At 46.9% G+C, this 57,671-nt stretch carries 54 protein-coding genes (2 of these 54 cut by a window edge); 27 read left to right on the top strand and 27 right to left on the bottom strand.

The window, feature by feature from the left end; translation table 11 throughout:
• The 3 genes from B5D42_RS04485 to B5D42_RS04475 form a co-directional block, all read left to right on the top strand.
• Positions 1-392 carry the end of a tetratricopeptide repeat protein gene (locus B5D42_RS04485; RefSeq protein WP_078830246.1) on the top strand. Its footprint begins 415 nt before the window's first position, so only the last 392 of its 807 coding nucleotides appear in the window; its start codon lies beyond the left edge, outside the window; its stop codon occupies positions 390-392.
• A gap of 53 nt (positions 393-445) precedes the next feature.
• Positions 446-1,093 (top strand): ribulose-phosphate 3-epimerase, encoded by a 648-nt coding sequence (gene rpe, locus B5D42_RS04480; RefSeq protein ID WP_078830245.1) that lies wholly within the window; start codon positions 446-448, stop codon positions 1,091-1,093.
• Positions 1,094-1,326: 233 nt separating this feature from the next.
• Positions 1,327-2,322 (top strand): PhoH family protein, encoded by a 996-nt coding sequence (locus tag B5D42_RS04475; protein WP_078830244.1) that lies wholly within the window; start codon positions 1,327-1,329, stop codon positions 2,320-2,322.
• A gap of 67 nt (positions 2,323-2,389) precedes the next feature.
• Here B5D42_RS04475 and B5D42_RS04470 read toward each other — a convergent pair whose 3' ends face one another.
• Positions 2,390-3,595, bottom strand: a complete 1,206-nt coding sequence (locus B5D42_RS04470) for a bifunctional 3,4-dihydroxy-2-butanone-4-phosphate synthase/GTP cyclohydrolase II (protein ID WP_078830243.1) — start codon at positions 3,593-3,595, stop codon at positions 2,390-2,392.
• 288 nt (positions 3,596-3,883) lie between these two features.
• Here B5D42_RS04470 and B5D42_RS04465 point away from each other — a divergent pair, with 288 nt between their 5' ends.
• From B5D42_RS04465 to B5D42_RS04450, 4 genes are all read left to right on the top strand, one after another.
• Positions 3,884-7,174 carry a TonB-dependent receptor gene (locus tag B5D42_RS04465; protein WP_078830242.1) on the top strand — a complete coding sequence of 1,097 codons (3,291 nt, stop codon included), beginning with the start codon at positions 3,884-3,886 and terminating at the stop codon, positions 7,172-7,174.
• 159 nt (positions 7,175-7,333) lie between these two features.
• Positions 7,334-8,113 (top strand): (Fe-S)-binding protein, encoded by a 780-nt coding sequence (locus tag B5D42_RS04460; RefSeq protein ID WP_078830241.1) that lies wholly within the window; start codon positions 7,334-7,336, stop codon positions 8,111-8,113.
• Positions 8,114-8,155: 42 nt separating this feature from the next.
• A complete protein-coding gene (locus B5D42_RS04455; protein ID WP_078830240.1) occupies positions 8,156-8,671 on the top strand; it encodes a hypothetical protein in 516 nt (171 codons plus the stop codon).
• A 9-nt stretch (positions 8,672-8,680) separates the two neighbouring features.
• A complete protein-coding gene (locus tag B5D42_RS04450; protein ID WP_078830239.1) occupies positions 8,681-9,079 on the top strand; it encodes a VOC family protein in 399 nt (132 codons plus the stop codon).
• A gap of 15 nt (positions 9,080-9,094) precedes the next feature.
• Here the strand turns inward: B5D42_RS04450 and B5D42_RS04445 are convergent, their stop codons facing one another.
• Positions 9,095-11,557: a TonB-dependent receptor gene (locus B5D42_RS04445; protein WP_078830238.1), complete on the bottom strand. Its 2,463-nt coding sequence runs from the start codon at positions 11,555-11,557 to the stop codon at positions 9,095-9,097.
• A gap of 84 nt (positions 11,558-11,641) precedes the next feature.
• Here B5D42_RS04445 and B5D42_RS04440 point away from each other — a divergent pair, with 84 nt between their 5' ends.
• Positions 11,642-11,992, top strand: coding sequence for an ArsC family reductase (locus tag B5D42_RS04440; protein WP_078830237.1), 351 nt, complete (start codon positions 11,642-11,644; stop codon positions 11,990-11,992).
• Positions 11,993-12,059: 67 nt separating this feature from the next.
• Here the strand turns inward: B5D42_RS04440 and B5D42_RS04435 are convergent, their stop codons facing one another.
• From B5D42_RS04435 to B5D42_RS04380, 12 genes are read right to left on the bottom strand one after another with little or no spacing between them, the layout of a single operon-like run.
• On the bottom strand, positions 12,060-13,145 hold the full coding sequence (locus B5D42_RS04435) for a TlpA disulfide reductase family protein (protein WP_078830236.1): 1,086 nt from the start codon (positions 13,143-13,145) through the stop codon (positions 12,060-12,062).
• Position 13,146: 1 nt separating this feature from the next.
• On the bottom strand, positions 13,147-13,779 hold the full coding sequence (hisIE, locus tag B5D42_RS04430; protein ID WP_078830235.1) for a bifunctional phosphoribosyl-AMP cyclohydrolase/phosphoribosyl-ATP diphosphatase HisIE: 633 nt from the start codon (positions 13,777-13,779) through the stop codon (positions 13,147-13,149).
• Positions 13,779-14,537 carry an imidazole glycerol phosphate synthase subunit HisF gene (hisF, locus tag B5D42_RS04425; protein ID WP_078830234.1) on the bottom strand — a complete coding sequence of 253 codons (759 nt, stop codon included), beginning with the start codon at positions 14,535-14,537 and terminating at the stop codon, positions 13,779-13,781. The genes hisIE and hisF overlap by 1 nt, the downstream gene beginning before the upstream one ends.
• Positions 14,538-14,562: 25 nt before the next feature.
• Complete coding sequence (gene hisA, locus B5D42_RS04420) at positions 14,563-15,288, bottom strand: 1-(5-phosphoribosyl)-5-[(5-phosphoribosylamino)methylideneamino]imidazole-4-carboxamide isomerase (protein ID WP_078830233.1); 726 nt, start codon at positions 15,286-15,288, stop codon at positions 14,563-14,565.
• Between the two features lie 11 nt (positions 15,289-15,299).
• On the bottom strand, positions 15,300-15,896 hold the full coding sequence (gene hisH, locus B5D42_RS04415; RefSeq protein ID WP_078830232.1) for an imidazole glycerol phosphate synthase subunit HisH: 597 nt from the start codon (positions 15,894-15,896) through the stop codon (positions 15,300-15,302).
• A gap of 24 nt (positions 15,897-15,920) precedes the next feature.
• The gene (gene trpA, locus B5D42_RS04410; RefSeq protein ID WP_078830231.1) at positions 15,921-16,694 is read right to left on the bottom strand and encodes a tryptophan synthase subunit alpha; all 774 of its coding nucleotides are present in this window, start codon (positions 16,692-16,694) and stop codon (positions 15,921-15,923) included.
• 13 nt (positions 16,695-16,707) lie between these two features.
• The gene (gene trpB / locus B5D42_RS04405) at positions 16,708-17,895 is read right to left on the bottom strand and encodes a tryptophan synthase subunit beta (protein ID WP_078830230.1); all 1,188 of its coding nucleotides are present in this window, start codon (positions 17,893-17,895) and stop codon (positions 16,708-16,710) included.
• Positions 17,896-17,917: 22 nt separating this feature from the next.
• Positions 17,918-18,559 (bottom strand): phosphoribosylanthranilate isomerase, encoded by a 642-nt coding sequence (locus B5D42_RS04400; protein WP_078830229.1) that lies wholly within the window; start codon positions 18,557-18,559, stop codon positions 17,918-17,920.
• Positions 18,549-19,343: an indole-3-glycerol phosphate synthase TrpC gene (gene trpC, locus B5D42_RS04395; RefSeq protein WP_078830228.1), complete on the bottom strand. Its 795-nt coding sequence runs from the start codon at positions 19,341-19,343 to the stop codon at positions 18,549-18,551. Before trpC ends, B5D42_RS04400 begins: the two co-directional genes overlap by 11 nt.
• A 1-nt stretch (position 19,344) precedes the next feature.
• Complete coding sequence (trpD, locus tag B5D42_RS04390; RefSeq protein WP_078830227.1) at positions 19,345-20,337, bottom strand: anthranilate phosphoribosyltransferase; 993 nt, start codon at positions 20,335-20,337, stop codon at positions 19,345-19,347.
• Between the two features lie 26 nt (positions 20,338-20,363).
• Complete coding sequence (locus tag B5D42_RS04385; RefSeq protein ID WP_078830226.1) at positions 20,364-20,948, bottom strand: anthranilate synthase component II; 585 nt, start codon at positions 20,946-20,948, stop codon at positions 20,364-20,366.
• A 19-nt stretch (positions 20,949-20,967) separates the two neighbouring features.
• The gene (locus B5D42_RS04380) at positions 20,968-22,377 is read right to left on the bottom strand and encodes an anthranilate synthase component I family protein (protein WP_078830225.1); all 1,410 of its coding nucleotides are present in this window, start codon (positions 22,375-22,377) and stop codon (positions 20,968-20,970) included.
• Positions 22,378-22,622: 245 nt separating this feature from the next.
• Here B5D42_RS04380 and B5D42_RS04375 point away from each other — a divergent pair, with 245 nt between their 5' ends.
• The 4 genes from B5D42_RS04375 (at position 22,623) to B5D42_RS04360 (ending at position 25,846) form a co-directional block, all read left to right on the top strand.
• A complete protein-coding gene (locus B5D42_RS04375) occupies positions 22,623-23,903 on the top strand; it encodes a metal-dependent hydrolase family protein (RefSeq protein WP_078830224.1) in 1,281 nt (426 codons plus the stop codon).
• The gene (locus B5D42_RS04370) at positions 23,900-24,334 is read left to right on the top strand and encodes a DUF2147 domain-containing protein (RefSeq protein ID WP_078830223.1); all 435 of its coding nucleotides are present in this window, start codon (positions 23,900-23,902) and stop codon (positions 24,332-24,334) included. Before B5D42_RS04375 ends, B5D42_RS04370 begins: the two co-directional genes overlap by 4 nt.
• Positions 24,335-24,427: 93 nt before the next feature.
• Positions 24,428-25,444, top strand: a complete 1,017-nt coding sequence (locus tag B5D42_RS04365; RefSeq protein ID WP_078830222.1) for a proline iminopeptidase-family hydrolase — start codon at positions 24,428-24,430, stop codon at positions 25,442-25,444.
• Between the two features lie 54 nt (positions 25,445-25,498).
• Positions 25,499-25,846, top strand: a complete 348-nt coding sequence (locus B5D42_RS04360; protein ID WP_078830221.1) for a hypothetical protein — start codon at positions 25,499-25,501, stop codon at positions 25,844-25,846.
• Between the two features lie 43 nt (positions 25,847-25,889).
• Here B5D42_RS04360 and hisB read toward each other — a convergent pair whose 3' ends face one another.
• Genes hisB through hisG form a run of 6 tightly spaced genes read right to left on the bottom strand, consistent with a single transcriptional unit; the run spans position 25,890 to position 32,027 of the window.
• Positions 25,890-27,020 carry a bifunctional histidinol-phosphatase/imidazoleglycerol-phosphate dehydratase HisB gene (gene hisB / locus B5D42_RS04355; protein ID WP_078830220.1) on the bottom strand — a complete coding sequence of 377 codons (1,131 nt, stop codon included), beginning with the start codon at positions 27,018-27,020 and terminating at the stop codon, positions 25,890-25,892.
• A gap of 5 nt (positions 27,021-27,025) precedes the next feature.
• Positions 27,026-27,460, bottom strand: coding sequence for a c-type cytochrome (locus tag B5D42_RS04350; protein ID WP_078830219.1), 435 nt, complete (start codon positions 27,458-27,460; stop codon positions 27,026-27,028).
• Positions 27,450-28,748, bottom strand: a complete 1,299-nt coding sequence (locus B5D42_RS04345) for a PQQ-dependent sugar dehydrogenase (protein WP_078830218.1) — start codon at positions 28,746-28,748, stop codon at positions 27,450-27,452. The genes B5D42_RS04350 and B5D42_RS04345 overlap by 11 nt, the downstream gene beginning before the upstream one ends.
• Before the next feature lie 58 nt (positions 28,749-28,806).
• Complete coding sequence (gene hisC, locus B5D42_RS04340; RefSeq protein WP_078830217.1) at positions 28,807-29,859, bottom strand: histidinol-phosphate transaminase; 1,053 nt, start codon at positions 29,857-29,859, stop codon at positions 28,807-28,809.
• 17 nt (positions 29,860-29,876) lie between these two features.
• Positions 29,877-31,160 carry a histidinol dehydrogenase gene (gene hisD, locus B5D42_RS04335; protein WP_139366982.1) on the bottom strand — a complete coding sequence of 428 codons (1,284 nt, stop codon included), beginning with the start codon at positions 31,158-31,160 and terminating at the stop codon, positions 29,877-29,879.
• A gap of 15 nt (positions 31,161-31,175) precedes the next feature.
• Positions 31,176-32,027 carry an ATP phosphoribosyltransferase gene (gene hisG, locus B5D42_RS04330; protein ID WP_078830216.1) on the bottom strand — a complete coding sequence of 284 codons (852 nt, stop codon included), beginning with the start codon at positions 32,025-32,027 and terminating at the stop codon, positions 31,176-31,178.
• A gap of 283 nt (positions 32,028-32,310) precedes the next feature.
• Between hisG and B5D42_RS04325 the strand changes: the two genes are divergently transcribed.
• From B5D42_RS04325 to B5D42_RS04300, 6 genes are all read left to right on the top strand, one after another.
• Entirely contained in the window at positions 32,311-33,087 is a 777-nt protein-coding gene (locus B5D42_RS04325) for a glycoside hydrolase family 16 protein (protein ID WP_078830215.1), read from the top strand.
• 26 nt (positions 33,088-33,113) lie between these two features.
• Positions 33,114-35,525, top strand: coding sequence for a prolyl oligopeptidase family serine peptidase (locus tag B5D42_RS04320; RefSeq protein ID WP_139366981.1), 2,412 nt, complete (start codon positions 33,114-33,116; stop codon positions 35,523-35,525).
• 83 nt (positions 35,526-35,608) lie between these two features.
• Positions 35,609-36,079 (top strand): Dps family protein, encoded by a 471-nt coding sequence (locus B5D42_RS04315; RefSeq protein WP_078830213.1) that lies wholly within the window; start codon positions 35,609-35,611, stop codon positions 36,077-36,079.
• 129 nt (positions 36,080-36,208) lie between these two features.
• On the top strand, positions 36,209-38,581 hold the full coding sequence (locus tag B5D42_RS04310) for an ABC transporter permease (protein ID WP_078830494.1): 2,373 nt from the start codon (positions 36,209-36,211) through the stop codon (positions 38,579-38,581).
• 146 nt (positions 38,582-38,727) lie between these two features.
• Positions 38,728-39,849, top strand: coding sequence for a lactonase family protein (locus tag B5D42_RS04305; protein ID WP_078830212.1), 1,122 nt, complete (start codon positions 38,728-38,730; stop codon positions 39,847-39,849).
• A gap of 5 nt (positions 39,850-39,854) precedes the next feature.
• Positions 39,855-40,835, top strand: a complete 981-nt coding sequence (locus B5D42_RS04300) for a trehalase family glycosidase (protein ID WP_078830211.1) — start codon at positions 39,855-39,857, stop codon at positions 40,833-40,835.
• 3 nt (positions 40,836-40,838) lie between these two features.
• On the opposite strand, the gene B5D42_RS04295 is transcribed toward B5D42_RS04300, so the two are convergent.
• From B5D42_RS04295 to B5D42_RS04285, 3 genes are all read right to left on the bottom strand, one after another.
• The gene (locus tag B5D42_RS04295; RefSeq protein WP_078830210.1) at positions 40,839-41,249 is read right to left on the bottom strand and encodes a hypothetical protein; all 411 of its coding nucleotides are present in this window, start codon (positions 41,247-41,249) and stop codon (positions 40,839-40,841) included.
• Between the two features lie 109 nt (positions 41,250-41,358).
• On the bottom strand, positions 41,359-43,035 hold the full coding sequence (locus B5D42_RS04290) for a DUF3472 domain-containing protein (protein WP_078830209.1): 1,677 nt from the start codon (positions 43,033-43,035) through the stop codon (positions 41,359-41,361).
• Positions 43,036-43,074: 39 nt separating this feature from the next.
• The gene (locus B5D42_RS04285) at positions 43,075-44,433 is read right to left on the bottom strand and encodes a GH1 family beta-glucosidase (RefSeq protein ID WP_078830208.1); all 1,359 of its coding nucleotides are present in this window, start codon (positions 44,431-44,433) and stop codon (positions 43,075-43,077) included.
• Between the two features lie 122 nt (positions 44,434-44,555).
• Between B5D42_RS04285 and B5D42_RS04280 the strand changes: the two genes are divergently transcribed.
• The 5 genes from B5D42_RS04280 to B5D42_RS04260 all read left to right on the top strand — a co-directional run bounded on the left by B5D42_RS04280 (position 44,556) and on the right by B5D42_RS04260 (position 50,351).
• Complete coding sequence (locus B5D42_RS04280) at positions 44,556-45,437, top strand: bestrophin family protein (RefSeq protein WP_078830207.1); 882 nt, start codon at positions 44,556-44,558, stop codon at positions 45,435-45,437.
• Positions 45,438-45,639: 202 nt separating this feature from the next.
• Positions 45,640-46,269: a TetR family transcriptional regulator gene (locus B5D42_RS04275; RefSeq protein WP_078830206.1), complete on the top strand. Its 630-nt coding sequence runs from the start codon at positions 45,640-45,642 to the stop codon at positions 46,267-46,269.
• Between the two features lie 60 nt (positions 46,270-46,329).
• On the top strand, positions 46,330-47,376 hold the full coding sequence (locus B5D42_RS04270) for an HlyD family secretion protein (protein ID WP_078830205.1): 1,047 nt from the start codon (positions 46,330-46,332) through the stop codon (positions 47,374-47,376).
• Between the two features lie 54 nt (positions 47,377-47,430).
• Positions 47,431-49,014 (top strand): DHA2 family efflux MFS transporter permease subunit, encoded by a 1,584-nt coding sequence (locus tag B5D42_RS04265; RefSeq protein ID WP_078830204.1) that lies wholly within the window; start codon positions 47,431-47,433, stop codon positions 49,012-49,014.
• A gap of 53 nt (positions 49,015-49,067) precedes the next feature.
• On the top strand, positions 49,068-50,351 hold the full coding sequence (locus tag B5D42_RS04260; protein WP_078830203.1) for a TolC family protein: 1,284 nt from the start codon (positions 49,068-49,070) through the stop codon (positions 50,349-50,351).
• A 154-nt stretch (positions 50,352-50,505) separates the two neighbouring features.
• Here the strand turns inward: B5D42_RS04260 and B5D42_RS04255 are convergent, their stop codons facing one another.
• Positions 50,506-50,889, bottom strand: a complete 384-nt coding sequence (locus B5D42_RS04255; RefSeq protein WP_078830202.1) for an SET domain-containing protein — start codon at positions 50,887-50,889, stop codon at positions 50,506-50,508.
• Between the two features lie 83 nt (positions 50,890-50,972).
• Here B5D42_RS04255 and mgtE point away from each other — a divergent pair, with 83 nt between their 5' ends.
• On the top strand, positions 50,973-52,364 hold the full coding sequence (gene mgtE / locus B5D42_RS04250) for a magnesium transporter (RefSeq protein ID WP_078830201.1): 1,392 nt from the start codon (positions 50,973-50,975) through the stop codon (positions 52,362-52,364).
• Here mgtE and B5D42_RS04245 read toward each other — a convergent pair.
• Both B5D42_RS04245 and B5D42_RS04240 read right to left on the bottom strand, forming a co-directional pair.
• Positions 52,361-55,030 carry a carboxypeptidase-like regulatory domain-containing protein gene (locus B5D42_RS04245; protein WP_078830200.1) on the bottom strand — a complete coding sequence of 890 codons (2,670 nt, stop codon included), beginning with the start codon at positions 55,028-55,030 and terminating at the stop codon, positions 52,361-52,363. The genes mgtE and B5D42_RS04245 overlap by 4 nt on opposite strands.
• 7 nt (positions 55,031-55,037) lie before the next feature.
• A complete protein-coding gene (locus tag B5D42_RS04240; RefSeq protein WP_078830199.1) occupies positions 55,038-55,862 on the bottom strand; it encodes a GLPGLI family protein in 825 nt (274 codons plus the stop codon).
• A 130-nt stretch (positions 55,863-55,992) separates the two neighbouring features.
• On the opposite strand from B5D42_RS04240, the gene B5D42_RS04235 reads away from it, so the two are divergent.
• From B5D42_RS04235 to B5D42_RS04225, 3 genes are all read left to right on the top strand, one after another.
• Entirely contained in the window at positions 55,993-56,427 is a 435-nt protein-coding gene (locus B5D42_RS04235) for an FKBP-type peptidyl-prolyl cis-trans isomerase (RefSeq protein ID WP_078830198.1), read from the top strand.
• A gap of 131 nt (positions 56,428-56,558) precedes the next feature.
• Complete coding sequence (locus tag B5D42_RS04230; RefSeq protein ID WP_176112898.1) at positions 56,559-56,948, top strand: helix-turn-helix domain-containing protein; 390 nt, start codon at positions 56,559-56,561, stop codon at positions 56,946-56,948.
• A gap of 47 nt (positions 56,949-56,995) precedes the next feature.
• Positions 56,996-57,391 (top strand): VOC family protein, encoded by a 396-nt coding sequence (locus B5D42_RS04225; RefSeq protein WP_078830196.1) that lies wholly within the window; start codon positions 56,996-56,998, stop codon positions 57,389-57,391.
• A gap of 51 nt (positions 57,392-57,442) precedes the next feature.
• Here the strand turns inward: B5D42_RS04225 and B5D42_RS04220 are convergent, their stop codons facing one another.
• Positions 57,443-57,671 carry the 3' end of an ABC-F family ATP-binding cassette domain-containing protein gene (locus B5D42_RS04220; protein ID WP_078830195.1) on the bottom strand. Its footprint extends 1,667 nt past the window's final position, so only the last 229 of its 1,896 coding nucleotides appear in the window; its start codon lies beyond the right edge, outside the window; its stop codon occupies positions 57,443-57,445.

The following is a 57,671-nucleotide window of genomic DNA, read 5'->3' as shown; positions in this document are numbered from 1 at the left end:
TATGTAAACAGGTAAACACGTTAAGATTGGGCAGGGAGTACAACGCACACTGCGATTTCATCAGCGGCGTTTATTATGCACGCATCGGGAACAGGGATAAAGCGATAGCGCTGTTCAACAGTTGTGTTGCCAACGACTACCGTTACATGGAAGCATATATGGAAAAAGGATTTCTTTATTATGAAAACAAACAGCCCGCCGAAGCCCTGAAAGTATTTGAACTGGCAGTGGCTGTTAATAATACTTATGCCGATGGTTATTACTGGGCAGGCAAATGCAATGAAGTCCTTAATAACAAAGATGCGGCAGCGAGCAATTACAGGCTGGCTATATCCCTTGATGCAGGAATGACAGACGCAGTCAATGCATTAAAACGGCTCGGTGTTTCATAAATAAATGAACATTCTCAGCAAAAAACAAGAATTTCGCAGTTCAAAAAACAATTATGCCTCTTATAGCCCCCTCTTTATTAAGCGCTGATTTTCTGAATTTACAATCAGATATTACCATGCTCAATGAAAGCCAGGCCGACTGGTTTCACCTGGATGTAATGGATGGAAGATTTGTACCCAATATCAGTTTCGGCTTGCCGGTGATCGAGCATATCCGCAAAGCCACTACCAAGATCTGCGATGTGCACCTGATGATCCTCGAACCGGGGAATTATGCGGAAGCGTTTAAAAAAGCGGGTGCCGATGTACTGACCGTTCACCTGGAAGCCTGTCCGCACCTGCACAGGAACCTGCAGCAGATCAAGGCGCTGGGCATGAAGGCCGGTGTGGCATTAAATCCACATACGCCTGTTCATTTGCTGAGCGATATCATCCACGAGATAGACCTGGTTTGCCTAATGAGTGTGAACCCTGGTTTTGGCGGCCAGCAGTTCATTCCACATACGCTGGAAAAGATCCGTACACTCAAAAAAATGATCACAGAAAAACAATTGCACACACTGATCGAGATCGACGGCGGTGTTACATTGCAGAATGCGCCCTCACTCGTTGCAGCCGGCGCAGATGTACTGGTGGCAGGCAATACGGTTTTCCGCGCACAAGACCCGACTGCAACAATTGCAGCCCTGAAAGCCTGTTAATTAAAGTTCTGTTAAGTAATGATAGTAAAAGCGTGCCAATGGCGCGCTTTTTTTGTGCAGGTCTGCATGGTTGTCATTCTACAGGTATCGGGCACGATTACTGCATAAGATCTCCACAGCTGTGTATAATATCTATTAGGTTTTTATACAGGTTCCCAATTAAATTTGGAATAGATGGTCGTTAGCAAGTAAGTACCGAAATCCTATTCCGTCAAACCCAAAAGTGAAACAGATTGACAGAAGCAATTATCAACCTCGAAACCGTTAATCCCATTGAATTCTTTGGCGTCAACAACGGTAAATTAGATCTGCTGAAAAAGAAATTCCCATTGTTAAAGATCCTTTCCCGCGGGACACAAATAAAACTGAGCGGGGCCCCTGAACAGATTGATTCAGCAAAAGAAAAAATTGAGCTGGTTATCCAGTACCTGCAAAGGAATGGTCACCTGAGTGAAGGTTATTTTGAACAGATCCTCGGTGGCGACGATGCAGAAGTAGTAGACAATTTTGTGGACAGTAACCCCAATGATGTACTTGTTTTCGGCCCAAATGGCAAAACGGTACGTGCCAGAACGCAGAACCAGAAGAAAATGGTGCATGCGGCAGACCGTAATGATATCGTTTTCGCCATAGGACCTGCCGGTACCGGTAAAACCTATACTGCCGTTGCCCTTGCTGTTCGTGCATTAAAGAATAAAGTGGTGAAGAAGATCATCCTTACGAGGCCGGCCGTTGAAGCGGGTGAAAACCTGGGTTTCCTGCCGGGCGACCTGAAGGAAAAAATCGATCCGTACCTGCGGCCGTTATATGATGCCTTGGACGATATGATCCCTGCGGACAAATTAGGCTATTATATGAGTACCCGCACGATCGAAATTGCGCCGCTGGCTTATATGCGCGGACGTACGCTCGATAATGCCTTTATAATCCTGGATGAAGCGCAGAATACCAATGACCTCCAGCTGAAAATGTTCCTGACACGTATCGGTGCCAATGCCAAAGCGATCATCACCGGCGACCCCACGCAGATCGACCTGCCGCGTAACCAGCGCAGCGGCCTGGAAAAAGCGACCCGGATATTGAAAAACATCGAAGGTATTGCCCATATCGAGCTGAACGAGGAAGATGTGGTAAGGCACAGACTGGTAAAATCGATCATTAAAGCCTACGACAAGGAGAAGGAACGCGAAGAAAAAGAATACGGACCTCAGCAGCAAAGTCATCGCTGAGCCAGCGGATAACAAAAGAGGGAAACCGGTTAACGATTTCCCTCTTTTATTTTATAAGCCGGTGTGCTTATTGCTCACCTAATATTTCATGACCCAGTTTATCCCTTTTGGTCTGCAGGTATTTTACATTATGCGGATTGGAAGGCACTTCAATAGGTACGATCTCCTCGATATCAATACCGTAACCGCTTAAGCCCGCACGTTTTCTCGGATTATTACTCATCAGGCGGAGTTTGGTGATGCCCAGGTACCGCAGGATCTGCGCCCCTACGCCATAATCACGTTCATCTTTCCCGAAACCGAGATGCAGGTTGGCTTCAACCGTATCCATACCTTCTTCCTGGAGTTTGTAGGCTTTGAGTTTGTTCACAAGACCGATGCCGCGTCCTTCCTGGTTCATATAAAGGATCACCCCTTTCCCTTCCGACTCTACCATCTGCATGGCTTTATGCAGTTGTTCACCGCAATCGCAGCGGAAGCTGCCGAGGATATCGCCGGTAAAACAGCTGCTGTGCACCCTTGTAAGTACAGCTTCACCGGGAACCCAGCTGCCTTTGATGAGGGCCAGGTGTTCGCCGCCGGTTGCTTTTTCCTTAAAAGCCACCAGTTTGAAGTAGCCGTATCGCGTAGGCATTTCCACTTTAACGATCTCTTCGATCAAAGAATCCGTTTTCAGTCGGTAATCGATCAGGTCTTTGATGGATATGATCTTAAGACCGAACTTTTGGGCTATTTCCATCAGTTCGGGCAGCCTGGCCATGGTACCGTCTTCGTTCATCACTTCCACCAGCACACCGGCAGGTTCGAGACCGGCAAGACGGGCCAGGTCAACTGCGGCTTCTGTATGACCGGCACGACGCAGAACGCCGCCATTTTTTGCTTTCAGCGGGAAAATATGCCCCGGGCGGCCCAGATCGGCAGGTGTTGTAGCCGGATCAACCAGTGCCAGCAGGGTTTTCGATCGGTCTGAAGCCGATATGCCGGTAGTGGTTCCGTGCCCCAGGAGGTCTACTGAAACGGTAAACGCGGTTTCGTGTAAGGAGGTATTGGAGCTGACCATCGGGTCGAGCTGCAGTTCTTTACAACGGTCTTCGGTAAGGGTGGCACAAATCAGGCCGCGCCCTTCCTTACTCATGAAATTCACAATTTCTGGGGTGGCATGACGTGCTGCTACCACAAAATCGCCTTCATTTTCACGGTCTTCATCGTCTACAACGATGATCATCCTGCCATTGCGTATATCGTCAATAGCATCCTCTATCCTGTCTAACATAGATAATGATTATCCCGCAAAATTACATTGGATCAACCGTATATGGTCATAAGAAAACTGAAAAAACAAACTTATTCCGGGTTTCGAATATAACAGCAAACGGATTAAAATAATAATTTATATGAAAAGTGCTGCATGGCTTTGCCCGTTTTTTATCATAAAAAATGAACAATTTAATCAAAAAAAGGCAAATCCGAGTATAGGACATAATTTGTTAACATTCTGTTGAAATTCCTCGGAGATATTTCACTTTCTTTGCACTTGAAAATTAACGTAACCAGTAAAATTATGAGAAAAAAGATTATCGTGATGCTGACCTTCGGTCTGGCATTGTTATTTTCTGTAAGCTCTTTCGCACAGGTAACAACAAGTAGCATTTCCGGAACGGTAACAACCGCAGACGGAAAAGAGCTGGTTGGCGCTACTGTGAAAGCTACCCATGAGCCAACAGGAACAGTTTACACCACACAAACCCGTAAAGGTGGTACCTATGGTATCGCAAACATGAACCCGGGTGGTCCTTACACCATCCAGGTGAGCTTTGTGGGTCTGAACACAGAAAAAAGATCAGATATCTACCTGCTCCTCGGTGAGCCGCTGAAATCTGACTTCGTGGTTGGTGAGCAAACTACAAACCTGGGCACCGTTGTTGTAACTGCAGCTGCTTCCAAAACAGATGCCAACAAAAACGGAACCTCTACTACGCTCGGAAGAGAAAGGATCGAAACCATGCCTACTGTTGGCCGTGGTCTTGCCGATTACCTGAGAAGTACTCCTCAATTCAAATTAGCGAGCGGCGGTAACGCTTCCAGCGAAAACGGTTTCTCGATTGCAGGCCAGAACCTCCGTTACAACTCTTTCTATGTGGATGGAGCTGTAAATAACGACGTATTCGGTCTGGCATACAGCGGAACAAATGGTGGCCAGTCGAGCATTTCACCTTTATCCATCGATGCGATCGATCAGATCCAGGTGATGATCTCTCCTTACGATGCCTCTGTAGGTAACTTTACCGGTGGTGCGATCAACGCCATCACCAAGTCCGGTACCAACCAGACCCACGGTTCTGCTTACTACATCTTCCGTAACCAGAACCTGGCAGGTAAAACACCTACAGGTCCTAAAGATCAGGCTACCAGATACAGCCCTTTCAGCAACAAACTGTACGGCTTTACCCTCGGCGGCGCCATCATCAAAAACAAACTGTTCTACTTTGTGAGCGGCGAGCTTCAGAGAGACCAGACTCCAAACCCGTTTGACCTGTCTACCTATAATGGAGACACCAAAACACCTGCTGCTCTCCAGGCGCTGATGAACAATATCATCGCAAGAAGCGGCGGATATAACCCGGGTACTTACGATAACAGCCTCGGCGAACTGAAATCAGACAAACTGACTGTTAAAGTAGACTGGAACATCAACGAGAAAAACAAACTGACTGGTAGCTTCCGTTATACAAAAGGCGACAAACTGATCGTATTCTCAAGCACTCCAAACCAGCTGAACTTCTCTAACTACGGTTACCGCTTCCCTACAAAGACAGCTTCAGGTTCACTTGAGCTGAAAAGCACGATCGGTAAAAGCTCAAGCAACCGTTTACTCTTCACGATTACTGACGTTGAAGATGACCGCGGTCCGCTGGGCGGAGCTGTTGCACCAAGCGTAACCATCACCGATGGTACAGGGGGAAGCATCCGTTTCGGTACAGAAGCGAACTCAACTTTCAACTACCTGAAACAAAGCAGTTACAACCTGTCTGACCAGTTCAAATTTGTCCTGGGCAAACATAACCTGACTGCTGGTTTCGAGGCTGAATATTACAAGGCATTCAACTCATTCATTTCAAACGGTACCGGTACTTACCAGTACAACAGTGTTGCCGACTTCCTGAATGATGCGAAGCCAAGGCAATACCAGGTTGGTTTCCCGCTCGTTGGTTCAATGGACGAGAAAACAACTGATGCTGCTGCTAAATTCAACGTATTCAGGGGTGCACTGTTCCTGAACGATGATATCAAAGTAAACCAGAACTTCACTGTTACTGTTGGTCTGCGTGCTGACTACTACAAGTTCATCACCAAACCGATCTTCGATCAGTTCGCGATCGATTCTGCTTTACCGAAATTTGCACAGTACTATGATCTGAAAGGCGCAATGCCTGGCCAGATGGCTAAAGTACCGGTATCTCTGTCACCCCGCGTAGGTTTCACTTACAAGATCCCTGAAGAAGGTCTCGTGATCCGTGGTGGTCTGGGTATGTTTACCGGACGTATTCCATTGGTATGGCCTGGTGGTGTTTACAACCAGACCGGCCGTTCAGTAGGAAGCTACACACTGAGCACTTCTGTGAATGCTGCCATCTGGAATGCTGACAAGGTTCGTTACAGAACTACTCCTTACACTGCTGCTGAGGTTGGTATCAGCCTCGACAACGCAAAAGGACAGCTTGACCTGATCGCTAAAGAATTCAAAACGCCAAAAGTATTCAGGACTTCACTTGCAGCTGACAAGAACCTGGGTCATGGCTGGACTGTAACCGTAGAAGGTATGTTCACCAAGAATATCAATGATATCGCTTACCAGAACATCAACCTGATCCCTCCTACCGTAAGATCAGTAGGACCGGATAACCGCCTGGTATATGGTACTGCAGCATCTGCATCAAACCAGATCCCTATCAGAAGCAACGGTATCAACCCTTATGGCAGCGGTGTTTACCTCATCAGCAATCAGGAAGGTGAAAAAGGATTCTCTTACAACCTGACCTTCCTGGTTAACAAAACCACGAGAACAGGCTTCAACTTCTCTGCAAGCTATAACTACGGTGAGTCATTCGTTGTAAACGATGCACAAAGCTCAACCAATGGTAGCCAGTGGAGCAGCCAGGAGAGCATCAACGGACGTAACTACCTCACAAGAAGCGTTTCCGATAACAGCTTCGGTCACAGGGTATTTGCATTCGTAAGCAAGAAGTTCACTTATGCCGGTGGCAAACTGGCTACAACGATCGGTCTGACTTACAATGGTCAGTCTGGTAACCCTTACAGCTACATCTACAATGGTCAGGCTAACAGGGATGGTATCAACTTCTACGACCTGATCTATGTTCCTACAACACAGGATCTGGCGAATATGACTTTCATTACCTCAAGTGCAGTTACTGCAACTCCTGATGCACAGAAAGCAGCGTTCGATGCATACATCAACAACGACAAATACCTGAGAACACGTCGTGGTCAGTATGCTGAAAGAAATGCTTCACGTACAGAATTCACCAACGTAGTGGATCTGCGCCTGGCTCAGGACTTCACTATCAAACTGGGTAACAAGAAATACTCTGCACAGGTTATTTACAGCATGATGAACTTCAGCAACTTCCTGAACAGGGATTGGGGCCGTCAGTTCTTCGCAAGCTTCGATCAGTTCCAACTGCTGAGCGTAAGCTATGCTGCCAACAGCCTGGTACCAAGGTATACATTCAACCCAACTACAGGCCGTCCGGGTTCTGTAACCACTACTGTAACACCTGGTTATTCTTCAAGGTGGAACAGCCAGCTGGAATTCAGGATCAGGTTCTAATCCTGTACGGTAACAATATAAAGCGTCTCTCCAAACGGGGAGACGTTTTTATTTGTGACTATTCCTCCTTAAAAATTCCAGTTTTCTCGATAAAGACGAAATCGGTTGCTGTCAGCCCTTACATTTGCATAGAGAATTGAATCAATAAAGCAGTACTGTATGAAGGTGAATACCATGGCCGAAATGATGGCAAACGGCGAATCTCCCGAGATCCTTTTCTGGGTTGGTTGCTCGGGCAGCTTTGACCAGCGTGCACAGAAGATCACGAAAGCATTTGCATCCATACTGGATAAGGTTGGTATGAAGTATGCCATCCTCGGCAAGGAAGAAGCCTGCACCGGCGATCCTGCACGCAGGGCCGGCAATGAATTCCTGTTCCAGATGATGGCCTATCAGAACATACAGGTACTGAATGGTTATGGCATCAAAAAGATCGTAACCACTTGCCCGCACTGCTTCAATACCCTCAAAAACGAATACCCGGAACTGGGCGGCAATTACGATGTGATCCATCACACCACATTATTGCAGGAACTGATTGATACCGGACGCATCAAAATGAAAGAAGGCGGCAGCTTCAAAGGGAAGAAGATCTCTTACCACGACAGTTGTTATCTCGGCCGCGCAAACGATATCTATGAAGCACCGAGAAAAGTGCTGGAAATCCTCGATGCCGAACTGGTGGAAATGAAAAGATGCCGTTCCAAAGGCCTTTGCTGCGGCGCGGGCGGTGCCCAGATGTTCAAGGAAGATGAACCGGGGGATAAACGCATCAACATTGAAAGAACCGATGAAGCCCTCGCTACCGGCGCTGCCGTGATCGCTTCTGCCTGTCCTTTCTGCAATACCATGATGACGGATGGCGTCAAGAACAGGGAAAAGGAAAACGAAGTGGCCGTTCTGGATATCGCCGAGCTGATCAACAGCAGTATGGCCTGAGCCCGGAAAGCACATAATCGGGCAAATGCTTAATTTTGCCTTATGAATTTAGATTACCAGCAATATATACCTGCCGACTTCCACGACTCTTCAAGGGTCTGGATCTACCAGAGCAGCCGTTTATTTACCATATCCGAAGCACTGGAAATAGAACCGCTGCTGCAGGAATTCACAGCCTCATGGAATACGCACGGTACGCCGGTTAAAGGTTATGCAAACCTGTTTTTCGGCCAGTTCATCGTACTGATGGCAGACGAGACCGTGACCGACGTAAGCGGCTGCAGCACCGACAGTTCTGTTCGTGTTATCAAAAAGATAGAATCCCTTTTTAAAGTGGATATGTTCAACAGGCAGAGCCTTGCTTTTGTGGTGAAAGACAAAGTGGAAGTCTTGCCCATGCCGCAACTGACCTATGCATTGGAAAACGGGTTTATCAAAGGCGACACTTTATATTTCAACAACCTCGCAGCTACAAAAAAAGACCTGCTGAATAACTGGATCATTCCGGTAAAACAAAGCTGGCTCGCTGCAAGAATCCCGGCACTGCAACACTCTTAAATAAAGCTTATGCGGTTGGATGCACTTACCCCCTTGCTCTGGACCAACGACCTGGAAGGCACTATTGATTTTTACAGTGGCCTTCTCGGTTTTACCCTCGATGAGTACAATGCCGACTGGGGCTGGTGTCATTTGCGCCGCGACCAGGTAAACCTCATGTTTGCACGACCGAATGAGCACTCTCCCTATGATGGGCAGCCATTATGCACCGGGAGTTTTTACATCTATACTGCAGATGTAGATGAAGCATGGACAATGCTGAAAGACAAAGCCAGGATCGGTTATGCGATCGGTAATTTCCGGCATTGTATGCGTGAATTCGCAATCCTCGACAACAATGGATATATGCTGCAGTTCGGCAGGGAACTGAAAGAAGGCGAATCGGTTGATGAAGAAAACCAGGAATAACTTTCCGGCTTCGTTCTATTTCTTCGTTTTCAATTTATCCAGCATTGCTTTTTTCTGCTTTTCGCTCATTTGTGGTTTCTGTACAATCCTGTTCAGCTGGTAACTCACCGTTAACCTGAAATTGCGGGAATTGGTTGAACTGAAATTCTCGAGATTAAAGTTAGGTCCGTATGTATATGTGGTATATTTCTGCACCGTGAACGGATCAATGATATTCAGCGTAACGATCAGCCTGCGGTCCATGAACTTACGCTGGATCCCGAAATTCATATTCAGGTTACTGCGGCTCTTACCCTGTGCATCCGCATAATTATTAAACCGTGCGTTACCTTCGAAAGAAAGTACGTTAGACGGTGTGAAAGAATAGTTCAGCGTTGTGAGGAAAGTGTTCCCGTCACGGTATTTATACAATACTTTTTCCCTTTCACCGTATTGGTTATGCCTGAAAACCACGCTGCCGTTCACACGGAATACCCTTGAGAAAGTAAAACCGCCGAATACGCTGGCTTCATATTCCTGCCTGTCGGCAATATTGAGCCAGGTGGTTTCTGTTTTACCGCCACCAACAAGAGTACGGATGGAGTTGATCACTTCTTTTACTTTATTGTAACCGACCGATGTATTCACATAATACTTGCCTTTGATCCAGCTCACATTCCAGTCGAAATTGTCTGAAGTAGACGGCCGGAGGAATGGATTACCGAAACGGATATTGTATGGATCGGTATAAGTGATATTCGGATTCAGTTCACCAATACCCGGCCTGCGGATAGTGGCACGGTACACCAATGACGTATTCAGCGTTTTGTTGAATTCTTTCCGGATGGTAAGATTAGGCAGCACATTCCAGTATTTATTATCAACATTGGAAACATTGCCTTTGATAAAGTCGAACGACATAGTAGTCTGTTCTGCCTGTGCGCCGCCCGTAACACGCAACTGACCAGGGAACAGGAAACTAAGCCCGGCCCGGATGGTAAAAATGTCCTGGTAGAATTTAAAGTCGTTACTGAGCAGATCGTTCGGAATGAATACGCTGTCTGATTTACGCAGGTAGCTTGTGTTCAGCGCATTGTGGTTATGTGATTTCTGATAAGTAGCGCCGGTTGAAAAGTTGCTTCCTTTCCACATCAGCGGCTTGTTATAATCCACCCGCAGCGATCCGGATCTTGAATAGTTATCGAGTAATTGCGCCTGTGTTGAATCCACACCCGTAGGTACATAGTCCGGGCGTAAGAACTGCTGGAAGTAGTTGAGGTCATTGTCGTTCTTACCAACATTCCCGTTCAGGATCACACGGAAATATTCTGCAAGATTATTTTTTGCGCGCCGGGTATAGCTTACGGACACGTTATGCCCGTAACCGGTACCATCACTGCCGTTTTTACGGTTACTGATCTTATAAACATCATCGAACCGGTTGATATTGCGATACTCCGTGAAGCTCATGTTATCGAACATGTTCAGGTTACCCTGGTATGTAAAGTTGAGCGTGTTCTGTTTGTTGATCTCATAATCTACCTGCAAGCGGAGATTCGGCCTCAGGCTTTTATTTTTATAATTACTCTGGGTATACAAACCGTTTGTAGAGTCCTTGTAAATATTTTCACGATTGGAGTAACTGTTACCGGTAAATACGCTTCCCGTAACGCCGCCATTGATGTTGATGGAAAACTGTTTGTTGCGGTAGCTGGCATTCCCGGCTGTATTGCCTTCTCCTCTTGTCCCCCCGCTTGCGGTTACACGTCCTACCCAGCCGATCTTTCCTTTCTTGGTAACGATATTGATCACGCCTCCCGTTTCGGTTGCATACTGCGGCGGCGGATTACTCATGATCTCGATCTTTTCGATGCTGCTGCCGGGCATGCTTTCCAGCAGATCCTGCAATTGCTGTGCACTGAGATCGGTTGGTTTGTCGTCTATGAGGATCTTTGGCTCTTTACCCTTTAGCAGGATTTTCCCGTCGGGATCATTGTTCACCAACGGTATGTTCTTCAGCAGTTCGGCTGTACTGGAACCACTGCTGAGAGCGCTTTCACCCACATTATACGTAAGCTTGTCATCTTTGTTTTCGATCAGTGGTTTTTCAGCATATACAACCACTTCATCCAGAGCAGTACTGTTATCATTCAGCTTGATATCACCAAGGTTGAAATCATAACGTTCTTCACGGAGATAAATACTATCGAGGTTTGTTTTTGCAAAACCTACCGCTTCAACAGTGAGCCGGTAATAACCAAAGGGAAGCGCCGTAAATTCGAATGCACCGTTCTTATCGGCGGCATTACGGATCCCCTTTGCGGTATCGTTCATTTTGGAAAGCAACAGGTTCGCATAAGGCAATGGTTTACCGCTTTTCGCGTCCAGCACATTTCCGATAATGATGCCAACCATTCCTTTGTCTTTCGCATTGCGGTTCTGCGCAGGCAAAAGATGACCAATACCTAATAATAAAACCAGGGCTACAAAATTCTTCATGTTGCTATCAAAGTAAGTTATATCATGCTATTTATTCAAAAAAAATAGACAATTGGCTAATTTTGTTCACTAAATCGGTCAACTATGTATATGATTTATGGTATCCCGAATTGCGACACCGTTAAAAAGGCGTTGACCTGGTTCCGGGAGCAGGGAATTCCCTATGAATTTCATGATTATAAAAAAGCAGGGATCACCAAGGCTAAACTGACTGCCTGGTGCAAACAGGTGGGCTGGGAAATACTGGTTAATAAGAAAGGAACTACCTGGAGAGGGCTTGACCCTGTCATTCAGGCCGCTGTTACTTCGCAGGCAGCTGCAGTATCGCTGATGAGTGAAAATACCAGCGTGATCAAAAGGCCGGTCATTGAAAAAGATGATAAAGTGATGACGGTAGGTTTCGATGCAGCTTTGTATCAGAAGACATTCAAATAACGATCGCTCTATGCACAGAAGAGGGGAAGTGCAGACTTCCCCTCTTCTGTTATTTATGTTGAACAGCTTATTTCAGCAGGTTCTTCAGGGTTTCCTGGAGCTCCTCCGCGCGCAGGTCTTTACCGATGATCTTTCCTGTAGGATCGAGCAGCAGGTTGGCCGGGATGCTGGTGATGCGGTATAACTGCGCAACTGCGTTGTTCCAGTATTGCAGATCGCTCACATGCGTCCAGGTCAGTTTGTCTTCCTTGATGGCTTTCAGCCAGCTTTCCTTACTCTGATCCAGTGATACACCGAGTACGGTGAAATTCTTGTTCTTGTACTGCGTATAGGCTTTTACCACGTTAGGGTTTTCCATACGGCAGGGTCTGCACCAACTGGCCCAGAAATCGATCAGTACATATTTTCCTTTGAATGAGGCGAGGCTGACAGGTTTGTTGGCCGTGTCTTTCTGCGTAAAAGGCAATGCCTGTGTTCCCACCATACCGATCTTAGAATTCTCAATAGTAGAAGCAAGCGCTTTCGCGTACGTATTCTGTAATGCAGCAGGCTGAAGCTGGTTATAGTTGGCTTCGAGCTCTTCGATACTACTCATCAGCGGACTGATCGCAAACAATATGAAAGCGCTCACGGGTGATGCCGGGCGTTCTTTTACATAATTGGCCGCTGTGGCAATCACTTCGTTTTTATAAACATTGAAAGCCTTCACCAGGGAATCCTTCCTGGCAGGATCTTTCTCCGGGTCGATCAGGGTAGCGGTTCCTACTACTTTTTCTTTCAGCGGGTTAAAACGGTCTTTATATACCTGGTAATCGTCCTGGGTTGGCGAACCTTTGATTACAGCATTGGCGATTGTGGTAACATCCCCTGTGGCAGTCACACTCTCATTGCCAAGGAATATTTCAAAAGCTTCCGGGCGGCCGGCAAAACCTACCCGGTGCAACTCCGGTGAAGTTACTGAACCGCGAAGTGTAAAAACGCCTTTGCGGGCAGTGGAGGTTGCAACGGTTTTCCCGTTCATGCCGTTGATCAGGTATACGACCGTGCTGTCTTTCAGTCCGGAAATATTTCCCTTCACCTCAAACCCGTTGTTTTGCCTGGTCTGTGCGATCCCGGCCAGCGGCAACAATAACGCAATGCATATTTTTTTCATATCACTCGGAATGTCTTTTTTTCAACACTTCTATTACTTCCTGCAAGTTATGTCCTTTGGCGTTAATCAAAAGTAAATAGTGAAAAAGCAGGTCGGCCGCCTCACCCAGAAAAAGATCGGGATTATTATCCTTTGCCTCAATCACAAGTTCCACTGCCTCCTCGCCCACTTTCTGGGCAATTTTATTGATCCCTTTCTCATGCATCCGGGCCACATATGACTTTTCAGGCGGTGCCTGGCGGCGAAGGCGAATGATGTCTTCGAGATAGGTCAGAAAGTCCTCGCTGTGGTTCCGCTCACTCCAGCAGGTGTCTGCTCCCGTATGACAAACAGGGCCTGTGGGATGTGCTTTGATCAGTAAAGTGTCCTGGTCGCAATCTGCTGAAATACTTTTCAGTTCCAGGAAGTTGCCGCTTTCTTCCCCCTTGGTCCATAACCTTTTTTTACTCCTGCTGTAAAACGTCACTTTACCGGATTCCTCCGTTTTCTGTAATGCCTCGCGGTTCATAAAACCCAGCATCAGCACTTTATGTGTATTGAAATCCTGGATCACCGCAGGCACCAGGCCATCTGCATATTTATCAAAATCTATTTTCATAGCGTATGCTTTGATTGTTTGTTCAACGATTCCCATCAGATCCGCACGTTGATTCCTTTTTCACTGAGATAGGTTTTCAATTCCGGTATACCTACTTCCTTAAAATGAAAGATACTTGCAGCCAATGCCGCATCTGCTTTCCCTTCAGCGAATACCTCTGCAAAATGTTCCATATTTCCGCCGCCGCCGGATGCAATCACAGGAACCGGTAATAACGAGGCCAAAGTTCCGGTAATATCCAATGCGAATCCTTTTTTTGTTCCGTCGTGGTTCATCGAAGTAAGCAGGATCTCGCCGGCACCAAGCGCTACTGCCTGCTGCGCCCAGTCCAGACATTTTGTTTCTGTCCTTACACGACCGCCGTTAAGGTAAACATACCATTCACCGTCATCTTCCATACGGGTATCGATGGCGAGTACCACGCACTGGCTCCCGAATTCACCGGCAAGTTCTTTAAGCAGTTCCGGACGTTTGAAGGCTGCGGTGTTGACAGAAATTTTATCCGCACCGTTTTGCAAGAGGACGTTTACATCGTCTACAGATGCGATGCCACCACCAACCGTAAAAGGAATATTGATATGGTGAGAGATCCGGTTTACCAGCTCGCTCAGGGTCTTTCTTTTTTCATTGGTTGCCGTTATATCCAGGAACACCAGTTCATCTGCGCCCTGCCTGGCATACAGTGCCCCGAGTTCTACAGGATCGCCTGCATCCCTTATATTTTCAAAGTTGATTCCTTTTACTGTCCGCCCGTCTTTGATGTCCAGACAGGGTATGATCCGTTTTGCTAACATCCTTACTAATTAATTTAAAAAATGATCAGGAAGCTTTATTCAGCCTGCTCAATTCTTCCATTGAGATCCTGTTCTCATAAAATGCTTTTCCTACAATAGCACCTGCACAACCTATCGCCGCCAGTTCTTCAAGATCGGGCACAGAACTTACGCCGCCGCTTGCGATAAAGAATAAATCCGGGAACCGGCCGATGATCTTTTTGTACAGATCAACAGAAGGCCCCTGTAATTTGCCATCCTTGCTTACATCCGTACAGAATACCTGTTTCAATCCAAGTGCTGCATATTGCTGCAGCAGATCGAACACTGAAACGGAAGTGGTTTCGAGCCAGCCTCCGACGGCGATCTTCTCATCCTTCACATCAGCACCAAGCAAAAATTTTTCAGCGCCGTACTGATGCAGCCAGCGCTTAAACAATTCCGGATCTTTTACAGCAAGGCTGCCGATGGTTGCCAGCGCTGCTCCTGAATTCAATACTGCTATGAGGTCTTCCTCTTTTTTGATACCACCCCCAAAATCGATCACAAGCGATGTATTGGAAGCGATGGTCTCCAATACTTTCCAGTTCCTGACGCTGCCTGCTTTTGCGCCATCAAGATCTACGAGATGCAGCCTGTTCAGTCCTGCACCTTCAAAAGCTTTTGCTACTTCAAGCGGATCTTCATTGTAAATAGTTTTTTCGTTGTAATCGCCTTGCGTGAGCCGGACGCATTTCCCGTCGATAATATCAATTGCCGGTATAATCTGCATTAGATTCTTCATTAAATATGACTGATAAAATTCCTGAGGATCTGTTCTCCCACAGCAGCACTTTTTTCAGGATGAAACTGTACACCATAAAAATTATCCTTATGCAACGCCGCACTGTAAGGTTGGATATAATCCGTTGTTGCTATGGTAGCCGGACCTTTTGAAGCATAGTAACCATGTACGAAATAACAATAACTGTTCTCTGCAATACCGTTGAACAGTTTTGTTCGCAGGTCGTACACCGTATTCCAGCCGATCTGCGGTATTTTAAAATCCTTGTTTCCTGCGTTATTAAAAGCCTTTACCTGCTCATCGAATATGCCGATACAGGTGGTGTCATTCTCTTCCGAATGACTGCAGAGCAACTGCATACCCAGGCAAATGCCCAGCACAGGCTGTGTCAGTTCCCTGATGACCTGATCAAGCTGTCTGGCTTTCAGATACTGCATGGCAGAACTGGCTTCACCCACACCCGGGAAGATCACTTTATCTGCTGCCCTGATCTGTTCGGGATCATCCGTTACCTCGGCGGCTGCGCCAATCCTCTCCAGCGCATATAATACGGATTGTGTATTCCCGGCGTTGTATTTTATCACTACTGTTTTCATGTTCCTGGCTTTTATATACTCCTGTTAGTTTTCCAGGATACCCCGGATAAATGTTTGTGTTGCTTTTGAAAGATCAGCAGCACCATCAATTGCTTTTATGTAAGCGGTACCGATAATACCTCCGTTTGCAAAACGGCTTGCAGACCGGAAAGTCTGGTTGTCTTTGATGCCGAACCCGACCAGTACCGGGTTTTTCAATTGCATTCCCTTTAAACGTGCAAGATATTGTTCAACGGCTGCAAAGTCTTTGTCTTTACCGGTAGTAGCGGAAGAGCTCACTGCATAAAGAAAGCCGCTGCTCAGATCATCGAGTCTCCTCACCCTTGCTTCACTGGTTTCGGGGGTAACGAGAAAAATAAAATCGAGTCCGTATTTTTTGATGATGGCGCTGTATTCATTTTCAAATTCATATTCGGGGAGATCCGGCAGGATCAAACCATCAACACCGCAGGCTGAAGCATCTGCACAGAATCTTTCAAACCCGTATTGCAGTACAGGGTTCATATACCCCATCAATACAACCGGCAGGTGAATGTGCTGTCTTAATGTTTTTAACTGTGAGAACAGCAATGCTATTGTCATTCCGTTCTCAAGCGCCTGCAGACCGCTGGCCTGGATCACAGGGCCGTCTGCCAGCGGATCACTGTATGGCATTCCAAGTTCCACCATATCTGCACCGGCATCCTGCAATGCTTTGATAACAGTGATTGTACTGTCAGTTTCAGGAAAGCCTGCTGTACAATATACATTCAGCACATCCTGTTGTTTTTTCGAAAAGAGTTCTTTTATCCTGCTCATGATCTTTTTCTGTTTATTGGTTCATTGCATGCATATAGGTTGCCAGGTCCTTGTCGCCGCGGCCACTCAGGCATACTACCACTGTATCAGCAGGTGTTAATTCGAGCTTATTCAATGCTGCCAGTGCGTGAGCGGATTCGAGCGCCGGGATGATACCTTCCGTTTTTGCAAGATGAAAGCCCGCCGCAAGTGCTTCTTCGTCTGTTGCGTTAAGAAAAGTACCGCGACCGGTACTAAAGAGATGCGCATGCAACGGACCGATACCCGGGTAATCAAGACCTGCCGAAATACTGTGCGGTTCTATCACCTGGCCATCTTCTGTTTGCATCAGCAGGCTTTTACTCCCATGCAGAATACCCGTTTTACCCAATTGAGTGGTAGCCGCACTCATTCCGCTGTGAACGCCATGGCCCGCAGCTTCCACTGCTACCAGCTGCACAGACGGCTCATCCAGGAAATGATAAAAAGCCCCGGCGGCATTACTGCCTCCGCCAACGCATGCGATCACATGTGTTGGCAATTCATTGCCGGTAATCTCTTTCAGCTGTTGTTTCGTTTCATAACTGATCACCTGCTGGAAACGGGCTACCATATCCGGGTAAGGATGCGGCCCTACCACACTCCCTATCACATAATGTGTATCGGAAGGATTATTGATCCAGTCGCGGATAGCTTCATTGGTAGCATCTTTCAGTGTTTTGCTGCCGCTGACGGCCGGTATCACCGTAGCGCCCAGCATTTTCATGCGGGCCACATTCGGCGCCTGGCGTTCGATATCTTTTTCCCCCATGTATACTATGCACTCAAGTCCCTTCAATGCACATACGGTAGCGGTAGCCACACCATGCTGACCGGCACCGGTTTCTGCAATAATCCTTTTCTTGCCCAGGCGGCCTGCCAGCAGGATCTGCCCGATGGTATTGTTGATCTTGTGGGCACCGGTATGACAAAGATCTTCACGTTTGAGGAATACAGTTGCACCGGTTTCCGCGCTTAATCTTTCCGCACGGAACAAAGGCGTAGGCCGGCCCACATAATCTTTCAGCAAAGCATCAAACTCTTTACGGAAGGATTCATCTTCCATGATCTCAGTATAACGCGCCGCCAGCTCTTCTACATTACGGTGCAGCATTTCCGGAATATAAGCCCCTCCGAACTGACCATAATAACCACGTGCATCGGGGTGTTGGTATGTTTCCATAAATCTCTTTTTACCAGCTTGTTTATATTTGTTTTACCTGCTTCACAAAATCCCTGACCAGTTCCATGTTCTTAACACCCGGCGATGTTTCTAAACGGCTGTTCACATCTAATGAGAACAGGTCTTTTGCTACAGGGTAACCTGCAAAGTCTTTTATTTTATCAATGTCTTCCGGGCCGATTCCTCCACTCAGGAAGAAAGGTTTGTGCACATCAAGATCTTTAAGCAGCTCCCAATTGAACTTTTTGCCTGTTCCTCCGTAACCTGCTCCATCGGTATCGAACAGGAACATATCTGCTACCTCCTGGTAATCCTTCACTTTCCATAAGAGGTTATCGTCCTCACGGATCCTGAATGCTTTAATCACACTTACGTAATCCGCGATCTTTTCGCAATATTTCGGTGTTTCATCACCATGAAGCTGCACGAGGTAAAGACCGCAATCGTCAACTGCCTGCAGGACATCTTCAACAGACGCATTTACAAAAACACCTACTTTATTGATGTTTTTTCCTTTGATCTTTTTCAGTTCGGCACGCGACATGAACCGGGAGATATACCTGGGCGAATGCGGGTAAAAAATGAACCCGCCGAATTCAACGCCCATTTCATCGAGTTGTGCTACCTGTGCAGCACTGGTCATGCCGCATACTTTAATTCGCATTTTGTTTTGCTTTTAATTGATTAACGAAATCAGTAAAAGCAATCGAAGGATTGGCCTGCTTCATAAAGTTCTCCCCGATGAGGAACCCGGAGAAGCCGGCGCGGCGTAAAGTTACAATAGTATCTATATCGCTGATACCACTTTCAGCGATTGCCGGTTTTCCGGCCGGTATTTTCCCGATCAGATCCAGGGAAGTATTGATATCCACCTTGAAAGTCTTAAGGTTACGGTTATTCACACCTACCATGTCTACCATATCACAGATATGCCCCAGTTCTGTTTCATCATGGATCTCAAGCAGCACTTCCATGCCCAGGCCTTTTGCGAGCGTGCCCAGCATCATTACCTCTTCAGGATTCAGGCAGGCTGCGATCAAAAGGACGAGGTCGGCTCCCATTGCCTTTGCCTCGTATACCTGGTATTCATCGATCATAAAATCTTTCCGGAGGATGGGAACGTTCTGAATCCTGGCGGTTTCAAGGTCAGCAGCAGTACCGCCGAAAAATTCCTTGTCTGTCAGCACAGATATACCCGAAGCCGATGCTGCATACGCTGTTGTAACCTCCACCACATCTGCATCGCCGTTGATCAGTCCTTTGGAAGGTGATTTCCGTTTAAATTCAGCAATGATGCCTGTCCGTTCCGGATCAGCGAGGAATTCGCATAAAGAGAGAACCGGTCTGGCAAACAACGGGCGCTGTTCCAGTTTATCAACCGGGAAAAGTGCTTTATTCCGCTCCACTTCCTTTCGTTTGTTCGCAACGATCGTGTCCAGTATGTTCATGTTATTGGAGATTGATAAGTTTTTGCAATGAGCGGTAAGCGTTCCCGCTTTCAAGGCTATCCACGGCAGCATCCCATGCAGCCTCATAGGAGTTGAAATTCCCTGTACAGTTCAATGCCATAGCCGCGTTGGCCAGTACTACAGCATTCTGCGCCCAGGTTCCTTCGCCTTTAATGATACGCTGGAAGATCTTTGCGGCTTCTTCAACCGAGTTGCCGCCGTAAATCGCTTCAGCCTCTACGGTTCTTTTGCCCAGCTGCTGTGGTGTGCAAACACGTTCGCCTTCATTGGTGATCACTTTTGTATCGTTGGTGAGGGAAACTTCATCATAACCGTCGAGCCCGTGAATAATGGTGAACGACCTGCCTGTCTGCTGCAGCATGTAATTGTAGATCCGTGCCATCTCGAGGTTGTATACCCCCACCAGCTGAAAAGAAGGGTTTACAGGGTTCACCATTGGCCCCAGCATGTTGAAGAAAGTACGTACACCCAGGTTCCTGCGCACAGGTGCCACCACTTTCAGGGCCGGGTGAAACAATGGCGCATGAAGGAAACAGATATTCGCTTCAGCAAGTTCTTTTTCCAGTTCTCCGCTGTTACTCTTGAACCTGTAGCCCAGCTGTTCCATTACATTAGACGATCCGCTGATAGAAGATGCACCGTAATTGCCATGCTTGGCTACTTTCTGGCCGGCACCTGCAACAATAAAACAGGATAAAGTGGAGATATTGAATGTATTCTTTCCATCGCCACCCGTACCAACAATATCTATAATGCCTGTTCCGCTGAAAGAAGGCTTCACGGATAATTCCATCAGTGCATCGCTGAATCCCTGCAGCTCTTCAATGGTAATACTGCGCATAAGGTATACCGTTATGAAAGCGGTCAGCTCGTTCTGGTTAAACTGTTCTTCTGATATCTGCAGCAGTACTTCCCGCGCTTTTTCGCGTGATAATGTTTTATGTTCGAAAAGGTATTGTAATATTTTTTTCATTCTGGAGGATTTGTGATGTACGATGCTTAAGCTTTCAGCCAGTTCCTTAATAATTGTTCGCCGCCGGGTGTGAGTACGCTTTCCGGATGGAATTGCACTCCCTGCACATCAAACTGTTTATGCCGGAGCGCCATGATGTGATCTTCAGCATCTCTTGCGGTTACTTCCAGCACATCCGGAAATGCATCGCGGCTTACTACCCAGCTGTGATAACGGCCGGCCTGGATCTCGGCCGGCATACCTGCAAACACACCATTGTCTCTGCCCGGAACTTCCTGCTCTGTAATATATACCGGCGTTGATACGCCATGAAAAACTGAACTGAGATTATGCAGCTGCGCACCGAAAGCTTCGCCGATGGCCTGGTGCCCGAGACAAACGCCCAATATCGATTTGGAAGCAGCATATTCTTTTACCAGCGGCAGTAGTAAGCCTGCTTCTTCCGGTATACCGGGGCCCGGCGACAGGATGATCTTATCATAATCCTTCACTTTCTCAAGCGCTATTTCATCATTGCGGAACACATCCACTTTTGAATGGATTATTTTTTCAACCAGATGTACAAGGTTATAGGTAAAAGAGTCGTAATTATCGAATACCAGGATTTTCATTGTTCTTTTTTTCTGATGATCAGATGTTCTCCGCAAGGATCACAGCTTTTTTCAATGCATTTAATTTATTGTTCACTTCCTGCAGCTCGCTTTCCGGATCGGAAGCAGCCACTACGCCTGCGCCGGCCTGGTATACCAGTGTATTGTTCTTACTCAGGAAAGTCCGTATCATAATAGCGTGATTGCAATTACCATTGAATCCCATGAACCCGATCGCTCCGCCGTAATAACCGCGCGCCGCAGGCTCATAAATACTGATCAGCTGCATGGCTTTTACTTTCGGCGCACCACTTAATGTTCCTGCGGGGAAAGTTGCGGCCAATAATTCAAATGGATTATGGGATCCGGATACCTGGCCGGTCACTTCACTTACCAGGTGGATCACGTGACTGTAATATTGAACCTGTTTGAACTGGCTTACTTTAACATTAGTGCAGATTCTGCTCAGGTCGTTACGCGCAAGGTCTACCAGCATCACATGTTCTGCATTTTCTTTTGCATCGCTCAGCAACAATGTTGCTGCCTGCTGATCGGTTTCATCATTCCCGGTACGTCTGAATGTGCCTGCGATCGGGTGAACAATGGCTTTTCCATTGCTGATCACGAGCTGCGCTTCGGGCGATGAGCCCATCAGTTTATAATCTCCGTAATCGAAATAGAATAAGTATGGTGAAGGGTTCACACTACGCAGGGAACGGTACACATTGAATTCATCGCCTGTAAAGCCCTGTTCAAATCTCCTGCTCAGCACGATCTGGAAAACATCGCCGCGCATGCAGCTGCTGATCCCTTTCCGCACCATTTCGCGGTAGCTTTCGTCAGGCATATTCGTCGTTTCTTCGCCTGTCCTCGCAAAAGGATATACAGGCACATCTTTGCTGCGTATGAGCGACTCTACAAGACCGGCCTCGCTTTCCAGTCCTGCAATACGGTTCTCGCAGATGATCAGCTCATCTTTAAAGTGATTAAAAACGATTACATACTGGTACAAACGATAACGCATCAATGGAATGGCCTGTTTGTCTTCAGTTGCAGCAGGACGGATCTGATCGAAGAACTGAATGGCATCAAAAGCGGTATACCCGAACAATCCCTGTGCAAAAGCGGCTTCTTTGTTTTCGTTTTCTTTTACTTCAAAGCGCTGCATAAATTCCCAGAGCTGATCCGCTACCGCCGTTTTACCCGGCACCGGTTTTTGCGGTTCCTGTCCGGGCAGTTTGAGTTCTGCATCTCCGGAAGCATTGATCTCCATACCAGCAATGGCATTGATGGCAATAAACGAGTAGCTGTTCTCTGCCACGTGGTGATCCGTGCTCTCCAGCAGGATGGTATCCCTGAACCTGTCGCGGATCCGGAGGTAAATACCCACCGGCGTGTATACATCCGCCAGCATTTTTTTGCATCCCGTTTCAATTACAATCCTTTTCATATCCTTGCTTGTTTTGCCTTATTTGCAACAAAAAACCCCGACATTTCTTGTCGGGGTTCTTGAATATCAATTCAATAAAGTATTGGCAATACCATTACAATCCCCGATCGGAGTTTGAATGCCACCACCAGTATTTATTAATAGTCTGAATCATTGCAAGTGCAAGGTACGTAACCTTATCCTTTCCCTGCAAATTTTTTTTCGGAGAAAAATTCCCGCGTTAACTTCAATACATAACCAGACCTATGCGAAACCTGTTTTTTCTCCTGTTATTTCTTGCCAATAATGCTGCAGCCCGGCAGGACACGGCCCTGCTCCTGAAGCCCGATCAGGTATTTGATGGTGAACAGCTTTACAAAAACTGGGTTGTTCTTGTAAGCAACAACAAAATACTCGCGGCAGGCGACATAGGCAGCATTATGTTCAAAGGGATTACCAGGACTATTGAAATGAAAGGTCAAACCCTTTTGCCCGGTTTGATAGAAGGCCATTCGCATTTATTCCTGCATCCTTATAATGAGACCAAATGGGATGAACAGGTGCTGAACGAACAACGTGCAGAAAGAACCGCCAGAGCCGTCAACCATGCAAAAGCAACCCTGTTGGCAGGATTCACCACCGTCAGAGACCTGGGCACGGAAGGCGCAGATTATGATGATGCGGGCCTGAAAGCCGCCATTGAAAAAGGCATCATTCCCGGCCCGCGCATGATCATTGCTACCCGTGCCATTGTAGCAACCGGCAGCTATGGCCCTAAACTCAAAAACACCGATGATGTTGTGATCCGGGGCGCGGCTGAAGCCGATGGCATAGATGCACTGATCCGCGAAACCCGTACACAGATCGGTAATGGGGCCGACCTCGTAAAAGTATATGCGGATTACCGCTGGGGACTGAACAAAACAGCGCAACCCACTTTCACTCTCGATGAGCTTAAAACAGTTGTTGCGGTTGCCGCTTCTGCCGGCAGGAAAGTAGTGGCACATGCTTCTACCGCGGAAGGAATGACCCGGGCCATACTTGCCGGCATCAGCACCATTGAACACGGCGACAAAGGCACACGCGAAGTATTTGCCCTCATGGCCAGAAACCATGTAGCGTATTGCCCCACCATCAGCGCCAGTGAAGCCACAAGTGAATACGACGGCTGGAAAAAAGGTACTTTACCCGAACCTGAAAAAGTGGCCAACAAAAGAAAAGCTTTTTCCCTCGCATTGCAGGAACATGTAACCATCTGTTTCGGCGGCGATGTTGGTGTTTTTGCGCATGGAGACAATGCAAGGGAAATGGAAAACATGGTAGCTTATGGCATGGCTCCGCTGGAAGTACTTAAAAGCGCCACTTCCGTGAATGCGGATGTGTTCGGGTATGGCGACGGTATCGGAAGAATCAAAGCCGGTCTGCTGGCAGATCTTGTTGCAGTCACAGGCAACCCTGTTGAAAATATTTCCAATATCCGCCAGACAACCTTTGTGATGAAAAATGGCATTATTTATGTAAATAAGATCAATAATCCTATCCCATGAAAAAACTTGTGTTTTTCGCCTGTATCCTTTGCCTCTGCACCTCGTTCCGCTACAAGGCCGATGATTCCATTGTAGGCACATGGATCAACAGCAAAGGCCAGGTACATCTGCAGATCTACAAACAGGACAATAAATATTACGGCAAGATCATCTGGCTCCAATCGCCCAATCAACCGAACGGCATGCCGAAAGTGGACAAGAACAATCCCGACCACAGCCTTCGTACGCAACCGATCATAGGCCTGGTTATTCTCCGGGATTTCACTTACCGCGACGAAGAGTGGACCAGTGGCCGTATTTATGATCCGGAAAGCGGGAAAGTGTACAGGGGCATCATGAAAATGCCCGATGACGCCACACTGAATATGCGGGGTTATATAGGTATTTCCCTGCTGGGCCGTACGGAAACCTGGAAACGGGTAACCAAATAACTTTCTGCAGCTATTGCACGATCCTTATGGTTTGATTAGCTTTAACGAGGCGCCGCTTTCCCATTCCGGCCTGCTTACCTAAATCAAACCGTCATGAAAGCCATTCTTGCGTTTTCCGCAATCCTGTTCATTTGCTGTACATGGTCCTGTAAGCAGTCAGATCCGGACAAAGAATATTTTGCCGTTACTGATTCCGGCGTACAGACCGGCGGTATTAAAATGATCAGTATCGAAACACCAAAAGGCCCGATGAAAGTATGGACCAAACGTATCGGGAATAATCCAAAAATAAAATTACTGTTACTTAATGGCGGTCCCGGCGCTACGCATGAATATTTTGAATGCATGGAAAATTTCCTTCCTGCAGAAGGTATTGAATTCATTTATTACGATCAGCTGGGTACCGGTAATTCCGATAACCCGAACGACACTTCTTTCTGGAGTCTGCCACGCTACGTGGAAGAAGTGGAACAGGTAAGAATAGCACTGAACCTCACAAAAGATAATTTTTTCCTGCTGGGACATTCCTGGGGCGGTTTGCTGGCGATGGAGTATGCTTTGAAATATCAGCAGAACCTCAAAGGACTGATCATTTCGAATATGATGTCCAGCTGCCCGGATTATGGCAAATACGCCAACGAAGTACTGGCTAAACAAATGGATCCGAAAGTACTTGACACCATCCGCAAAATTGAATCCGCAGGCGATTTCCAGAATCCGAGGTATATGGAATTACTGTTACCTAACTTCTACGTGAAACATATCTGCCGCATCCCGCTTGATCAATGGCCGGAGCCTGTGAACCGTTCTTTTTCCAAAATGAACCAGTCGCTGTATGTGACCATGCAGGGACCAAGTGAATTCGGCGTTGCGGGCAAACTTGTTAACTGGGACCGTAAAAAAGACCTCCCGAAAATAGCCGTTCCCACATTAACCATCGGCGGGCGTTACGATACGATGGATCCTGCCCATATGGAATGGATGGCCGGCCAGGTACAGCATGGAACCTACCTGAATTGTCCTTCGGGAAGTCATATGTCGATGTATGATGACCAGCAGGTATATATGAAGGGGTTGATCAGTTTCATGAAGAATACAGCCGGGAAATAAACCAGCGCAACGTTTCCGGCATGCCTGGTGTCACTGCGGAAAGCCTGCTTTATTATGAACAGAATAATTACCTGCTGCCTGTTGGCTGTTACACTGGTTGCGTGCAGCAAAGAAGAACCGCAGATAACGCTTAACGGCAGATTTACGGAAGAAGTTCCTGTAAAAGGCCGTTCTCAGCTAACATTTACGAGTCAGTATCTTGTCAAGAGCGAACCGGGAAGCAATTACACGGATACGTTTAACTATCAGATCATGCCGGGCAAAATCGTACTCCGGCACTGGAATTATGCCACTTCATCAGCGTTTGAATTTGAGTATATCGACGATAATTCTTTTCGCATAATTAATCTGTATCCGTCTATTCCTGAAAGTCCGAAAGTGATGATGCTGTATAAAAAATGAGCGGAATATCAATTAACATTCCGCTCATTTTCAGTTTTTAGGATTACAATACACCTTTTGTAGACGGAAGATGATTACTGAACGGATCACGCTTCACTGCCATCCGGATGGCTTTTGCAAAAGCTTTGAAGATGGATTCGATCTTATGATGTTCGTTATCGCCACGGCATTCGATATTGAGATTACAGCGAGCTCCATCACTGAATGACTTGAAGAAATGGAAAAACATTTCCGTAGGCATCTCACCGATCTTCTCTCTTTTAAACTCAGCATCCCATACGATCCAGCTGCGTCCGCCAAAATCGATCAGCACTTTGGCTTCGGCCTCATCCATCGGCAATGCGAAGCCGTATCTTTCCATTCCTCTTTTATCGGCAAGCGCCATAGCAAATGCCTCGCCCAATGCGATGCCTGTATCTTCGATGCTATGATGCTCGTCTACATGCAGGTCTCCGCTGGTTTTAACAGCAAGGTCTATTTTCCCGTGCCTTGCGATCTGATCCAGCATATGATCAAAAAAACCAAGGCCGGTATCGATCTCAGCTTTACCATTGCCATCGATATTCAACTCTATCGCGATCTTTGTTTCATTGGTTGTGCGTGTATGTGACACTTTGCGCATACCCAGTTTGAGAAAAGCATATACATCTTCCCATTGATCGGTTTCCAGCGCTATCGTTTCACGTAGTGTTGCTTCCTGTTCTTCAGAAAAACTATGCAGGCCCGAACGGAAATAGATTGCTTTGCAGCCAAGGTTTTTTGCCAGTTGTATATCGCTCCAGCGATCGCCGATCACAAATGAGCTGGCGATATCATACCCGTCGTTATTGATGAAATGCTGCAGCAAGGCCGTGCCCGGTTTACGTGTGGGCTGATTCTCGTGCGCGAATGTGCGGTCTATGATCATTTCATCAAACACAAATCCTTCACCGGCCAATGTACGTACCATCAGGTCGTGATAAGGATGAAAATCGAATTCGGGGTAAGCGTCCGTTCCCAATCCGTCCTGGTTGGTCACCATCACTTTATAATAATCAAAATCCTTCGCGATGCGCGATAATGCAGTGATGGCGCCGGGAACAAACGTCATTTTTTCAATGGCATCCACCTGGAAATCGGTTGGCGGCTCCTGCAGCACTACCCCGTCCCTGTCTATAAATAACACTCTTTTCATCTTCCTTATTTTTTCGTCCTTACTGCTTTCACTTCGGCAACAGTTACCGCTGAGCTTTTATTGCTCCAGCCCGTTCTTACATAAGTAAGCACATCTGCAATCTCTGCATCTGTGAGGTCTTTGTTGCCGGGCATATTATTGCTGTAAAACTCACCGTCTATTTCTACGCGATCAGTCATGCCGTTCAGTACAATTTTAATGAGTTTTGCTTTGTCTTTTCCTGTCACTGCACTAGCACCATCCAAGGGGGCATTCAGATGCGGAACACCACCGCCGTCGGCCTGGTGACAGGCCATACAACGTTTTACGTACACCTGTTTTCCCCGCTCTGCAGATGCTTTTACCGCTACCGGTTGCTGAACCGGTTCGGCCCTGAAAGCAGTCATCAACATGATGATCGCTGCTCCTGCGCCAAAGAACAGTTTCTTTTTATTTGCCATTGTAGATAATTCTGTAAATAGTTCCTTTGACATCGTCGGTTACATACAAAGAGCCGTCTGGCCCCTGTGCCAGTCCGCAAGGCCTGTGTTGCGCCTGGCGTGTGCTGTTTACGGTTTCCACACCGGCAAAACCATTGGCAAACACTTCCCATTTGCCTGTTGGTTTGCCATTTTCATAAGGCACGAATACCACATAATAGCCTTCCTGTGGTAAAGGCGAACGATTCCATGAGCCATGGAATGCGATGAACGCACCATTTTTATATTTTGAAGGGAACTGATTGCCGGTATAGAAGAGCAGTCCGTTCGGTGCCAGGTGACCGGGGAATGCCATCGTTGGATTGATCGCTTTGCTGCCGCCTTCTTTTTTACCGTCGCCACCATATTCCGGTGCCAGTATTTTCTTTTGCTGAAGCTGATCGTAGTAGATATAGGGCCAGCCTGCATCGTCGTTCTGTTTTAACGCATAAAGACATTCGGCCGGCAATTCAGCGCTCTGTTTTTCTGTGAACATATCCGGATACAGGTAACTCAGCTGATCTCGCCCATGCTGCATGACGAAAAGCTGATCCAGTTGCTGGTTCCAGTCGAGCCCAACCACATTACGTAAACCGGTTGCGTATCTTACTCCCTGTGCATAACCCTGGTTAAGTTTATCGGCCCTGAACTGCCATATACCGCCGGCTGAATCGAGGATCGGGCAAGGCATTTGTCCTTTGGAACCGATGGTACGATCTACTTCCTGGCAGGCATTCGAATAAGCACCGATATTCACATAAATATTTCCTTTATTATCCAGTGCGATGGACTTGGATTCATGCATCCCGCGGTTGATCAGACCTGTGATGATCTTTTCCGGCTGATCCGGATTGATCACTTCGCCTTTATCGTTTAGTTTATACCGGTAAACATCGGCATCGGAAGAGGCATACAGGTAATTGTCTTTGATCACGATGCCCGTGCCGCCATAATTCCCGAATCCTGTATTTTCTTCAGTTTTTCCATCGCCATCCTTATCGCGCAGGCGAACGATCCCGGCACCTTTATTTACACGCATCAGTTTTAGATAAATATCGCCCTGGGCAGTTACTGCAATATGCCTTGCCCGGCCGGTATTCTCTGCCACTTTCAATGCACCGAAACCTGCGGGAAGTGTAAGCCCCGCATTGTCCGCATCGGGTTTGATCTCACGTACTGCGTTCTTCAACGAGTCCGAAGCGCAGGCGTTCAGCGAGGTGGCGGCATTTAAAGCAATAGCCAGCGAAAGGATCTGCCATCTGTTTTTCATATGATGATTTTAATTTGATCCTGAAATTACAACTCAAAACCGGAAAGCGGCACATTGTTTACCGATTAAACCAGTCGCTCATCGCGTCAATCAGCAAAGTGTTTTCTTTTTCCGTTCCCACCGTGATCCGCAGGCAGTCTTCGCAAAGCTTTACATTGCTCCTGTCGCGCAGCACGATCCCTTTTGTAAGCAGGAAATTATAAACCTCGTGGGCATCCCTGATCTTCACCAGGATAAAATTGGCATCTGACGGATATACTTTTTCTACCGTTGGCATGCTTTCAAAAACCCCGGCGAGTGCATCGCGCATATCTACAAGAATGCGGATCATATCATTTACCTGGCCTACTTCTTCCAGCGCGGTCAATACCAGTTCCTGCGTGGCCTGGTTGATATTATACGGCGGCTTTACTTTATTGAGTATTGAAACGATCTCTGCCGATGCAAAAGCCATCCCGAAACGGAGACCTGCGAGTCCCCAGGCTTTGCTCAACGTCTGTAATACTACAAGATTCGGATATTCCCCAAGCTCCTGCAGGAAAGAACGCTGACGGGCAAAATTGATATAAGCTTCATCAACCACCACAATACCATTGAAATTATTCAGCACCGATTCGATATCGGCACGGTTCAGCGAATTGCCAGTCGGGTTATTGGGCGAACAAAGCCAGATGAGTTTTGTATTTGCATCAACCAGTTGCTCAAGGTGGATCATATTCAGCTGGAAATCATCGAGCAACGGTGCTTTACGTATTTCCACGTCGTTGATACTGGCACTCACTTCATACATGCCGTAAGTGGGCGGGCAAATGATCACATTATCCTTTCCCGGCTCGCAGAAACAGCGGAAAAGCAGGTCGATACATTCATCGCTGCCATTACCGATAAAGATCTGTTCGGCTGCAATAGCTTTGATGGCTGCAAGTTTTTGTTTCAATGCCTGCTGGTGCGGATCGGGGTATCGGTTATACCATTTCAGCAAAGGCGAACCAAGGCTGTTCTCATTGGCATCTAGAAAAACCTTTGCTTCACCGCTGAACTCATCCCTTGCAGATGAATACGGTGTAAGATTCCTGATATTATTCCTGGTGAGGTCGTATGGATTGAACATACTGTTATGATTAACTGTTAATTTATTTTTCTGAGACGAATACTTACTGCTTTCTTATGTGCCTGCAACCCTTCTGCTTCTGCCATTTGTTCTACTGTATTACCGATGGCCCGGAGTCCTTCACGGGTCAGCTTCTGATAAGTTATCTTTTTCACAAATGCATCCACACTTACGCCGCTGTATGCTTTTGCGAAACCGTTGGTTGGAAGCGTGTGATTGGTACCGCTTGCATAATCGCCTGCGCTTTCAGGAGAATAATTACCAAGAAATACGGAGCCGGCATTGATCACCTGCACAGCAAGTGCTTCATCATCTTTGCACGAAATGATCAGGTGTTCGGCTGCATATTCATTTACAAGGTTCATTGCTTCTTCATACGATGTGGCAATCACGGCTTTGCTGTTTTCCAATGCGCGTGCCGCGATCTCTTTCCTCGGGAGGTCTGCAAGCTGCTCTTCCAATGCCTGCTGTACTTTTTCAACAAGCGTTTTGCTGACACTTACCAGTAATACCTGGCTGTCGGCTCCGTGTTCTGCCTGGCTCAGCAGATCAGCAGCAACGAATTCCGCATCGGCGGTATCATCGGCCAGAATGCAGACTTCACTCGGACCGGCCGGCATGTCGATAGCGATCCCCTGCTGCTGCACCAGCTGTTTGGCGCAGGTTACATACTGGTTACCGGGGCCGAAGATCTTGTACACCTGCGGAACTGTTTCCGTACCAAAGGCCATCGCCGCAATTGCCTGCACTCCGCCAACCGCAAACACTTTTGTGATACCCGTGAGCTGTGCAGCGTAAAGGATCGCAGGATTCAGCCTACCATCTTTTCCCGGAGGTGAACACAATACCACTTCCTTACACCCGGCAATAGCTGCCGGAATCCCCAGCATCAGTATCGTAGAAAACAAAGGGGCAGAGCCGCCCGGGATATAAAGACCCACTTTTTCGATGCCTACACTTTTACGCCAGCATTTTACACCCGGCATTGTTTCTATTGCTTCTTCCCTGGTCACCTGCTGTTCGTGAAACGAGCGGATATTGGCTGCCGCCTGCCCTATCGCTTTTTTAAGTTCGGGCGACAATTCATCCGCGGCAGCTTCAATAACATCCTGCGGCACGCGGAAATCTTCCAGTTCCACCTTATCGAACTCACGTGTAAATTTCCGGATGGCAGCATCGCCGTCCTGCCGCACTGCATTGAGTACCGGCTGCACCAGGTTATATAACTGTGTTGTATCAATTACCGGCCTCTGGATGATCTCCTGCCTGTTCGCTTCCGATAAAACATTCACCACTTTCATGTTTGCTGTTTGTATTTAAACGATCATTTTTTCAATCGGTACTACCAGTATTCCCTGGGCACCCGCCGCTTTCAGCTGTTCAATGATATCCCAGAACTGGTTTTCATTAAGTACACTGTGTACACTGCTCCAGCCAGGTTCTGCCAATGGCAGTACCGTAGGACTTTTCATTCCCGGCAGCAGACCAATGATCTCTTCCAGTTTTTCATTCGGTGCATTCAGCAATATATATTTATTGTTGCGGGCTTTTTTTACAGACTGGATCCTGAACAGCAAACGTTCGAGCAGCTTCATTTTCTCAGGCTGCAGTTCATTGTTGCGGATCAGTACCGCCTGCGACTGCAGAATGGTTTCCACTTCTTTCAGGCCATTCATAAAAAGTGTTGAGCCGCTGCTTACGAGATCGCAGATCGCATCTGCAAGACCAATTCCCGGCGCTATTTCCACGCTGCCGCTGATCTCGTGGATCTCAGCTTCCACACCATTTTTATCCAGGAAGGATTTTACCAGCACCGGGTAACTGGTAGCTATCTTTTTCCCTTGCAGGAAAGCCGTTCCCGTATATTCTTCATTACGTGCAACGGCAATACTGAGCCTGCATTTCCCGAAACCGAGTTTTTCAACAATGGTATTCTTTTTTGCTTTTTCGAACACGACGTTCTCGCCTACAAAACCGATATCGGCAACATTGTCTTCCACGTATTGCGGAATATCATCATCTCTGAGGAAATAAAGCTCCAGCGGAAAATTGGTTGCCTCGGCTTTCAGCTTGTTGACACCATTACTGATATCAATACCGCATTCTTTCAGTAACCGCATGGAATCATCGTGTAAACGACCGCTTTTTTGAATAGCCAACTTGAGCATAAACTGTAATTAATATGATTAAATGCCGCATGCAACATCAAACAATAAAAAAAGGCCCACCTTCCGGTAAGCCTTTAATGTTTTATTAATGTCAGCACAAAACACCGTCAGCCTACCTGTTCGGTAAGTAATGATGATGGTGGATATGTGCGAATTGTTGCATACTTGAAGCACAAAAGTAAGTCATCAGCTCATACGGACAAACTTTTTTCTTACCCGTTTATCACACTATTTGAACGATAACATTATTTTATAATTATCTTCCCCTATCTAAAAACTGCTCATGAGATATTTAATCTTCATCCTGGCTTTCTTGTCTGCATTCTCGCAGGCATTGCCCGCACAGCAGCGAAAACTGGTCTGGAGCGACGAATTCAACACCAACGGCCTCCCCGATCCTGCCAAATGGAGCTATGATACCGGCGGCCATGGCTGGGGAAACCACGAACTCCAGTTTTACACTTACCGCGAAAAGAAAAATGCCCGTATAGAGAATGGCGTATTGATCATTGAAGCTTTAAAAGAGCAGAAAAACAATAACGCTTATACGTCTGCCAGGCTGGTTACAAAAGGCAAGGGCGACTGGACTTATGGCCGGATCGATGTAAAAGCGCGACTGCCGCGCGGCAAAGGCAGCTGGCCCGCCATCTGGATGCTGGCAAGCGTTCCCAAACTGAAGTGGCCCGATGACGGTGAGATAGATATCATGGAGCATGTGGGCTATAACCCTGGAACCGTACATGCATCGGTACACTGCAAAAAGTATTACCACAAGATCGGCACGCAGAAAACCGCTACGATACCCGTTCCGGATTTCAGTGACAGCTTTCATGTTTATTCGCTGGAATGGGATTCGGAAAAGATCACGATGCTGATCGATAATAAACCTTATTTCAGTTTTCAGAATGAACATACAGGTAATGAAGCCTGGCCCTTCGACAAGCCTTTTCACCTCTTGCTGAACCTGGCCGTTGGTGGCGACTGGGGCGGACAGAAAGGCATTGACGAAACCGCATTCCCTCAAAAAATGGAAATCGATTACGTAAGAGTTTATCAATAATAAAACCCCAACTAAAAACCAACAACATGAAAAGAATGTTTCTCAGTGGGTTACTGTTCTTCAGCATGCTGGGCAGTTATGCGCAGGACGCTGTTAGTTACCAGTCGCCGCCAAAAGAAATCGCAGACCTGCTGCTTGCCAGGCCAACTCCCGGCGTGAACATCGACAGTAAGGCAGAATGGATGCTGCTGATCGAACGCAACAGTTATCCTACGGTGGAAGAACTGGGTCAGCCTGAACTTCGTATTGCGGGTATGCGCCTGAATCCAAACAATTACTCGCCCAGCAGGCAGACTTATATCAACAATTTCGTTTTAAAGAATATCAAGACCAATAAAGAAATGAAGATCACCGGTCTTCCGGCCAATATGCTGGCGGGAGGAGTAAGCTGGAGCCCTTCAGAAAGCAAAATTGCTTTTACCAATACAACCGGAACCAGGGTAGACCTGTATGTGATCGATGTAGCTACGCAAAAAGTAACAAAGATCAATAAGCAGCCGCTGAATACAGTGCTGGGCAATGCTTATACATGGGTAGACGATAACACCATTCTGTACAAAGCCACTACACAGCCGGCAACCAATGCACCTAAACGTCCGATCACACCGAAAGGACCAACTGTGCAGCAGAACCTGGGTAAAGCGGCGCCAAGCGCAACTTTCCAGGATCTGATCAAATCGCCGTACGACGAGCAGTTGTTCGAATTCTATGCCACTTCACAGCTGGTACAGAATAAGAATGGTGTAGAGACCAATATCGGCAAAGCCGGTCTGCTGTCATCATTCAGCCTCTCGCCAGATAAAAAATATATGATGATGCGTACCACACGCAAACCGTTTTCTTACCTCGTAACTGCAGGTGGTTTCCCGTCTACCGTAACCATCAACGATCTCAGCGGTAAACTGGTGAAGGTACTGGCAGAATTACCCTCCAGCGAGGGAACGCCTTCCGGTTATGACAACACACAAAATGTACCACGCGGATTCGACTGGCGCGATGACGAGCCAGCAACCATTACCTGGGCACATCCGCTGGACAGCGGTCTGATCAGGAAGAATGTGGAGTTCCATGATGCCGTTTATGCCCTCAGTGCACCATTCACCGGAGAAGCGAAAGAACTGTTCAAAACAAAATTCCGTTATGGCGGTACAACATGGGGCAATGCAACACTTGCGCTGGTGCAGGAGAATTCACGCACCAAACAGATGAGCCGCACCAGCCGTTACAATAGCACTACCAACAGCCTGGAAACCCTGTATGAGCGCAACCAGACAGATGCCTACAGCAACCCGGGATCTCCTGTAAGCACCAAAAACAAATTCGGCAGAAACGTGATCCTCACAACGGATAACGGCACCAAAATGCTGATGAACAATACAACCGGTTCTTCACCAAAAGGAGATCTTCCATTCCTCGCCAAGTTTGACCTGAACACTAAAAAAAGCGAGATTTTATGGCGTTGTCCTGAAGGTACTTTTGAAATGGTGACCGATGTACTCGATCCTGAAAAGCTTGTACTGCTTACCCGCAGGGAATCACAGAAAGACGTGCCTAACTATTATATCAAAAACCTGGTATTGCGCGTAGCTGATCAGCCGATCACATCTTTCGCCAATCCTTACCCGCAAATGGAAGGCGTAACCAAAGAAAAGATCAAATACAAAAGAGCAGATGGCGTAGACCTTACCGGTGATCTTTACCTGCCAAAAGGTTATAACAAGGATAAAGACGGACCATTACCTGTACTGATCTGGGCTTACCCACGTGAGTTCAACAGCGCTGCAGATGCCGCACAGGTTCGCGGAAGCCAGTCTCGCTTTACTACAATTGCAGCCGGATCACCCATTTTCTATGTAACGCAGGGTTATGCGGTGCTCGATAATGCAGAAATGCCGATCGTAGCGAGCAGCCCGGATAAAAAGCCGAACGACAATTTTGTTGAGCAGCTGAAACTGAACGCACAGGCGGCTATCAACAAACTTTCAGAAATGGGCGTGGGCGATAAAAACCGCGTAGGTGTAGGCGGCCATAGTTATGGCGCATTCATGACGGCAAACCTGCTTGCGCACACCAACCTGTTCAAAGCAGGTATTGCACGCAGTGGTGCTTACAACCGTACACTCACGCCATTCGGTTTCCAGAATGAAGACCGTACTTACTGGCAGGCACAGCAACTCTACACAGAAATGAGCCCGTTCACTTATGCAGACAGGATCAAAACACCGATCCTGCTGATCCATGGAGACAGCGATGACAATACCGGCACCTACCCGATCAACAGCGAACGCCTTTTCGCAGCGATCAAAGGGCACGGCGGAACCGTACGCTTCGTATTCCTTCCTTATGAAGCACATGGCTACAGGGGTAAGGAAAACCTGCTGCATGTATTGTGGGAGCAATACCAGTGGCTGGAAAAATATGTGAAGAATGCCAAATAGTCTGATGAACATCATCTTCTGACCTGATAAGGAGTTGCTGGCGCAACTCCTTATTTTTTTACCTTTATACGTAAATATTTTTTATGAAAACGAACATCGGAATAACAGAGAAAAACCTGCAGGCATCGGCTTTAAGACTTAACCAGCTCCTTGCGGATGAATACGTGCTCTACACCAAAGTGCGCAACTATCACTGGAATGTGGAGGGAAGTAATTTCATGGAAATGCATAAGTTCTATGAAGACATGTACAGCGGTATCGATGAACTCATCGACGAGATAGCAGAACGCGTACGCATGCTGGGACATTATTCGGAAGGCAGGCTGAAAGATTTCCTGAAATTAACCGCGCTTTCTGAAGAGGAATACACCAATAACCAGAAAAAACAATTACAGAACCTGTTGTCGGATCATGAAACACTGGTGCGTAACCTCAGGAATGACATCAACACTTTCAGCGACAAATACAAGGACCTCGGCAATGCAGATTTTCTCACCGGACTGATGGAAAAGCATGAGAAATGGGCCTGGTTTGTCAGGAGTTACCTGAAGTAATCATGCATAACCGGACAATATGCGTATCAAAAGCGGACAGTACATTTACCTTTATGACCTGTAACAGCATGATTTTCAATACATAAGAATACGGCATATTCTTTGGCTACGTCTTACAAAACCAGCTTCATGATCAGGCATTTTTTTAAGACGACCATCCGGAATCTTTTCAGGAATAAGACCTATAGCTTTCTCAATATTTTTGGCCTGGCCATAGGCATTGCCTGTGCCGGGCTTATTTTTTTGTGGGTGGAAGATGAAACCACTTACGACAACAGTTATGCGAAAAAGGATCAGCTGTATGCGATCCGAACCAACCAGACTTACGATGGATTAACACGTACCTTCTCCTCATCTCCCGGTCCGCTGGCACAGGCAATAAAGACGGAGATCCCCGGCATTGTGAATACCTGCCGCGTCAACAACATGAATTCCCTTTTCACCATCGGCGAAAAGAGTGTGTATAAAAGAGGGGCATATGTAGACCCGTCTTATCTGAGCATGTTCACACCGGAGCTGATAGCCGGCGATGCAAAACATGCATTGGATCAGTTAAACTCGGTGATCATATCCGAGAAAATGGCAACTGTATTTTTCGGTAATCCTTTATCAGCAGCAGGCAAAATGATCAAGCTGGATAACAATCAGGAAATGCTTGTATCTGCTGTAATGAAAAACAGGCCGGCCAATACAACAATGGAGCATGAATGGCTTGCGCCTTATCAGAATTTCTACCTCAAAAATGACTGGCTGAACAACTGGGGAAGCAATGGCACCAATACCTATGCAGAATTAGCACCTGGCGCAAATCTTGCCGCGATCCAGCAAAAACTGCATGGCTTTATCGCACGTAAGGCAGAAGGAGCCATCGCGGATCCTTTTCTTTTTGCAATGAGCGACTGGCGTCTGCGCGATGAGTTCCAGGATGGCAAACAAAAAGGGGGCCGTATTGAGTATATCAGGCTGTTTATCGTAGTGGCATGGATCATTTTACTGATTGCCTGTATCAATTTTATGAACCTGGCAACTGCAAGGAGCGAAAAAAGAGCGCGCGAAGTGGGTGTGCGGAAAGTATTAGGTGCTGGCAAGCGATCCATGATCTTCCAGTTCATCGGCGAAGCGTTGTTTATGGCGGTGGTTGCAGCAGCGGCAGGGTTATTGTTGATCAGTATTGCGCTTCCTTTCTTCAATATCATGATTGAAAAGAAAATCTCGATGAACCTGACCCAGCCCTCTCACTTGTCCGCGCTGCTGCTGATCGCAGTGATATGCGGTTTTGTGGCCGGAAGTTATCCTGCGCTGTATCTATCCTCTTTCAACCCCGTGTATGTATTCAAAGGGATAAAAATAAAAAGCGGCAGTGCGGCATTCATCCGCAAAGGGCTGGTAGTACTGCAGTTTTCATTATCAGTCCTTTTTATCATCAGCACAGTAATCGTTTACCAGCAGATACAACATGTGAAGAACAGGGATCTTGGTTACGATAAAGACAATCTGCTCTCTGTGGAAGTGCATGGCGATATGGTCAAAAACTTTACCGCCATCAGGCAGGACCTGCTGAACAGCGGTTATATAGAAAATGCGGGCCTGAACAGCTTCAATACCATCAGTGTAGGTAACAATACATCCGGTCTCGAATGGCAGGGCAAGGAACCGGGCCGGGACATCCTTATCTCCAACCGTTATGTAAGTCCGGAGCTTATCCGGACCTTAAACATACAGATGCAGGAAGGAAGAACGTTTGAATCAACCGGCGCAGACAGCAACAACGTGATCATCAGCGCCTCATTTGCCGCATTGATGGGGCCGGGAAGCGCGCTGGGAAAGATCATCCGGAAACCCGACAATTCAGAAAGCGGGTATCGCCAGCTGACAGTTGTAGGCATAACCAGGGATTTCCTGTACGGTGATATGTATGGCCAGAAAAGCGATCCCGTTATTTTTTATGCAGATCCTTCTTCTGCACGTTTCCTATATATCCGGAGCAAAAAAGACGCAGATACCAAAAAGATGCTGGCTGTAACAGAAAACATCTTAAAGAAACACAATCCAGCCTATCCGTTCGATTATCGTTTTGTGAATGAGCAATTCAATGCGGTGTTCAAAAGCGAAATGCTGGTAGGCCAGCTCTCACGCATTTTTGCGATTCTGGCTGTCATCATTTCCTGTCTTGGCCTGTTTGGTCTCGCAGCGTATACGGCAGAGAGAAGAACCAAAGAGATCGGCATCCGTAAGATACTTGGCGCCAGCACTGCCGGTATTACGAAGCTGCTTTCCCGTGAATTCCTGCAGCTGGTACTCATTTCAAATATCATTGCGTTTCCTGCTGCATGGTGGGTAATGAATAAATGGTTACAGTCTTACCATTACCGGATCACTATCAGCTGGTGGGTATTTGCTGCGGCAGGTATTGCTGCATTGCTGATTGCCATTGCCACGGTCAGTGTTCAGTCTGTAAGAGCAGCCATGGCAAGTCCTGTTAAAAATCTCAGAACCGAATAGATCTCAGCCAATGATCAATGCAAAAGGCGCGGCAGCATGTCTGTCTGCGCCTTTTTGTATCCGGGAAGGAGAAAGTGCCCGGATTTGTAAAATAATAGGGATAAACAGGGCAAGTGTTTATCTTAGTGCAACTCAAATCCCGCATTATGCGTTTTTCCGCTTTCCTTATCACCTGTGTGCTATTGACCTTTCAGGCAAATGCACAGCAGTATTATCTTTTTGCCGGCACTTATACGAATGCAAACGAAAGCAAAGGTATTTATGTATATAAATTTGATGCTGAAACAGGAGCGGTAACATGGATCAGCAATACGGACAGTTGCACCAATCCTTCTTATATCACATTGTCGCGCAACGGTAAATATCTCTATTCGGTTAATGAAACAGGGCGGGATAAGCCGGGCCGGGTAAGTGCTTTTTCGTTCAGCAAATCGGATGGTTCGCTGACATTACTCAATACACAACCGAGTGGCGGAGATGACCCCTGCTTTGTAACAACCGACAAAAAAGGCAAATGGCTGTTTGCTGCCAATTACAGCGGCGGTAATCTTTCTGCTTTTCGCCTGAACAAAAACGGCAGCCTGCAGCCTTACACGCAGCTCATCCAGCACCAGGGAAGCAGTATCAATCAGAAAAGGCAGGACAAAGCACATGTTCATTCAACGTTTATCACACCCGATCAGCGATACATACTGGCCGCTGATCTCGGAATGGATATCATAGCGAGGTATCATTTTGACGAAAACAGGGAAGAGCCGCTGAAACGGATATCAAGCACAGCTGTTGAAGCAGGAAGCGGGCCGAGGCATATTGCATTTCATCCCCGTAAAAGTTTTGTCTACCTGATATCCGAACTGAGCGGTACGGTAACGGTATATGCAGATATACATGGCGGGCTGATCAAACAGCAAACCATCGCCACCCACCCGGATGATTTTAAAGGTCAGCCAGGAAGTGCCGACATACATCTTTCACCCGACGGCCACTTTCTTTACGCCAGCAACCGCGGCGAAGAAAACAACCTGGCCATTTTCTCTGTGGACAAGAAAAGCGGGCTGCTTACCAAAGTGGGTTACCAGGCAATCCCGGGCACTGGTCCGCGCAATTTCATCATCGACCCGAAAGGAAAATTCCTGCTGGTTGCCAATCAGAAGACCAACAACATTGTGATCTATAAAAGAGATGAACAAACCGGCTTGCTGCAACAATTGCCGCAACAGGTAAACCTGCCGGCACCAGTTTGCCTTCAATTATTAAAAATGAAATAACTGCTATGTCCGTAAGTCTTGCCAGCGAACAGTCTCTCACCAGGGAGCAGAACAGTTACCAGCATATTTACTTTACAATGCTGGGCTGGCAGGTGACAGGAAAATCTGCGCTGACGGAAGAAACAATCGATATACTTTCAGAACTCATTCTTCAGCATGGATTTATTCCTTATAAAGCGCATCCACAACCTCCGTATTTCGCTCTGATCCTCTCCATTCTGCAGGAGTCGCGGAAAACATCTGTTTTATCACAATACCAGGCTGCGCTTGAAAAAGAATATCACTTCTGGATGGAAGGCAGCGACCAGGTAACAACAGAACAGCCGGTACATAAAAGCGTTGTACGCATGCCAAACGGCTGCATTCTCAACCGCTATCCTCCTTCTAGTGATGAACAGGCCGCTGAAGAAGCTACCGGGTGGGCAGGCACCAAACGCTGGCAGCAGGGAACACCGAATCCGTTTTTTAATACGATCCCTGTTGATCTTAACTGTCTGCTGCTGTTTTATGAAGCCACACTGTTGTCGGTTTACCAGGAGCAGAACGACAAAGAGCAGATAGACCGGATGCTTTACCAGATATTACGGAGAGAAAAAACGATACAGCAATATTGCTGGGACAAGGACCGTGGCTTCTTTACAGATTATGATTTCGGGTTGCAACAGTTTTCTGAAGCGTTAACACTGGCGGGTATTTACCCGTTATTCTTCAAACTTGCGTCCGGAACACAGGCGAAACAAGCTTTAAAATTACTGGAAACAGTTCTGCTTGAAGCGGATGGGCTTGCTGTTACACTCAACAAAGACGCGCATATAAAGCAACTTCCTGTTGCTGCAGTAATGCAATGGATCAGCTACAAGGGTCTGATGAATTATCACCTGCTTACAGCGGCGGTCATGATCAGGGAAAGATGGATGCAGGCAAACACAAGCGAAAACAGGGATCCTGTGGCCACATCGGTTTACCTAAAATTGCAGAAAAGCTGATGCTCAGAAACTATTCAGCCTGGCACGTTTTAACTGGTATTGGAAAGCACCGAGCACGATCAGGAACATTCCGGTCATCAGGAAAAAATATTGCAGGAAATTATCATTTCCCAGAATAACCATCTGTACTACCACACAGGTCATCACAACAATTCCCTGAACAATAATAAAAAAGGGATAATAACGGTTATTCTTCAGAACAAGTATGATCGTGAAAAGTGCGAACAGGCCCAGTGCTACTACAAGTATCCAGCCCGGAATATAAAAATCATTGAACACGCTTCCTCTCAGCAGGGTATGCGAGAGGCCAACTGATGCTCCCGACGGATCCTGGATCATCCGGGCACCGAAATACAGGTTGCATACAGCAACAAGCACAAGGATTGCAATCGAAAGCAGGCGCGTTGTTTTCATACAGGCAGATTTAACATGAATAACACCTGTTAAATTACAACCCCTTTATTCATTCTGCAAGTGCCCTGCCTACCGCTTTATCCACCGTCATTGCACTTTTTCAGAACAATCAGGGCAGTTTTGCCTTTTTGGCTGCAAGTACTTCTATATCGAATACCAGCACACTGTTGGGCGGGATCTTGCTGCTGCGGGTACGCATCCCATATGCCTGTGCCGATGGTATGATCACCCGGATCTTACCGCCTACTTTGGATTTCGGTATAGCGAGTTGCCAGCCCCTGATCAGGCGTTTCAGCGGGAATGTAGCGGGCTTGTCCTTTGTACGGTCAAACTCCACACCATCATTCAATACAAATCCCCTGTAGTTAACAGTCACAGTATCTGTCACTTCCACCGCCTCGCCTGTTCCCGCCTGCAGAATATGATAATACACACCTTCCACACTTCCGGTGGTATCCAGTTTTTTGGCAGCTACGGAATCCGCGATCATCTTTTTGTCGCGTGTCGCCTGCTTTGCGCTGTCTGCGTTCTTAGTCCAGTCTATTGCCGGCTTCTGTTTCTGTTCCAGCCTGTTGAATACATTTCCATACCGACCTTCGCCTTTCTGGAAACCGCCGTTCCAGAGGAAATATTTGCCATCAGCAGTTGTGCCGCCGCCAATATCGATGCGGTCTTTCGCCCTTCCGGTGGCATCGCTTGAAAAGCTGGCTTTTGTAAGTTCCTGCCAGTTACCGTTGCTGCCCTGGATCCATTGATTGCTGAAGAATGCCTTACGCTGGAGCTGCCCGTCTGAACCACTGAAATTTTCTACAAAAGAATAGGGATTGAGCAGATAGCGGCCATCCTGCGGAGCCCTGAATGCCGCGATCAGTTTCCATTTCTGCACTTCCGGAACATAAAAATAAGCGCTGTAGATGGTGCTTGTGGTGGCACTGTCGGGCAATGCCGTTACAACGAATTTATAAGTCTCCCCTGCCTTCCAGTTATATACCCAGTGGCTATGTCCGCCTGTTCCTTCATTGCCAAAACTTTCGGTCACAACATCTTCACCTTTGCCGATCAGGCTGACCTTATTTGAATCCGCTACCTTTTTGCGATCTGCCGGCTCTTTACCGGCATCCCATACAGAGAAGATGATCCTGCGTTCTGTGGCACTGTTTACCTGCATACCGAAATAACCTCTTGTAAAACCAGTGGCCATATAAAAGCTGTGTACAGGATCGGATCCAGCGGGAACGGTTATTTCATTGTAAAAGGCAATGGTCTTAAAGGTGTCGAGCACATGATAACGCATATGCACCGATGCTGCATTACGTCTGGTTTTCAGGTTGGCGCTGAGATCACCCGCCGCTTCTCCGGCAAGTTTAAGTGAAGCAATAGATGCAATGCGTGCACCTGCTTTTTTAACGGCTTCAAGTTCGATGGAATAAAAGCCGCTGTCTGGTAATGCCACTTTTCCTACCTGTATGGTTCTGAAAGAATCGGCGGCGGGAATATCAACTGTAAATAGTTTTCCGGCCAGTTTAACGCGCAGTTTGCTGCCTGCAACAGAATTTTTTGCATTCAGCGCAAGCGACAATTCTCCTTTTTTACGCGCGAAGAAAAAATAGCTGATCTTTTGAGCCGGATCACTCCATTGCAACGAACCATCCTTTTCTGAAAAAACCTGTTCACTGTTCTTTTCTGCGGGAACGGCATAGCCGGTTGCACCGGGCAGAACAAGTTCCTGGGCATCAGTATAGTTAAGGAATGAAAGGATGAATACGGCAAGAATGAAACTTCTCATAAAGTCTGGTTTGAAGTTTCAAACATACTAAAAAAGGCCTCACACCGAGCGCAGCAGGTCGCGGAACCAGTAGCCGGATTGCTTGATGGTTCGGAGTTGTGTTTTAAAATCCACATGCACCAGTCCGAAACGGGCGGCGTAACCTTCAGACCATTCAAAATTATCGGTCAGCGTCCAGGCAAAGTAACCGCCGATATTGATGCCTTCTTTTTTAGCCCTGAGCATCGCCGAAATATAGTCTTTGAAGTACGCGATCCTTTTTTCATCGTTCACCACACCATTTACTACCTGGTCTTTAAAGGATGCGCCGTTTTCGCTTACGATGATCTCCTTCACACCGCCGTAAAGCCAGAAACGTTTGATCATACGGTAAAAGCTGTCGGAGTTGATTTCCCAACCCATATCCGTATGTGGTACTTTACGCGTGGCAGCTTTCACTTCCATGGCATGTATGTATGGAATGAGTGCGTTGTATTTTACCGTGGTGGCGAAGTAATTCTGGATACCTATGAAATCGAAATTGAAAGCCATGCGTTCGGTATATTTCCACGCTTTATTATGCAGATGGATCTTATCGAGCAGCGGGAAATGATCTTCATGCGGGTATCCCCGGCCAAGTACCGGCTCTATGAATAAACGGTTCAATAATACATCCGCTCTTTTTGCTGCCATGAGGTCTTCATCCCTGCCGGTATGCGCCATTACTTCGCTGCAGGAAAACGTAGTACCGATGTTTGCACCTCGCACCGCTGTTCTTACAAGCCGGCCTCCTTCGGCGGTGCACAATGCTGCGTTATGAATAGCCGGAAGAAAGTTAGACAAACCCGTTTTTCCCGGCGCGTGTTTTCCCATCATATATCCCAGCGAGGTAAAGCCCATCGGCTCATTCATCACGATCCAGTTCTTCACCCTGTCGCCAAAAGCTTCCGTACACACGTTTACAAAACGTGTGAACCATTTCAGCATCTGGTGACTCGTCCAGCCCCCGTTCTTTTCCAGTTCCTGGGGAAGATCCCAGTGATAGAGTGTAACATAGGGTACAAGATCCAGGGCAAGGCATTCGTCTATCAGTTTGTTGTAAAACGCAATACCCTCTTTATTCACACGCCCCATTCCTTCGGGTAGTACACGGCTCCAGGAAATGGAAAAGCGGAACACGCGGAAGCCCAGGGCTTTCACCAGTACAAGGTCGTCTTTGTAGCGGTGATAGAAATCACAGGCTTCATAAGGTTTGGCGGCGCCTTTGATCTTTCCCTGTCGGCGGGAGAATACATCCCAGATGGAAAGACCGCGGCCATCGATATTATATGCGCCTTCATTCTGCGCGGCGGCCATGGCCACACCCCACTGAAAATCGGGCCCGAAGGCTTTGGCTGATATATGCTGGTATTGTTGCAAGCCTGTTTTGCTGCTAAGTTGAAGCTTCGTGCCAACAAAACAACATTAATTTAATATTATCAAAATTTCATATCAGAAAAACGGGTATAAAATATTGCAGTTCCGATGCTTATTTTTACAATATGATAAGCTATAACCCTAAAGAGTGGCTGCGTTTTATTTTCCGTTTTCACAGGGCAGATACCATTCGCAAACTATTCCCGCTGATCGTGGCCATCTGTCTTTACTCCTGGCTGATCACTTTTGTAGAACTGGAATACCTTCCCGCTTCCATTACCAATTTCACAAAGAATATACCAACCATGCACAGCCTGCTGGGCTTTGCGATTTCAATGCTGCTGGTTTTCAGAACCAATACCGCCTACGACAGATGGTGGGAAGGCCGCAAACTCTGGGGCTCTCTCGTGAATAACAGCAGGAACCTGGCGTTGAAAATGAACAGCCTGCTGCCGGTTGACGATCAGAAGAACAGGAGTTTTTTCAGGAAAAGCATTGCCCTTTTCGCAAGTGAGCTGAAGCAACACCTGCAGAACGAAAAGACAAGGCTGGCGCTGGATGATAACCCGCATCCGGAGATACAGGGTTTCGATACCAGCAAACATATCCCCGCGCAGATCGTTGCGCTGATGATGACCAAGGTAAACCTGCTCCACCGCGATGGACAGATCAACGGTTACCAGCTGATGATGCTGAACGGGGAACTGCAGTCGTTTATGGATGTCTGCGGTGCCTGCGAGCGGATCAAGAATACGCCCATACCTTATTCATACAGCGTGTTCATCAAGAAATTCGTCTTCTTTTACGTGATTACCCTGCCACTGGGATTTGCACATACGTTCAGCTATTTCAGCATTCCCATTGTGGCATTTATCTTTTATGTGCTGGCGAGCCTCGAACTCATCGCAGAGGAAATAGAAGACCCCTTCGGCAAGGATGAGAACGATCTGCCGATGAAAAAAATGAGTGATAACATTGCTCGGAACGTGCAGGAAATACTCCACTGACAGCTCATTTCACAGCAATATGACCCGTAAGCCCGGCCTGTAAGCCGGGCTTATTTTTTATCGATTTATTCGTTAACAACTTCATAATCAATAAATTATACCTAAACATCTTTGTTTTATCAATCTTTTTTCAAAAAATTAAACAAACGTTTGATTAATTCAAACATTTGTTTAATTTTGCTCCCGCATTTAAACGATCCCTATGAGTAGTACAGATAAAAAAGACGTAATTATCCAGGCGGCCATCGAACTGTTTTCAGAGAATGGTTTTGAAGGTACTTCCATCCGTGATCTCGCTGCCAAAGCCGATGTGAACGTGGCAATGGTCAATTATTATTTCGGATCGAAGGAGAAACTCTTCGAAGCGATGGTGGAACAGAAAGCTTCTTTTATCCGCGAAAAACTGGAAGAGATCGTTAACGACCCCGGCAAATCTGAACTCGAAAAAGTAGACATGGTGATAGAGAACTACGTGAACCGCCTGGTGAGCCAGCATAAATACCACCGTGTGATCCATCATGAACTGATGCTGCAGAAAAGGCAGTCGCTCCACGACAATATCATTGCCGTTTTTACCAAGAACAGGAATGTAATGATCAATATCCTGGAAGCGGGCATCCGTAAAAAGATTTTCCGTGAAGTGGATATCGAGCTTACGCTCGTTACAATGATGGGTACTATCAACCAGGTGCTGCTTTCAAGGCCTATGTGCAGAATGCTTGTAGAGCAGGGTGCTGATTTTGATCCGTATACCAATGAACAGTTCAAGCAAAGATTGATCAAACATATACAGCAGGTGATGCACGCCCACCTGCTTTATCCTAATGCTTAATACCATTACCAACCAGGCTGTATGACGCCGGTTAACCGAAACAATACAAACTAAACAGTCATGTCCAAGCAAGCAAACAAACCAAAAAAATCTCCGGTAAGGATCATCATCCTTTCAGCTGTATTCATCGTAGCCGCATACCTGGGCTACACAAAGATCAGCTATGCAATGACCCATGAGACCACCGATAACGCTCAGGTGGAAACCCAGATCACACCCGTACTTCCGCGCGTGGCGGGGTATGTAAAATCCGTTGCAGTTAAGGATTACGATTCGGTAAAAGCTGGCCAGCTGCTCGTTGAACTCGACGATGCGGAACTGCAGACACAACTGCTCGAAATGGAAGCAGATTACAGGCAGACGCAGGTTGATGTGATCAATGCAAAAGCTGCGCTGAACAATGCCCTTGTTTCGCTGAAAGTGAACAAAGGCAATATCGACCTCAGCAGTATGCGTAAAAAGAAAGCCGAAGATGATCTCAAACGCGATCAGAACCTTTTCAACGACCAGGCGATCACAAGGAAGCAACTTGACGACAGCAGGTTCAATGCGGAAACTGCAGACCAGCAGTTCCAGAACAGCAAAACAGACCTCACTTCTGCCGAAAGCCGTATTGCCGTATTGCAGGCAGGTGTGCAGAAAGCGGAAGCTGCGCTGGGAGTAAAACAAGCCAAGATCGAACAGACAAAACTGAAACTCACTTACACAAAGATCTTTGCACCGCAGGCAGGTAAGATCGGCAAGAAAAATATTTCTGAAGGTCAGTATGTACAACCCGGTACGCCGCTCTTCTCTATCGTGAACGACACCACGTTCTGGGTAGTTGCCAATTTCAAGGAAAACCAGCTGAAGAAACTCTATCCCGGCAAAGAAGTGGATCTTGAGATGGATGCATATCCCGACGTAAAACTGACAGGTGTGATCGAAAGCCTGAGTGAAGCTACAGGAGCCAAGTTCTCCCTGCTGCCTCCGGATAACGCCAGCGGCAACTTCGTGAAAGTTACACAGCGCGTACCTGTAAAGATCAATATCAAAGACATCAACAAACACAGGGACATACTGCGTGCCGGCTTAAGTGTATATGTAAGCGCTGCCAACAGCAAATAATGCTGCATCAAACGCAGGTATCATTCATCCCATTTATGTTGAAAAAAGATTTTTATGGCAACTCCTAAAGGCTTTGCAAGGGCGATCATAGTGATCACCACGGTTACAGCGGCTATCATGGAGCTGATAGACACGTCGATCGTGAACGTGGCCCTCAGCGATATGAGCGGCAGCCTTGGTGTGAATATCGAAGATATCAGCTGGGTTATCACCTCTTATGCAATTGCCAACGTAATCATTATCCCGCTTACAGGCTTCCTTGCGGAATATTTCGGAAGGAAGAATTACTATATCGCTTCCATGATCATTTTCACGGTAGCATCTTATATGTGCGGCCAGTCCACCAGCCTTATCGAGATCATTATCTGGCGGTTTGTGCAGGGTGTGGGCGGCGGTGCGCTGCTCTCCACGTCGCAGGCTATACTCTTCGATGCCTTCGAGCCGAAAGACCGGCCTATCGCATCGGGCTTATTCGGTATGGGACTTGTATTAGGCCCTACATTAGGACCAACACTCGGTGGTTATATCATAGACCATGCATCCTGGCCGCTGATCTTTATGATCAATATCCCGATTGGTATCCTCGCTACATTCCTCTCCTTCTCATTCATCGAAAAGAAGCAGGGCGAAGGGAAAAACAAAAAAAATATCAAGATCGATTATACCGGTATCATGCTGCTGACAGTCGGGATCGGCAGTTTGCAATACATGCTCGAGAGAGGAGAATCCGAAGATTGGTTCAGCAGTAAAACCATTATTGTAACATCTATTCTTGCAGCGGCCGGCCTGATCGCTTTTATCTGGTACGAGCTGAAAGTAAAATCACCCGCGGTAAACCTGAGGGTACTGAATAACAGGAACCTTGCATTTACCACCATCTTCACTTTTGTAGTGGGTGTAGGGCTTTTCACTTCTGTATTCGTATTCCCGGTACTGGCACAGCGAACGTTGGGTTATACCGCTTATGAAACGGGTCTTACACTCCTTGCTCCAACCATGATCACGGTACTGATGATGCCGATCATTGGAAAGCTCATGAGCAAAGGCATTTCTCCGATTCCATTTGTGGTGATCGGGTTCCTGCTCTTTGCAGCTTACTCGTGGCTGAGTGCAGGTGTAAGTCCGGATGTGAACAAAAACGACTTTTTCTTCCCGCTGGCGCTGAGAGCAGTAGGTATCAGCATGGTACAGTTACCGCTGATCAACCAGGCTGTGGCAGGATTACAACCAAAAGATTATGCATCGGGTATCGCGCTGAACAATATGATCAGGCAACTTGGCGGCGCTTTCGGTATCGCGCTCGCCAACAATTACATCGCTCACCAGTATGCGCAGCATCGTTACGATCTGGTATCGAAAATAACCGGCGAATCGCAGATGTTCATAGAACGCAGCAATACCATTGCACAGGGAATCATTGCCCGGACGGGCGATGTGGCGGGCGCAGGCACAAAAGCTGTGGCAACGATCAACAATCTCGTAGACAGGCAGGCCTATTTCCTTTCTTACCTGGATACGTTCAGGCTGATCACCATCTTCTTCATACTGGTAATACCACTGGTTGGTTTTCTCAGGGTGAAGAAAAAATCAGCCGCTGAAATGGCAGCAACCATGAAAGCAGCGGCAGAAGCGCATTAAACCAGGCGGCAGACCGCTGCCGTTGAGAAATAATAAAGACCAAAAAACAAGACATGAAAAAGATATCCATCACAATAGCCGTTTTCCTTGCAGCCGTTTCACTGCAGGCGCAGGTGACGGTGAACAGCGAGCTGAAAACGCTCATCACAAAATCCTTCGGTTATTTCCCGAGGATCAAAGAAGCGGAGAACATGGTTGTTACCGCACAGGAAAAATTAACGCTCACCCAACTCAACAAATTACCGGATGTAACCGGCGACGCATCTTATGCCTATGTAAAACCGAAGATCGAAATCCCGCTGAACGGTACCGATTTCCAGTTTGCACCTGTACATAACCTGAACGGAGCAGTGAACGCTACTTATGCACTTTTCGATTTCGGTCGGCTGCAGGCAAATATCAATCGTTCAAAAGATGATCTGCAATATGCAAAACATAATGTGGAATATGCCCGTGCCCAACTGGCCAATCAGGTTGCGAATGTTTATTACAACATTGTTTACCTGCAGAAAGCGATCCGTATTCAGGACGATGTACTGAATTATCTCACAGAGAACAAACGGATCGTGGAAAGCCAGCTGAGGAACGGCAATGCACTGAAGATCGACCTGCTGAATATCCAAGCATCCATCGACAATGAAGAGAACCGTAAAGCGGATCTGAAAAACAGCCTGCAGAAGCAACTCAACCTGCTCGAATACACTACAGGCATCAGTCAGAGTACCGGAACAGCTTTTGACTTCGACATCAGTCTTACCGATGCTTCAAGCGCACTGGGTATTGCACAAACCGAAAACCTTGACTTTACATTGGCGAAAGACAAGATCACACAGGCACAAAGTGATCTTGCTATTACCAAACTGGCAGAAAAACCAACCGTGGGTGTTAAAGCTGCTGTAGGTGTAAAAAATGGCTATGTGCCTTACATCAACGACATGCGCTTCAACTATATGGCGGGCATTTCATTTTCCGTACCTATTTATAACGGAGGGCGTAATAAACAACAGCAGAAACTCCAGCAGAACATTATCAGGCAGAATGAAATGGCCGTGGAAACACTGAGCAACAATTACAAAAAAGATATTCAGCAGGCATTGACAGATATTGCCACCAACCTGGAACGCATCAAAAATACGCAGGGGCAGATAGACCAGGCCAAAGCCGCTCAGGTGCTTGCCACCAACCGTTTCACAAACGGCACCGGCACAAACCTGGAGATCACCAATGCGAGCACCAACGTACAGCGAGCGGAGCTTACCAAACTGCAGTATGAATACCAGTTATGCCTGGCTAAAGTTGAGCTGACAAAATTGATGGGTTACCAATACTGGCAATGATCCTCCATACGGAAAAACCCGGAAGACCGGAAGATGAATAACAGCGGAATTGAATGACCAGTTGACTTTCGGGCTTTCCGTATGGTGGTTTTATTATCTTTTCATTTTAGGTTTGGACAAGGGGTTGCAGCAATGCGCCCCTTTTTTGTGCCGCTTATTTTGCCTCAAACCAGATCGGTTTTGTTTCGTCAGGATCGGCGTTGTAATTGATAAACAGTTCTTCGCCCGCAGCAACATCTTTTACTGTAGTGATCCGTATGGTTTCGGATTCATAATCCATTTCGTACAGGCAGTTGGCGGAATAGGAATGATTGTACATGGAAAGGTAACCGAGTGCCACACAGGCGCTTTTATAATCATCACCCCATTCGAAGATATAATCGAAGAGCATGGTCTTTTCTGCATGTGCACGTTCTTCCGGGTCGAGCACCAGCACGGGAGAGATTTCGATAATGGTACCTGAGGCCAGGGGTTCGGTCGTAAATACGCCGCGGCCGCGGTCTCCGGAAGGGGCAATGGTCAGGCAGGGTAATAGCATAGGCGCAAGCTACGGTTCAAATATCATATAACAAACACGTGCCCTGCATGTCAATAAATGAACATTCTCCTTAAATTGCAGCCATGTCACTCGAACTGGAACAACCCGGGCTCAATGAGCAATTTGAAGCGCTTATCGCGAAAGAAGATAAGCTGGCGATCAGGGAATTCCTTGATCACCAGAATATCAGCGATGTGGCGGAACTGATCAATGAGTATCCCGAGTATGAGTCTCAGATCGTTGCCAATATGGCCATTCACCGGGCTGCCAGCGTTTTCAAGATCCTGGACATCGCGCAGCAGAAAGACATTGTTAAAGAGCTGCCCTCCGCCAAAACAGCAGAACTGCTCAATGAATTACCTGCCGATGACCGCACAGACTTCCTGGAAGAGCTGCCGAAAGCCGCCATCAGGGACCTGATCAAACTTCTCGATCCGGAAGAGATCCGCATTACATTATCCATGCTGGGTTACCCCGAAGACAGTGTGGGCAGGCTGATGACGCCCGACTATGTTTACGTTTATGCACACAATACCGTAACCGAGGTTTTCAGTACGATCCGTAAACATGGTAAGAACAGTGAGACCGTAGATGTGATCTATGTGATCGATGAAAAAGGAGAACTGCTGGATGATATCAGGATCAGGGACGTGATCCTCGCATCGCCCGAAAAGAAACTCCACGAAATCATAGACGGGCGCGTGGTATCCCTGAATGTGAACGACGACCAGGAGTATGCAGGCCAGGTATTCAAGATGAACAACCGCGTTGCGTTACCTGTTGTTGATGACAACAATATCCTGCTCGGCATTGTTACCATCGATGATATGTTATGGGTAGCCAATGAAGAGTTCAGCGAAGACATGCAGAAAATGGGAGGTACGGAAGCCCTCGATGAGCCCTACCTCGATATACCTCTATTAAAATTATTCCGCAAACGGATCGGCTGGCTGGTAGTGCTTTTTCTCGGCGAGATGCTTACCGCAACAGCGATGGGTTATTTTGAAGACGAGATCGCAAAAGCCGTGGTGCTGGCCCTGTTCGTTCCACTGATCATTTCCAGCGGCGGTAACAGCGGCTCGCAGGCTTCTACCCTTATTATCCAGGCCATGGCAGTGGGCGAGATCACCATTTCCGACTGGTGGCGTGTATTACGCAGGGAATTATCCAGCGGAATGCTCCTCGGTGCTGTACTTGGTATCATTGGTTTTATACGCGTTGCCGTATGGCATTCCATTGCTCCTCAGTTATACGGACCACACTGGATGATGATTGCGGCAACAGTTGGTTTTTCTCTTGTGGGCGTTGTACTCTGGGGAACACTTTCCGGATCGATGCTGCCCATCATGCTTAAAAAACTGGGCGCCGACCCTGCCGTATCATCTGCACCGTTTGTAGCCACGCTGGTAGACGTTACAGGCCTGATCATCTATTTCAGCTTTGCTTATCTTTTCCTCCAGGGTCTGCTGCTCTAAAAACTGTAAAGGAATTTTGCCAGGAACATCCTCGGCCTGATCGTATATACACTTTCACTGATATTGTTGGATGAAAGCGATAAAGTGCTGTACGTATCCGTATTGGTGATATTATTCATCGTAAGCTCCAGGTCTGTTTTCCATTTATTGATCTTCCAGGTAAGGGTGACATCCATGAACAGGTAGCCGTTGATCTGCATGCCCGGAAGACGGTAAGAATAGTATTCCCCGCTTGCCTTGAAGTAAACCTGCTTGCCAAATGTGACGTTCGCTTCACCGTTATGCTGCCATTTGATCGCAGCCGGCGATGCCGTATTTGATTTGGAGGCACTCAACGGTGTATTGCGGGATGTAACATAAGATCCGTTATAGATCAGTCCCAGCCAGGATGTTATTTTGGAATTGACACCGCCTCCAAGCATCAGGTTACTGTTCCGGTATTGTAACAGATTGCCATTCTGCAGCTGGTTAAATGTAGACTGCCGCCAGCTGGATTTAATGCCGATAGTTGTGCGGAGGGCAAATAGATATTTGCTGATATTTCCTGCGAACGTAATGCTGCTGGTACGGTTATCCATTTCCAGCAATCTCGCCTGTTGTGCAATATCAGACAGACGTGAATCCGTAATAGTATTGGTCTTGTTAAAAGAATACGCCAGGGACGCAGATGCGAAAAGTATCTTTAATGAATTCCTGAATGTGTAATAACCGCTGATATTATGCTGCAGGTTCACCGGTATCAGTTCGCCGCTTGCATTGAAATCCCGGTAGTTCTTCATCAGGTAACCATCATAAACATTATCAATATTGCCCCTGGTATTATTCATGGCATAAGAACCGGTCAGGTAACTTTCTTTACCAACCTGGTACCGGATCCTTGTATAAGGTCTGAATGGAAATGCATTGAGTTCGTATTCCTTCTGACCAGTTGTATAACGTGTATACTCATTATTGAGTAAAAAATTGAACGACAGCTGTAATTTCTGTTTCGTGTAAGTATATTCTGCTGCAGCGTACAGGTTCCGGCGGTTCCAGTGCAATGCGTTCTTAAAACTGTCGGCCACCGGACTCTGCCCCCCGCCCATTTGTATAATATCCAACTGACTGTTCAGCTGCTGCTGCTGGTAGCTGAACCCGGCTTTATAGGATTGCTGCCAGTTGCCCGCAGCGATCTTTAAACTCACATATTCATTGGTATAGAAAGTAGGAACATTCACAGTCTGCACGAGCGCTTCGTAAGGGTTGCCGTTATTGAATTTGCCTGCATACAATCCCGGATCCACGCGAAGCGTAGCAGGATTATTGGTATTGCTTACATAAGAAAAAAGATCCAGCACCTGTTTGTTCCGCAGCACTTTCATGTAATTGAGCTGATTCGAAATATTGGTCAAAGTGCCGGACAATCGCTGATCAACATGACTGGCCGTAGTTGCCTGCATGGCTGCAACGGTTGTTGTTGGCTCATTCTCGATGAGCGTAACATTGTTGAGGTAATAACCGGGCTTATTTGCAGTTAGCGTCCATTGCATGGCAAAGTTATTGGTGCTGTAACGGCTGTCCTGCTTTTCACTGTAACGGATGGTATCGCCAGGCAGATAATAGGTATTGCTTAATGAAGAATTGCGGTATTGTTTATCATGCAGGTAATAGCTGTTGATCCTGAGCTGCCAGTCGTTGTTCAGCTTCACAAGATCATTGATATTCAGCAAGCCGCTGTTGTTGAAAAGATGTCTTTTCTTGCTGATATCCGGGGTGCCTGCACCGCTGACATTCAATAGGGATGGCGGTGGCGTGCTGCCCACGTTGTTCAGCATGTCAGACAGATTATGCATGATCACATCTTCAGCCAGGTCTGTACCTGTATTATTCAGCTTATAATAATTGATGAATTTTACCGCTTTCTTAAACATCATGGTATTGGCCGTTACATTATACAGACCGGGTGTTCCGAATGCGGCGTCTCCCTGACCTGAAATTTTCAGCCGCGCTTTGTCTTTCATGATCAGGTTCATCGCGGGTTTATCGCTGTACAACACATCTTTCAATGCTTTGATCGGCTGATGGTTTTCCAGCACCTGCACCTTGGAAACCATATCCTCGGGCAGGCTCCTGGTTGCAATATTATACCTGCTGTCCAGCAGATCATCTCCATCGATGTAAAAATGCGATATAGGCTTGCCCTGGTATTTGATCTTGCCATTCGCATCCATTTCAACGCCGGGCAGTTTCCTGATCACATCACCTATCGTTCTGTCCTGCGGGTCTTTAAAAGATGCCACATCGTAATTCACCGTATCCTGCCGGCCGATGATCGGCGCTGTTTTATTCTTCACTGTCACTTCCGGCAAACGGGTGATCGCACTTTCCAGGATAAAATCCAGCTGTTTTGCACCATTCAGTTGCCTTGATTCTTTTTTGAATCCCATGATGTTCGCATGCAGCCAGAGACTGTCCGAGCCGCCTTTATTATAAGCGACCTGGTAAAGGCCCGCCGTATTGGTGATGGCAAAAGCCAGAACTGGACCGTCGGCATTACGGGTAAGGGTAATACTTACCATCGGCAGCGGACGATTATCAGGGCCGGTTACTTTACCCTGAACAAAAGGCTGGGCTGTTACAGCACATACCAATAAAAAGCAGATCTGGGTAAACAGGTACTTGATCATACTAGCACTATTTGTTAGACAGTTCAACCGGGTTATTCATTTGTTTTTTAGTACCTGGTGTGCTTACCGATGAGATTTTCACAGAACCGGTAACACCTTCAACAGCACCTAAGCCCATCGCTGCTGCGGTATTTTTTATGGTAGCATCGCGCATACGTTTAAATTCCCTGGCGGTGGTTTTGATAGCATTATCGGGTGGCCCGAATGTGATCTGTTTATCACGGCTGTCTTCAAAGGAAGTAAGACTGAACATCACCTGCTTTTTTGTATCGCTCGCTTCAATGATCAGCCCGGGCAGTCCGCCCAGTTTCCATGGCCCATTGCTGTAAGGTAACTGCGGCGCAAACCAGGCTTCATACGTGCGGCCTTTGAAAGTGGCCACTGCATTCTGACAATCGATACCATTGATCTTTTTCTTTTCTGTACCAATGGTCCAGCTGATCTGCGGAAAAGAATCCTGGATCAGGTATTCCTGCACCACTTTTTCAACCGTGAACACTTCAGCGGTGTTGTAATCCTTATAAAAAGAAGTTGCCGACCCCATTTTAACCCCCCTCATATCTATATGTATCGGCCCGCCCGAGCGCGACATCTGTTCAAATTTGGCTGCCTGTTCTTTCATAGAAGTGATCCGGTCATAACTCTGGAACAGGCTGGAAGAAGAACCGAGGTATAATATCATATTCTCCGTATAGATATCTGTTGGCTGGGTGGTATCCCGCATATGCGAGAACAGGTAATGGGCCGTTGCGATAGCCGTATCTTTTTTCTGGGCCTGGATGGAAGCTGTGATCATAAAACCGATCAGCAACTGGGTGGATATTTTTTTCATAGCGTATGTTTTAGCAATACAATTATAACTAATAATATAGTTTATAAACTATTTCCTTAGTTAATTAAGGTTAATAAACCTTGTTTTTCGCTGTATAACCCGCCATTTTGTATTTTTACAATAAAAAGAAATGGGCGTTGCAGATCAATTAGCACAGTTAAAAGCGGAAAAAGCAGCCGCTAATCTGAAAACAGGACAGGATTTCCTTGCAGAAAACAAAAAGAGGCCTGAAGTGACCGAATTACCGAGCGGCCTTCAATATGAAGTATTGGTTCAGGCAGAAGGACCGATGCCTAAAGCTACCAATGAAGTAACCTGTCATTATCACGGTACGCTGATCAACGGAACGATCTTCGACAGTTCGGTACAGAGAGGCAGGCCGGCTTCTTTCCCGCTGAATATGGTGATCAAAGGCTGGACCGAAGGTTTACAGCTGATGCCCCAGGGAAGTAAATTCCGTTTCTTCATTCCACCCCATCTTGCATACGGCGAACGCCAGGTAAGTGCTGAGATCGGACCGAACAGCACACTGATATTTGATGTGGAACTGATCAGTTTCAGATAACTCCTTCGTTGCCTGGAGGTGATGAGGAAGTTTCCACATCGCTTTCCGGCTATACCATATTGTTTCTTCAGACCATGAGGCATTACAATGGCTCATGGTCTGAACTTAGGGTATCATTTCAAAACAATAACATGACATATTATCTCAAGGAAATAACCCGGATAAAAAATGCCTGTTATGGAAACCAGGGGCAGCTCGATACGGTAATCGGTACGCGTCATTATATTAACAACAACTACGATCAGGAACTGAACCTGGATCTGCTCTCGCATGTGCGGTTCACTTCTAAATTTCATTTGCTGCGGTTATTCAAAAGGTATTATGGTCAAACGCCGGGGCAATACCTTACCGACAGGCGGATCGCGAAAGCAAAAGAATATTTAATGGCAGGATCAACCGTAACTGAGACCTGTTTCAACATTGGTTTCGAAAGCCCCAGCTCATTCTGCACTTTATTCAAACAACGGACGGGCATGACACCGGCCGAATTTCAGAAAAAAAGCAATTTTCACAAATCCTGACCACCTACTTTCAGAGAATTTAGCAGCATCAATTAAAATGAAAAAAGATGAAAGTACAAGTAGTCAGCATTCCGGTGCTGGATCAGGAAAAAGCATTGCAGTTCTATACTGAGAAACTTGGTTTTTTGAAAAAAGTCGATGTTCCTTTAAGCGAGCACAGCCGGTGGTTAACCGTGGTAAGCAAGGAAGACCAGGATGGAACAGAGATCCTGCTGGAGCCTGCACCCAACCATTTTGAGCCGGCTAAAGTTTACCAGAAAGCACTTTTCGATGCTGGCATTCCTTACACACAGTTCAATGCAGCTGATGTGGAACAGGAGTATGAGCGTCTTTCGGGTCTTGGGGTTGAGTTCAGTGTTAAACCTACTGCCATGGGAACGGTTAAAATTGCTGTTTTCAACGATACCTGCGGGAACAATATCCAGATTGTAGAAATGCTTTGATGCTATTCAATAAAAAAGGGCTTTCAGATGAAGCCCTTTTTTATTGATCTTTTATTCAGTCATTTCACTCAGCTCCAGCCAGCGGAATTCTTTCTCTTCGAGAAGATCGGTGATCTCCTGCATGCGGGCGCTGAGCTTGCTCAATTCGTCAAAAGGCAGGTTACCCGCGCTCATTTTCTCTGCAACTGCCTGTTTCTCGGCTTCCAGCTGCGGCATTTCTTTTTCAAGCATTTCGAACTCCCTTTTCTCCTTGAAGCTCATTTTCTTTTTTGCTACCGGT

It is taken from the genome of Sediminibacterium ginsengisoli, assembly GCF_900167075.1.
Lineage (GTDB): Bacteria > Bacteroidota > Bacteroidia > Chitinophagales > Chitinophagaceae > Sediminibacterium > Sediminibacterium ginsengisoli.
Note: the sequence above shows the minus strand (reverse complement) of the source record. Positions and strands in the feature narration are given on the sequence as shown.

Coding starts and splice junctions, on each gene's coding strand:
- hisB (WP_078830220.1), bottom strand. CDS start 27,020: ATGAAAAGAGTGTTATTTATAGACAGGGACGGGGTAGTGCTGCAGGAG.
- B5D42_RS04325 (WP_078830215.1), top strand. CDS start 32,311: ATGAGATATTTAATCTTCATCCTGGCTTTCTTGTCTGCATTCTCGCAG.
- B5D42_RS04385 (WP_078830226.1), bottom strand. CDS start 20,948: ATGAAAATCCTGGTATTCGATAATTACGACTCTTTTACCTATAACCTT.
- B5D42_RS04445 (WP_078830238.1), bottom strand. CDS start 11,557: ATGAAGAATTTTGTAGCCCTGGTTTTATTATTAGGTATTGGTCATCTT.
- B5D42_RS04370 (WP_078830223.1), top strand. CDS start 23,900: ATGAAAAAACTTGTGTTTTTCGCCTGTATCCTTTGCCTCTGCACCTCG.
- B5D42_RS04375 (WP_078830224.1), top strand. CDS start 22,623: ATGCGAAACCTGTTTTTTCTCCTGTTATTTCTTGCCAATAATGCTGCA.
- B5D42_RS04365 (WP_078830222.1), top strand. CDS start 24,428: ATGAAAGCCATTCTTGCGTTTTCCGCAATCCTGTTCATTTGCTGTACA.
- B5D42_RS04455 (WP_078830240.1), top strand. CDS start 8,156: ATGAATTTAGATTACCAGCAATATATACCTGCCGACTTCCACGACTCT.
- B5D42_RS04255 (WP_078830202.1), bottom strand. CDS start 50,889: ATGCTATTACCCTGCCTGACCATTGCCCCTTCCGGAGACCGCGGCCGC.
- hisD (WP_139366982.1), bottom strand. CDS start 31,160: ATGAAAGTGGTGAATGTTTTATCGGAAGCGAACAGGCAGGAGATCATC.
- B5D42_RS04380 (WP_078830225.1), bottom strand. CDS start 22,377: ATGAAAAGGATTGTAATTGAAACGGGATGCAAAAAAATGCTGGCGGAT.
- hisA (WP_078830233.1), bottom strand. CDS start 15,288: ATGCAGATTATACCGGCAATTGATATTATCGACGGGAAATGCGTCCGG.
- hisF (WP_078830234.1), bottom strand. CDS start 14,537: ATGTTAGCAAAACGGATCATACCCTGTCTGGACATCAAAGACGGGCGG.
- B5D42_RS04450 (WP_078830239.1), top strand. CDS start 8,681: ATGCGGTTGGATGCACTTACCCCCTTGCTCTGGACCAACGACCTGGAA.
- B5D42_RS04310 (WP_078830494.1), top strand. CDS start 36,209: ATGATCAGGCATTTTTTTAAGACGACCATCCGGAATCTTTTCAGGAAT.
- hisH (WP_078830232.1), bottom strand. CDS start 15,896: ATGAAAACAGTAGTGATAAAATACAACGCCGGGAATACACAATCCGTA.
- B5D42_RS04360 (WP_078830221.1), top strand. CDS start 25,499: ATGAACAGAATAATTACCTGCTGCCTGTTGGCTGTTACACTGGTTGCG.
- trpB (WP_078830230.1), bottom strand. CDS start 17,895: ATGGAAACATACCAACACCCCGATGCACGTGGTTATTATGGTCAGTTC.
- trpA (WP_078830231.1), bottom strand. CDS start 16,694: ATGAGCAGGATAAAAGAACTCTTTTCGAAAAAACAACAGGATGTGCTG.
- trpC (WP_078830228.1), bottom strand. CDS start 19,343: ATGAACATACTGGACACGATCGTTGCGAACAAACGAAAGGAAGTGGAG.
- B5D42_RS04345 (WP_078830218.1), bottom strand. CDS start 28,748: ATGAAAAACAGATGGCAGATCCTTTCGCTGGCTATTGCTTTAAATGCC.
- rpe (WP_078830245.1), top strand. CDS start 446: ATGCCTCTTATAGCCCCCTCTTTATTAAGCGCTGATTTTCTGAATTTA.
- B5D42_RS04240 (WP_078830199.1), bottom strand. CDS start 55,862: ATGAAAAAAATATCCACCCAGTTGCTGATCGGTTTTATGATCACAGCT.
- B5D42_RS04460 (WP_078830241.1), top strand. CDS start 7,334: ATGAAGGTGAATACCATGGCCGAAATGATGGCAAACGGCGAATCTCCC.
- B5D42_RS04230 (WP_176112898.1), top strand. CDS start 56,559: ATGACATATTATCTCAAGGAAATAACCCGGATAAAAAATGCCTGTTAT.
- mgtE (WP_078830201.1), top strand. CDS start 50,973: ATGTCACTCGAACTGGAACAACCCGGGCTCAATGAGCAATTTGAAGCG.
- B5D42_RS04290 (WP_078830209.1), bottom strand. CDS start 43,035: ATGAGAAGTTTCATTCTTGCCGTATTCATCCTTTCATTCCTTAACTAT.
- B5D42_RS04265 (WP_078830204.1), top strand. CDS start 47,431: ATGGCAACTCCTAAAGGCTTTGCAAGGGCGATCATAGTGATCACCACG.
- B5D42_RS04275 (WP_078830206.1), top strand. CDS start 45,640: ATGAGTAGTACAGATAAAAAAGACGTAATTATCCAGGCGGCCATCGAA.
- hisC (WP_078830217.1), bottom strand. CDS start 29,859: ATGTTCAATCCATACGACCTCACCAGGAATAATATCAGGAATCTTACA.
- B5D42_RS04300 (WP_078830211.1), top strand. CDS start 39,855: ATGTCCGTAAGTCTTGCCAGCGAACAGTCTCTCACCAGGGAGCAGAAC.
- B5D42_RS04400 (WP_078830229.1), bottom strand. CDS start 18,559: ATGCGAATTAAAGTATGCGGCATGACCAGTGCTGCACAGGTAGCACAA.
- hisG (WP_078830216.1), bottom strand. CDS start 32,027: ATGCTCAAGTTGGCTATTCAAAAAAGCGGTCGTTTACACGATGATTCC.
- B5D42_RS04435 (WP_078830236.1), bottom strand. CDS start 13,145: ATGAAAAAAATATGCATTGCGTTATTGTTGCCGCTGGCCGGGATCGCA.
- B5D42_RS04270 (WP_078830205.1), top strand. CDS start 46,330: ATGTCCAAGCAAGCAAACAAACCAAAAAAATCTCCGGTAAGGATCATC.
- B5D42_RS04260 (WP_078830203.1), top strand. CDS start 49,068: ATGAAAAAGATATCCATCACAATAGCCGTTTTCCTTGCAGCCGTTTCA.
- B5D42_RS04320 (WP_139366981.1), top strand. CDS start 33,114: ATGAAAAGAATGTTTCTCAGTGGGTTACTGTTCTTCAGCATGCTGGGC.
- trpD (WP_078830227.1), bottom strand. CDS start 20,337: ATGAAAAAAATATTACAATACCTTTTCGAACATAAAACATTATCACGC.
- B5D42_RS04295 (WP_078830210.1), bottom strand. CDS start 41,249: ATGAAAACAACGCGCCTGCTTTCGATTGCAATCCTTGTGCTTGTTGCT.
- B5D42_RS04465 (WP_078830242.1), top strand. CDS start 3,884: ATGAGAAAAAAGATTATCGTGATGCTGACCTTCGGTCTGGCATTGTTA.
- hisIE (WP_078830235.1), bottom strand. CDS start 13,779: ATGGGAATCGTTGAACAAACAATCAAAGCATACGCTATGAAAATAGAT.
- B5D42_RS04350 (WP_078830219.1), bottom strand. CDS start 27,460: ATGGCAAATAAAAAGAAACTGTTCTTTGGCGCAGGAGCAGCGATCATC.
- B5D42_RS04235 (WP_078830198.1), top strand. CDS start 55,993: ATGGGCGTTGCAGATCAATTAGCACAGTTAAAAGCGGAAAAAGCAGCC.
- B5D42_RS04245 (WP_078830200.1), bottom strand. CDS start 55,030: ATGATCAAGTACCTGTTTACCCAGATCTGCTTTTTATTGGTATGTGCT.
- B5D42_RS04470 (WP_078830243.1), bottom strand. CDS start 3,595: ATGTTAGACAGGATAGAGGATGCTATTGACGATATACGCAATGGCAGG.
- B5D42_RS04280 (WP_078830207.1), top strand. CDS start 44,556: ATGATAAGCTATAACCCTAAAGAGTGGCTGCGTTTTATTTTCCGTTTT.
- B5D42_RS04440 (WP_078830237.1), top strand. CDS start 11,642: ATGTATATGATTTATGGTATCCCGAATTGCGACACCGTTAAAAAGGCG.
- B5D42_RS04305 (WP_078830212.1), top strand. CDS start 38,728: ATGCGTTTTTCCGCTTTCCTTATCACCTGTGTGCTATTGACCTTTCAG.
- B5D42_RS04315 (WP_078830213.1), top strand. CDS start 35,609: ATGAAAACGAACATCGGAATAACAGAGAAAAACCTGCAGGCATCGGCT.
- B5D42_RS04225 (WP_078830196.1), top strand. CDS start 56,996: ATGAAAGTACAAGTAGTCAGCATTCCGGTGCTGGATCAGGAAAAAGCA.